Source organism: Brachybacterium sp. SW0106-09 (assembly GCF_001293905.1).
GTDB lineage: Bacteria > Actinomycetota > Actinomycetes > Actinomycetales > Dermabacteraceae > Brachybacterium > Brachybacterium conglomeratum.
Genome location: NZ_BCAK01000055.1, coordinates 56,911 through 112,318 on the forward strand (window position 1 = coordinate 56,911; position 55,408 = coordinate 112,318).

The 55,408-nt window shown below is 71.4% G+C and carries 55 protein-coding genes (2 of these 55 running past the window's edge); 35 read left to right on the forward strand and 20 right to left on the reverse strand.

Translation table 11 applies throughout. The features are described from left to right. The 6 genes from Y09_RS14700 to Y09_RS14720 form a co-directional block, all read left to right on the forward strand. Positions 1-250, forward strand: the end of a protein-coding gene (locus tag Y09_RS14700; RefSeq protein ID WP_234695755.1) for an MDR family MFS transporter. The gene continues 1,196 nt to the left of window position 1, outside the view; 250 of the gene's 1,446 nt are visible here — the last part of the coding sequence; its start codon lies beyond the left edge, outside the window; its stop codon occupies positions 248-250. Between the two features lie 193 nt (positions 251-443). Next, complete coding sequence (locus Y09_RS14705) at positions 444-1,199, forward strand: helix-turn-helix transcriptional regulator (RefSeq protein WP_053918551.1); 756 nt, start codon at positions 444-446, stop codon at positions 1,197-1,199. Between the two features lie 176 nt (positions 1,200-1,375). After that, positions 1,376-1,855, forward strand: coding sequence for a VOC family protein (locus Y09_RS18000; RefSeq protein ID WP_234695756.1), 480 nt, complete (start codon positions 1,376-1,378; stop codon positions 1,853-1,855). 9 nt (positions 1,856-1,864) lie between these two features. After that, a complete protein-coding gene (locus tag Y09_RS18005; RefSeq protein ID WP_234695757.1) occupies positions 1,865-2,209 on the forward strand; it encodes a VOC family protein in 345 nt (114 codons plus the stop codon). A gap of 119 nt (positions 2,210-2,328) precedes the next feature. Continuing rightward, positions 2,329-2,823: a flavin reductase family protein gene (locus tag Y09_RS14715; RefSeq protein WP_053918553.1), complete on the forward strand. Its 495-nt coding sequence runs from the start codon at positions 2,329-2,331 to the stop codon at positions 2,821-2,823. Between the two features lie 195 nt (positions 2,824-3,018). Then, complete coding sequence (locus Y09_RS14720) at positions 3,019-3,330, forward strand: hypothetical protein (RefSeq protein WP_053918554.1); 312 nt, start codon at positions 3,019-3,021, stop codon at positions 3,328-3,330. A 16-nt stretch (positions 3,331-3,346) separates the two neighbouring features. On the opposite strand, the gene Y09_RS14725 is transcribed toward Y09_RS14720, so the two are convergent. Beyond that, positions 3,347-5,008, reverse strand: a complete 1,662-nt coding sequence (locus tag Y09_RS14725; RefSeq protein ID WP_053918556.1) for an ABC-F family ATP-binding cassette domain-containing protein — start codon at positions 5,006-5,008, stop codon at positions 3,347-3,349. 136 nt (positions 5,009-5,144) lie between these two features. On the opposite strand from Y09_RS14725, the gene Y09_RS14730 reads away from it, so the two are divergent. Continuing rightward, a complete protein-coding gene (locus Y09_RS14730; RefSeq protein ID WP_053918558.1) occupies positions 5,145-6,365 on the forward strand; it encodes an acyl-CoA dehydrogenase family protein in 1,221 nt (406 codons plus the stop codon). 1 nt (position 6,366) lies between these two features. On the opposite strand, the gene Y09_RS14735 is transcribed toward Y09_RS14730, so the two are convergent. From Y09_RS14735 to Y09_RS14760, 7 genes are all read right to left on the reverse strand, one after another. Beyond that, a complete protein-coding gene (locus Y09_RS14735; protein WP_053918560.1) occupies positions 6,367-8,661 on the reverse strand; it encodes a sodium-translocating pyrophosphatase in 2,295 nt (764 codons plus the stop codon). A 223-nt stretch (positions 8,662-8,884) separates the two neighbouring features. Next, the gene (locus tag Y09_RS14740) at positions 8,885-9,430 is read right to left on the reverse strand and encodes a DUF4411 family protein (protein WP_053918562.1); all 546 of its coding nucleotides are present in this window, start codon (positions 9,428-9,430) and stop codon (positions 8,885-8,887) included. After that, on the reverse strand, positions 9,430-10,590 hold the full coding sequence (locus Y09_RS14745; protein WP_053918564.1) for an ImmA/IrrE family metallo-endopeptidase: 1,161 nt from the start codon (positions 10,588-10,590) through the stop codon (positions 9,430-9,432). The genes Y09_RS14740 and Y09_RS14745 overlap by 1 nt, the downstream gene beginning before the upstream one ends. A gap of 130 nt (positions 10,591-10,720) precedes the next feature. Further along, entirely contained in the window at positions 10,721-13,927 is a 3,207-nt protein-coding gene (locus Y09_RS14750) for a type I restriction endonuclease subunit R (RefSeq protein ID WP_053918565.1), read from the reverse strand. Between the two features lies 1 nt (position 13,928). After that, entirely contained in the window at positions 13,929-15,092 is a 1,164-nt protein-coding gene (locus Y09_RS17705) for a hypothetical protein (RefSeq protein WP_200716830.1), read from the reverse strand. Next, entirely contained in the window at positions 15,089-16,690 is a 1,602-nt protein-coding gene (locus Y09_RS14755; RefSeq protein WP_053918567.1) for a class I SAM-dependent DNA methyltransferase, read from the reverse strand. The genes Y09_RS17705 and Y09_RS14755 overlap by 4 nt, the downstream gene beginning before the upstream one ends. Further along, entirely contained in the window at positions 16,690-18,651 is a 1,962-nt protein-coding gene (locus tag Y09_RS14760) for a hypothetical protein (RefSeq protein ID WP_053918569.1), read from the reverse strand. Before Y09_RS14760 ends, Y09_RS14755 begins: the two co-directional genes overlap by 1 nt. Before the next feature lie 191 nt (positions 18,652-18,842). Between Y09_RS14760 and Y09_RS14765 the strand changes: the two genes are divergently transcribed. The 3 genes from Y09_RS14765 (at position 18,843) to Y09_RS14775 (ending at position 20,804) form a co-directional block, all read left to right on the forward strand. Beyond that, positions 18,843-19,697 (forward strand): hypothetical protein, encoded by an 855-nt coding sequence (locus Y09_RS14765; protein ID WP_053918571.1) that lies wholly within the window; start codon positions 18,843-18,845, stop codon positions 19,695-19,697. A gap of 73 nt (positions 19,698-19,770) precedes the next feature. Then, the gene (locus Y09_RS14770; protein ID WP_053918573.1) at positions 19,771-20,424 is read left to right on the forward strand and encodes a hypothetical protein; all 654 of its coding nucleotides are present in this window, start codon (positions 19,771-19,773) and stop codon (positions 20,422-20,424) included. Positions 20,425-20,507: 83 nt separating this feature from the next. After that, positions 20,508-20,804: a hypothetical protein gene (locus tag Y09_RS14775; RefSeq protein WP_053918575.1), complete on the forward strand. Its 297-nt coding sequence runs from the start codon at positions 20,508-20,510 to the stop codon at positions 20,802-20,804. 10 nt (positions 20,805-20,814) lie between these two features. Here the strand turns inward: Y09_RS14775 and Y09_RS14780 are convergent, their stop codons facing one another. Both Y09_RS14780 and Y09_RS14785 read right to left on the reverse strand, forming a co-directional pair. Further along, positions 20,815-21,765, reverse strand: coding sequence for an L-lactate dehydrogenase (locus Y09_RS14780; RefSeq protein ID WP_053918577.1), 951 nt, complete (start codon positions 21,763-21,765; stop codon positions 20,815-20,817). Positions 21,766-21,900: 135 nt separating this feature from the next. Then, positions 21,901-22,215, reverse strand: a complete 315-nt coding sequence (locus Y09_RS14785; RefSeq protein ID WP_053918579.1) for a 4a-hydroxytetrahydrobiopterin dehydratase — start codon at positions 22,213-22,215, stop codon at positions 21,901-21,903. 61 nt (positions 22,216-22,276) lie between these two features. Between Y09_RS14785 and arfB the strand changes: the two genes are divergently transcribed. The 8 genes from arfB (at position 22,277) to Y09_RS14825 (ending at position 29,632) form a co-directional block, all read left to right on the forward strand. Continuing rightward, positions 22,277-22,717: an alternative ribosome rescue aminoacyl-tRNA hydrolase ArfB gene (arfB, locus tag Y09_RS14790; RefSeq protein ID WP_053918582.1), complete on the forward strand. Its 441-nt coding sequence runs from the start codon at positions 22,277-22,279 to the stop codon at positions 22,715-22,717. Between the two features lie 122 nt (positions 22,718-22,839). Beyond that, positions 22,840-23,412 carry a 1-acyl-sn-glycerol-3-phosphate acyltransferase gene (locus Y09_RS14795; RefSeq protein WP_053918584.1) on the forward strand — a complete coding sequence of 191 codons (573 nt, stop codon included), beginning with the start codon at positions 22,840-22,842 and terminating at the stop codon, positions 23,410-23,412. Positions 23,413-23,421: 9 nt separating this feature from the next. After that, positions 23,422-24,216: a pyrimidine reductase family protein gene (locus tag Y09_RS14800; protein ID WP_053918586.1), complete on the forward strand. Its 795-nt coding sequence runs from the start codon at positions 23,422-23,424 to the stop codon at positions 24,214-24,216. After that, positions 24,209-24,718 (forward strand): flavin reductase family protein, encoded by a 510-nt coding sequence (locus Y09_RS14805; RefSeq protein ID WP_053918588.1) that lies wholly within the window; start codon positions 24,209-24,211, stop codon positions 24,716-24,718. Before Y09_RS14800 ends, Y09_RS14805 begins: the two co-directional genes overlap by 8 nt. 130 nt (positions 24,719-24,848) lie before the next feature. Next, positions 24,849-25,811, forward strand: a complete 963-nt coding sequence (locus Y09_RS14810) for a TIGR03885 family FMN-dependent LLM class oxidoreductase (RefSeq protein WP_053918590.1) — start codon at positions 24,849-24,851, stop codon at positions 25,809-25,811. 29 nt (positions 25,812-25,840) lie between these two features. Then, positions 25,841-28,183, forward strand: a complete 2,343-nt coding sequence (locus Y09_RS14815) for a glycoside hydrolase family 65 protein (protein ID WP_053918592.1) — start codon at positions 25,841-25,843, stop codon at positions 28,181-28,183. 116 nt (positions 28,184-28,299) lie between these two features. Then, entirely contained in the window at positions 28,300-28,542 is a 243-nt protein-coding gene (locus Y09_RS14820; RefSeq protein WP_029360345.1) for a PspC domain-containing protein, read from the forward strand. Between the two features lie 70 nt (positions 28,543-28,612). Continuing rightward, positions 28,613-29,632: an LLM class flavin-dependent oxidoreductase gene (locus tag Y09_RS14825; RefSeq protein WP_053918594.1), complete on the forward strand. Its 1,020-nt coding sequence runs from the start codon at positions 28,613-28,615 to the stop codon at positions 29,630-29,632. A gap of 64 nt (positions 29,633-29,696) precedes the next feature. Here the strand turns inward: Y09_RS14825 and Y09_RS14830 are convergent, their stop codons facing one another. Further along, positions 29,697-30,140, reverse strand: coding sequence for a VOC family protein (locus Y09_RS14830; RefSeq protein WP_029360347.1), 444 nt, complete (start codon positions 30,138-30,140; stop codon positions 29,697-29,699). 155 nt (positions 30,141-30,295) lie between these two features. Here Y09_RS14830 and Y09_RS14835 point away from each other — a divergent pair, with 155 nt between their 5' ends. The 5 genes from Y09_RS14835 (at position 30,296) to Y09_RS14855 (ending at position 37,561) form a co-directional block, all read left to right on the forward strand. Continuing rightward, a complete protein-coding gene (locus Y09_RS14835) occupies positions 30,296-30,772 on the forward strand; it encodes a VOC family protein (protein WP_053918596.1) in 477 nt (158 codons plus the stop codon). Between the two features lie 141 nt (positions 30,773-30,913). Then, complete coding sequence (locus Y09_RS14840; protein WP_053918597.1) at positions 30,914-31,831, forward strand: DMT family transporter; 918 nt, start codon at positions 30,914-30,916, stop codon at positions 31,829-31,831. 333 nt (positions 31,832-32,164) lie between these two features. After that, positions 32,165-34,396 (forward strand): choline BCCT transporter BetT, encoded by a 2,232-nt coding sequence (gene betT / locus Y09_RS14845; RefSeq protein ID WP_053918599.1) that lies wholly within the window; start codon positions 32,165-32,167, stop codon positions 34,394-34,396. After that, the gene (locus Y09_RS14850; RefSeq protein ID WP_053918601.1) at positions 34,389-35,873 is read left to right on the forward strand and encodes an aldehyde dehydrogenase family protein; all 1,485 of its coding nucleotides are present in this window, start codon (positions 34,389-34,391) and stop codon (positions 35,871-35,873) included. Before betT ends, Y09_RS14850 begins: the two co-directional genes overlap by 8 nt. Before the next feature lie 98 nt (positions 35,874-35,971). Then, entirely contained in the window at positions 35,972-37,561 is a 1,590-nt protein-coding gene (locus tag Y09_RS14855) for a GMC family oxidoreductase (protein ID WP_053918603.1), read from the forward strand. Positions 37,562-37,642: 81 nt separating this feature from the next. Here the strand turns inward: Y09_RS14855 and Y09_RS14860 are convergent, their stop codons facing one another. Together Y09_RS14860 and Y09_RS14865 are read right to left on the reverse strand one after the other, a co-directional pair. Further along, positions 37,643-38,512 carry a DNA-3-methyladenine glycosylase gene (locus tag Y09_RS14860; protein ID WP_053918605.1) on the reverse strand — a complete coding sequence of 290 codons (870 nt, stop codon included), beginning with the start codon at positions 38,510-38,512 and terminating at the stop codon, positions 37,643-37,645. 17 nt (positions 38,513-38,529) lie between these two features. Beyond that, complete coding sequence (locus Y09_RS14865) at positions 38,530-39,045, reverse strand: methylated-DNA--[protein]-cysteine S-methyltransferase (RefSeq protein WP_053918607.1); 516 nt, start codon at positions 39,043-39,045, stop codon at positions 38,530-38,532. 188 nt (positions 39,046-39,233) lie between these two features. Between Y09_RS14865 and Y09_RS14870 the strand changes: the two genes are divergently transcribed. Further along, positions 39,234-39,734, forward strand: coding sequence for an SRPBCC family protein (locus Y09_RS14870; RefSeq protein WP_053918609.1), 501 nt, complete (start codon positions 39,234-39,236; stop codon positions 39,732-39,734). 79 nt (positions 39,735-39,813) lie between these two features. Here Y09_RS14870 and Y09_RS14875 read toward each other — a convergent pair whose 3' ends face one another. After that, positions 39,814-40,182 (reverse strand): nuclear transport factor 2 family protein, encoded by a 369-nt coding sequence (locus Y09_RS14875; RefSeq protein WP_053918611.1) that lies wholly within the window; start codon positions 40,180-40,182, stop codon positions 39,814-39,816. Between the two features lie 78 nt (positions 40,183-40,260). On the opposite strand from Y09_RS14875, the gene Y09_RS14880 reads away from it, so the two are divergent. Then, positions 40,261-40,827, forward strand: a complete 567-nt coding sequence (locus Y09_RS14880) for a hypothetical protein (RefSeq protein ID WP_148639680.1) — start codon at positions 40,261-40,263, stop codon at positions 40,825-40,827. A 33-nt stretch (positions 40,828-40,860) separates the two neighbouring features. Here Y09_RS14880 and Y09_RS14885 read toward each other — a convergent pair whose 3' ends face one another. After that, entirely contained in the window at positions 40,861-41,805 is a 945-nt protein-coding gene (locus tag Y09_RS14885) for an alpha/beta fold hydrolase (RefSeq protein ID WP_053918615.1), read from the reverse strand. Positions 41,806-42,087: 282 nt separating this feature from the next. Beyond that, positions 42,088-44,583 carry an excinuclease ABC subunit A gene (locus Y09_RS14890; RefSeq protein WP_053918617.1) on the reverse strand — a complete coding sequence of 832 codons (2,496 nt, stop codon included), beginning with the start codon at positions 44,581-44,583 and terminating at the stop codon, positions 42,088-42,090. A gap of 119 nt (positions 44,584-44,702) precedes the next feature. Between Y09_RS14890 and Y09_RS14895 the strand changes: the two genes are divergently transcribed. Beyond that, positions 44,703-46,355 carry an alkaline phosphatase gene (locus Y09_RS14895; protein WP_053918618.1) on the forward strand — a complete coding sequence of 551 codons (1,653 nt, stop codon included), beginning with the start codon at positions 44,703-44,705 and terminating at the stop codon, positions 46,353-46,355. Between the two features lie 22 nt (positions 46,356-46,377). On the opposite strand, the gene Y09_RS14900 is transcribed toward Y09_RS14895, so the two are convergent. Then, positions 46,378-47,214 (reverse strand): Crp/Fnr family transcriptional regulator, encoded by an 837-nt coding sequence (locus Y09_RS14900; RefSeq protein ID WP_234695758.1) that lies wholly within the window; start codon positions 47,212-47,214, stop codon positions 46,378-46,380. Positions 47,215-47,694: 480 nt separating this feature from the next. On the opposite strand from Y09_RS14900, the gene Y09_RS14905 reads away from it, so the two are divergent. From Y09_RS14905 to Y09_RS17595, 6 genes are read left to right on the forward strand one after another with little or no spacing between them, the layout of a single operon-like run. Beyond that, complete coding sequence (locus Y09_RS14905) at positions 47,695-50,133, forward strand: nitric-oxide reductase large subunit (RefSeq protein WP_053918622.1); 2,439 nt, start codon at positions 47,695-47,697, stop codon at positions 50,131-50,133. Then, on the forward strand, positions 50,130-50,843 hold the full coding sequence (locus Y09_RS14910) for a hypothetical protein (protein WP_053918624.1): 714 nt from the start codon (positions 50,130-50,132) through the stop codon (positions 50,841-50,843). The genes Y09_RS14905 and Y09_RS14910 overlap by 4 nt, the downstream gene beginning before the upstream one ends. Next, the gene (locus Y09_RS14915) at positions 50,836-51,720 is read left to right on the forward strand and encodes a slipin family protein (protein ID WP_082358889.1); all 885 of its coding nucleotides are present in this window, start codon (positions 50,836-50,838) and stop codon (positions 51,718-51,720) included. The genes Y09_RS14910 and Y09_RS14915 overlap by 8 nt, the downstream gene beginning before the upstream one ends. Then, positions 51,713-52,039: a hypothetical protein gene (locus Y09_RS14920; protein ID WP_126986508.1), complete on the forward strand. Its 327-nt coding sequence runs from the start codon at positions 51,713-51,715 to the stop codon at positions 52,037-52,039. Before Y09_RS14915 ends, Y09_RS14920 begins: the two co-directional genes overlap by 8 nt. Further along, positions 52,039-52,563 carry a hypothetical protein gene (locus Y09_RS14925; RefSeq protein WP_234695759.1) on the forward strand — a complete coding sequence of 175 codons (525 nt, stop codon included), beginning with the start codon at positions 52,039-52,041 and terminating at the stop codon, positions 52,561-52,563. The genes Y09_RS14920 and Y09_RS14925 overlap by 1 nt, the downstream gene beginning before the upstream one ends. After that, the gene (locus tag Y09_RS17595; protein ID WP_159419669.1) at positions 52,560-52,730 is read left to right on the forward strand and encodes a hypothetical protein; all 171 of its coding nucleotides are present in this window, start codon (positions 52,560-52,562) and stop codon (positions 52,728-52,730) included. The genes Y09_RS14925 and Y09_RS17595 overlap by 4 nt, the downstream gene beginning before the upstream one ends. Positions 52,731-52,762: 32 nt before the next feature. On the opposite strand, the gene Y09_RS17710 is transcribed toward Y09_RS17595, so the two are convergent. The 3 genes from Y09_RS17710 to Y09_RS17720 all read right to left on the reverse strand — a co-directional run bounded on the left by Y09_RS17710 (position 52,763) and on the right by Y09_RS17720 (position 53,895). Next, positions 52,763-52,936, reverse strand: coding sequence for a hypothetical protein (locus Y09_RS17710; RefSeq protein ID WP_164736160.1), 174 nt, complete (start codon positions 52,934-52,936; stop codon positions 52,763-52,765). Positions 52,937-53,029: 93 nt separating this feature from the next. Continuing rightward, the gene (locus Y09_RS17715; protein ID WP_200716835.1) at positions 53,030-53,311 is read right to left on the reverse strand and encodes a GNAT family N-acetyltransferase; all 282 of its coding nucleotides are present in this window, start codon (positions 53,309-53,311) and stop codon (positions 53,030-53,032) included. Further along, complete coding sequence (locus Y09_RS17720; RefSeq protein WP_200716831.1) at positions 53,308-53,895, reverse strand: antibiotic biosynthesis monooxygenase; 588 nt, start codon at positions 53,893-53,895, stop codon at positions 53,308-53,310. The genes Y09_RS17715 and Y09_RS17720 overlap by 4 nt, the downstream gene beginning before the upstream one ends. Positions 53,896-54,032: 137 nt before the next feature. On the opposite strand from Y09_RS17720, the gene Y09_RS14940 reads away from it, so the two are divergent. The 3 genes in view from Y09_RS14940 to Y09_RS14950 are tightly spaced (each overlapping or abutting the next) and all read left to right on the forward strand, a layout consistent with a single transcriptional unit that may run on beyond the window. Then, a complete protein-coding gene (locus Y09_RS14940; RefSeq protein WP_200716832.1) occupies positions 54,033-54,752 on the forward strand; it encodes an MSMEG_4193 family putative phosphomutase in 720 nt (239 codons plus the stop codon). Continuing rightward, complete coding sequence (locus Y09_RS14945) at positions 54,749-55,324, forward strand: DUF3090 domain-containing protein (protein WP_053918629.1); 576 nt, start codon at positions 54,749-54,751, stop codon at positions 55,322-55,324. The genes Y09_RS14940 and Y09_RS14945 overlap by 4 nt, the downstream gene beginning before the upstream one ends. Continuing rightward, positions 55,324-55,408, forward strand: partial view of an SCO1664 family protein gene (locus Y09_RS14950; RefSeq protein WP_053918631.1) — the beginning only. It continues 683 nt past the right edge of the window; 85 of the gene's 768 nt are visible here — the first part of the coding sequence; its start codon is at positions 55,324-55,326; its stop codon lies off the right edge, out of view. Before Y09_RS14945 ends, Y09_RS14950 begins: the two co-directional genes overlap by 1 nt.

Sequence of the window (55,408 nt, forward strand, 5' to 3'; positions counted from 1 at the left end):
GCGCCTGATCCCGCACGGCGCCGCCGTGAACAACACCCTGCGCCAGATCGCCGCCTCGGTCGGCACCGCCGTGCTGGTCACCGTGATGACGGTCGCCGCACTGGACCCGGCCGAGCACGGGGTCGAGGGCCAGATCCACGGCGTCAACGTCGCGTTCGACGTCTCCGCCGGGATCGCCGCGCTGGGCCTCGTCGGGGCGCTCTTCCTGCGCAACTCGAAGCCGGCCGAGGTCGTCGACCCCGAGAGCTGATCCCGGCACCTCCGGTCCGCCGCTCGGCGCGCCCCTCCCCCGCGACCCCGTCGACCCGTCCCGGTCGGCGGGGTCGCCGCATGCCCGGCCGCCGAGGTCGCCGCTTCCCCGACCCGCCGCGTCGCGGCAGGCCCGATGGACGAGCTCCCGTCGGCCAGGCCGTCCGACGGGCCGCCGCCCTAGACTGTCGCGTGTGACGCCGCTCACGACGCCCCTGCCGGAGACCGCGCTGGCCTCCGTGGTGGATCTCGCCCGGGATCGTGCGCCCTCGCTGCGGGTCGCCGATCTCGCCGACGCGGCCGGCTACAGCCCCTTCCACTTCTCGCGCCTGTTCAGCGCGCAGCTAGGGATCGGCCCCGGCCAGTACCTGATCGCCCTGCGCGTCGGGCGGGCGAAGGAACTGCTGCTGGCGGGCGACGCCGCGGTCATCGACGTGGCCTGCGAGGTGGGCTTCGACTCCCTGTCGAGCTTCGGCCGCCGCTTCCGCAGCACCGTCGGTGTCACCCCGGGACAGCTGCGCCGCCTCGCGCAGACGGTCGCCGATGCTCCCCCGCACCCCTTCACGATGCTGCGCCCGCACCCGCTGGGCGACCGGGCCGTGCGGGCGGTGCTGGAGCTCCCCGAGGGCGCGGACCGGCGCGGCGACCCCTCGATCTGGGTGGGCTGGTACCCGCAGCCTGCGCCGATCGGCCTGCCGGCCTCGGGCGTGCTCGTCACGGGCGTCGACCACGTCGACCTCCCCCTGTGCGCGGGCGCCCCCTTCCTGCTCGCCTTCGCGGTGCGGCCGCACGCCGATCCGCTGGACCTGCTCGCGCCGCGGGCGCCGATGGTCGCGGCGCACCCTGCGCCGCTGATCGGCCCCGGGGAGGTGACGCTCCGCTTCGGGACCTCGGCGGCGGGCGGGAGCGTGCCGATGCTGTCCGCTCTGCCGGCGCTGCGCCGGGCCTGACCTCGAGCACCCGCTGCACTGCCGCCTGCCGGCTCGTCGTCCCCGCTGCCCCCTGGACCCGCCGCCCTATCAGCTCGTCGACCTGTCGGCTCGTCGGCGCGTCGACGGCGCAGGCTGCGCCGCCGCCCCGGGAGCGCGCACGATCGGACGCATCTGCGCGCCGCGGCCGCCCTAGCGTGGGAGCCCCGGCCGCACCCGCCGCAAGGACCACGACCACAAGAGCAACCACGACCCGCAGCACCGGCACCAGCGCCTGGCTCGACCTCTCCACCACCGACACCGCTCGGGCCGTGCAGTTCTACGGCGGCGTGTTCGGCTGGCAGTTCGAGGACCTCGGCGAGGGCTTCGGCCACGACCACCTGATCCGCAGCGGCGGCGCTCTCGTGGGCGGGCTGATGAACGTCGCGGGGATGACCGGGCCGGCGGGTGACGCCCTGCCGCCCGAGTGGGGCGTCTATCTCTCCGTCGACGACGCCGACGCCCGCACCGCGAGGGCGCAGAGGGCCGGCGCCGCCGTCATCGTCCCACCCGACGCGATCAGCGAGACGGGCAGGATGGCGATCATCCAGGACCCCACCGGCGCCGGCATCGGCCTGTGGCAGGCCGGGACGCTGGATGGCTACGAGTTCACCGGGAGGCCCGGTTCCCCCGTCTGATTCGAGCTGATGACCCACCGCTACGACGCCGCCGCCTTCTACACCGCGGTGTTCGACGCGGAGCTGGTGCCGATGGGCGAGGGGATGGACGAGGGCGGGGACGACGTCCGCTACGCGACGAACGGACCCGGCGAGAGTGCGAGCTGGGGCCTGTGCGATGCGGCGGGGATGATGCCCGAGGACGCCATGGGATGGCGCGTCCACTTCGGCGTCGAGAGCACCGAGCAGGCGCTCGCGAGCGTGCGGGAGCTCGGCGGGAGCGTGCTCGACGGCCCGGTCGACTCGCCCTTCGGACGGATCACGACGATCGCGGATCCCGAGGGGGCGAGCTTCCGGACCAGCGCGATGGGCTAGGTGACGACGGAGGGCTGACCCACCTCGCTGACCTGCCACTATGACGCCGCATGACGGTCGGGTCCCAGGACGTGGGCCCGACCGTGCGCGGGCGCGGCACGCGTCCTAGAGTCAGGAGCATGCTGACCGATTCCGCGCTCCGTGAGGCCTTCTCCCACTTCCCGCAGGGAGTGGTGCTGGTCGCCGCCGAGATCGACGGCGTGCGCCACGGACTCGTCGCCTCGACCTTCACGGTCGGGGTCTCCCTCGAGCCGCCCCTGGTCTCCGTCGCGGTGCAGCACAGCTCGCGCACCTGGCCGCTGCTGCGCGAGCACGGACATCTCGGGGTCACGGTGCTCGGCGATCGCCAGCGCGGCGTGACCCGCCAGCTCGCGGGTCCGGACCGGGAGCGCCGCTTCGAGGGCCTGGACGTGGAGGCCGACGAGCACGGCGCGCTGGTGCTGCAGGGCGCTCCCGCCTGGATGACGGTTCGGGTCCACGACGAGGTGCGCGCGGGCGACCACGACCTCGCGCTGCTCGAGGTCCTCGCGATCGACAGCTCACCGGCCGCCGAGGCGATGGTGTTCCACCGCAGCCGCTTCAAGGGGCTCGTCGAGGGCGACATCGCCTGCTGAGCCCCGAGGCTGACCCCGGGGCACGTGAGACGTGCCTCAGACCGTCGGATTCCTGTGAGGAGTACGCCTCAGTCACTCCCATTTGTCGGACCGCTGTCCAACAATCGCCGTGAGACCGCATTCCGGGCGGTCGCGCTGTTCCCCGTCGGGCCCTGAGCGCCCGAGCGGATCCTGGCTTCCGAGGAAGGACCCTCCATGCAGTTCACCCACGACCTCGCGGTCGCCTTCGGCGACTGGCTCGAGCGCGAGCAGATCCGCCGCGCCCTCCTCGCGGAGCGTCCCGAGCTCGACGGCGTCCTGCACCTGGACCCGGAGCGTCCGCTGCTGCGGATCCCGCGCGTGGAGCGCGGTGCGGTGATCGTGGCCCGGCTCGACGAGGAGGACGGGGCGACCTGGCTGGTGGGTGTCGCGGGCGCCGCCGATCCGGTGCTGCACGAGGCCTCCTCCCCCGAGGAGGCTGCGCGGATCGCGCTGGACGTGCTCGAGCCCTGCCCGCTCGCGGGCTGACGGTCACGCCGAGGCCTCAGAGCTCGGCGACCTCGCCGTCCTCCACCTGCCACCGCCGGTCGATGCGCACGGTCTCGAGCATGCGCCGGTCGTGCGTGACCAGCAGCAGCGTGCCCGTGTAGCTCTCGAGCGCCTGCTCGAGCTGCTCGATGGCGGGCAGATCGAGGTGGTTGGTCGGCTCGTCGAGCACCAGCAGGTTCACGCCGCGCGCCTGGAGCAGGGCGAGCGCCGCACGGGTCCGCTCGCCCGGGGACAGCTCGGCGCAGGGCCGGCCCACGTGGTCCGCGCGCAGGCCGAACTTCGCCAGCAGGGTGCGCACGTCCGCCGGGGTCATCTCCGGCAGCAGCGCCCCGGCCGCGTCGGCCAGCGGCGCCTCGTCGGCCAGCAGGGAGCGCGCCTGGTCGATCTCGCCGAGCAGCACGTTCGCGCCGAGCGAGGCCGAGCCCTCGTCGGCCTCGATCCTGCCCAGCAGCAGCTGCAGCAGGGTCGACTTCCCGGCGCCGTTCGGGCCGGTGATGCCGATGCGGTCGCCGGCGTCGACCTGGAGGGAGAGCGGCCCCAACGTGAAGGCGCCCCGGTGCACCGCGGCGCCCGCGAGGGTGGCGACGACGCTGCCGGAGCGAGGGGCGGCCCCGATCGTGAACTGGAGCTGCCACTCCTTGCGCGGCTCCTCCACCTCCTCGAGCCGCGCGATCCGGCTCTCCATCTGCCGCACCTTCCGCGCCTGCTTCTCGCTGGACTCGGTCTGGGCACGTCGGCGGATCCGGTCGTTGTCAGGCGCCTTGCGCATCGCGTTGCGGACGCCCTGGCTGGACCATTCGCGCTGGGTGCGGGCGCGGTCGACGAGGTCGGCCTTCTTCTGCGCGAACTCCTCGTAGTGCTCGCGGGCATGGCGTCGCACCGTGGAGCGCTCCTCGAGATAGGCCTCGTAGCCGCCGCCGAAGAGACGGTGGGAGTGCTGGGCGAGGTCGAGCTCGAGCACCTCGGTGACGCAGCGGGCGAGGAACTCGCGGTCATGGCTGACCAGCACCACCCCGCCGCGGAGGCCTTGGACGAAGGCCTCGAGCCGGGCGAGGCCGTCGAGGTCGAGGTCGTTGGTGGGCTCGTCCAGCAGCACCAGGTCGAAGCGGGAGAGCAGCAGCGCGGCGAGACCCACCCGGGCGGCCTGGCCGCCGGAGAGGGAGGTCATCGCCGTCTGCTCCGCCTCCCCCGGGCCGATCGGCAGGCCGAGATCGGCGAGCACGACGGGCAGGCGCTCCTCGAGGTCGGCCGCGCCGCTGGCGAGCCACCGCTCCAGCGCCGCGGCGTAGACGTCGGCCGGCTCGGGGCCGCCGGGCGGGGCGTCGTGCTCGAGGGCGGTGGCGGCGGCATCCAGGTCGGCGGTGGCCCGAGCGCAGCCGGTGCGTCGGGCGACGTACCCGGCGACGCTCTCCCCGGGGGTCCGCTCGTGTTCCTGCGGGAGCCAGCCCACGAAGGCGTCCGACGGGGAGAGCGTCAGGCCGCCCTGCTGAGGGGCGGCGGCTCCTGCGAGCAGGCGCAGCAGCGTCGATTTCCCGGCGCCGTTCGCGCCGACCACGCCGATCACGTCCCCGGGGGCGACGGTGAGGTCGAGGCCGTCGAAGAGGATGCGGTGGCCGTACCCTCCGGCGAGGTCATGGGCGACGAGGGTGGCGGTCATCCCGGCATTCTCGCACCTGCCCGAGCGGCTGCTCCGCAACGCCGTGTGACGGCATGGGTCAGCACCCTGGCCCCGGCGGTGCACGGGACCCTATGGTCGACCATCACCATCCGTGAGTACCGAGGAAAGGACACCTATGACCACGCTGACCGAGCTCCGCGCCCGCTTCGCCCCCGTCATCGAGACCATCGCCCAGGGGACCCTGGACCGGGAGCGCGAGCGCACCCTGCCCCACGGCGCCGTGCGCGCCCTGGCCGAGGCCGGCTTCGGGACCGTGCGCCTGCCGGTCGAGGCGGGTGGCTTGGGTGCCACCTTCGGGCAGCTGACCTCGCTGCTGGTGGACCTGGCCGCCGCCGATGCGAACCTCCCCCAGATCTGGCGCGGGCACATCGCCTTCGTCGAGGACCTCCTGATCACACCGCACGCCGAGTTCCGGCAGCGATGGCTGCGACGGATCGCCGACGGGGCGGTGATCGGGAACGCCTGGTCGGAGATCGGCTCCGTGGAGCGAGGCTCCCAGGGCACGAAGGTCGCGGTCGAGGGCGAGCACGCCGAGGTGACGGGCCGGAAGTTCTACACCACCGGCTCCTACTTCGCCGACTACTCGGACACCCTGGTCGAGGCGGCCGACGGGTCCCAGCACATCGCCGTGGTGCCGTTGGTCCAGGCCGCGGTCACGCGCAGCGACGACTGGGACGGGTTCGGGCAGAAGCTCACCGGGACCGGCACGATCGCCTACGACCGCGCGCGGCTCGACGCCAGGGACGTCATCCCCTTCGAGGACCGGTTCGGCTACCAGACCGCCGTGTACCAGCTGGTGCTGATCGCCGTGCACGCCGGGATCGCCGCGGCAGTGCGCGAGGACGCCACGGCGGCGGTCGCGGCCCGCACCCGCACCTACAGCCATGGCAACGCCGACCGGGTGCGGGAGGATCCGCAGATCCTGCAGGTGCTCGGCGAGATCTCCGCGGTCGCCGCGACCGCGGAGGCGCTGGCGGGCCAGGTGGCGGAGGCGATCGAGGAGGCCGCCCGCGCGGCGGGTGCCGGCGGCGAGGAGGAGCGCTCCGCGCTGGTGACGGCGGAGCTCGCCTCTGCCCGGGCCCAGGTGGTCACCTCCCGCTTGGTGCCGGAGGCGGCGACGCGGCTGTTCGACGCGCTCGGGGCCTCGGCCGTGCGCGAGACATCGGCGCTGGATCGCCATTGGCGCAACGCCCGCACGGTCGCCTCCCACAACCCCTGGGTGTACAAGGCCCGCGAGATCGGCGCCTTCGAGGTCAACGGCACCGAGCCGGGATACCAGTGGTCCATCGGCACCGTGGGGTCGCGGGAGGACGCTTCGGCGCCCGTCCACGCCTGAGTCAGCTGCCCTGCGCGTCGACGGCCTCGAGGTCATCCTCGGTCTCGAGCACCACACCGCGGCGGATCGAGATGGTGACGGCCACCGCGATCGCGATGATCGCGACCGCGGCGATCGCGTAGCGCAGCGGATCGGCCTCGCCGCTGAGCGCGCTCATCCCCACCACCGCGGGCGCGATCAGCACGGCGACCAGGTTCATCACCTTGATCAGGGGGTTGATCGACGGGCCGGCGGTGTCCTTGAAGGGATCGCCGACGGTGTCGCCGATGATCGTCGCCTCATGCGCGTCGGAGCCCTTCCCGCCGTGGTGGCCGTCCTCGACGATCTTCTTCGCGTTGTCCCAGGCGCCGCCGGAGTTCGCGAGCAGGATCGCCATCAGCACACCGGAGGCGATGGCGCCGGCGAGATACCCGGCGAGCGCCGGGGCGCCGAGCCCGAAGCCGACCGCGATCGGCGCGGCGACGGCGAGCAGGCCGGGGGTGGCCAGCTCCCGCAGCGAGTCGCGGGTGACGATGTCGACGACGTTGCCGTACTCGGGCTTCGCTGTGCCCTCCATGATCCCGGCGATGTCCCGGAACTGACGGCGCACCTCGTAGACCACGGCCCCGGCGGCCCGGCCCACCGCGCTGATGGCGAGGCCGGAGAACAGGAACACGACGGCCGCGCCGATGATCACGCCGACCAGGGTCTGCGGTGAGAAGACGACGGACTGGGCGAGGAAGTCCTGGTAGCGGTCCCCGAGCACGTCGCGGATCGCGTCGGTGTAGGAGCCGAACAGCGCGGTCGCGGCGAGCACGGCGGTCGCGATCGCGATGCCCTTGGTGATGGCCTTGGTGGTGTTGCCGACGGCGTCGAGCTCGGTGAGCACCTGCGCGCCCTCGCCGTCCACGTCCCCGGACATCTCGGCGATGCCCTGGGCGTTGTCGGTGACCGGGCCGAAGGTGTCCATCGCGACGATCACGCCGACGGTGGTGAGCAGCCCGCAGCCGGCGAGCGCGATCGCGAACAGGCCGGTCACACCGGCGCCGCCGAGCAGGAACGCCCCGAACACCGCCGCGGCGATCACCAGCGCCGTGAACACCGCGGACTCCAGTCCCAGCGAGAAGCCGGAGAGCACGACGGTCGCGGCGCCGGTGCGGGAGGTCGCGGCGACCTGCCGCACGGGCCGGTCCTCGGTCGAGGTGTAGTAGCCGGTGAGATAGAGGATCGCGATGCCTAGGACGATGCCGATCACGACGGCGCCGGCGGCGACGATCCGCGGGTCGTCGATCGCGGCGGAGGCGTCCTCGATGCCGAGGGCGGAGAAGCTCGCGGGCAGGTGCACGAAGGCCGCGATCGTGCACAGCACGGCGGAGACGATCGCGGAGAGCAGGAAGGAGCGGCGGATGGTGGTCAGCGCGCTCTGGCCCTTCTTCGGCGTGGTGAGGTAGATGCCGATCAGCGCGGTGATCACGCCGATCGCGGGGACGATCAGGGGGAAGACCATCCCGGCCTCGCCGAGCGCGGCCCGGCCCAGGATCAGCGCGGCGACGAGCGTGACGGCGTAGGACTCGAAGAGGTCCGCGGCCATGCCGGCGCAGTCGCCGACGTTGTCGCCCACGTTGTCGGCGATGGTCGCGGCGTTGCGGGGGTCGTCCTCGGGGATGTTCTGCTCGACCTTGCCCACGAGGTCGGCGCCGACGTCGGCCGCCTTGGTGAAGATGCCGCCGCCGACGCGCATGAACATCGCGACCATCGCGGCGCCGAAGCCGAAGCCCTCGAGCACGAGCGCGGCGTCCCCACGGAAGATCAGCACCACGGCCCCGGCGCCGAGGAGGCCGAAGCCGATCGTCGCCATGCCGACGCAGGCGCCGGTGCGCACCGCGATCAGCATCGCGGGATCGCGTCCGGCCTCGTGCGCGGCGGCGGCGACGCGCACGTTCGCGCGCACCGCGAGCCACATGCCCAGGTAGCCGATCAGACCCGAGAACGCGGCGCCGACGAGGAAGGCGACCGAGCGGGCGCCGCGCAGCAGCATCCCCTCGGTCCCCTCGACGCCGTGGGTGGGCAGGAGGAGCAGCAGCAGGAAGGCGATCACGGCGAAGACGCCGAGCGTGCGCAGCTGGCGGCGCAGGTAGGCGGCCGCCCCCTCCTGCACGGCGCCGGCGACCTCGTCCATCGCGTCGGTGCCGGTGCGGGCCCGCAGCACCTCGGCGCGGAAGCGCAGCGCCATCGCGATCGCGATCAGGGCGATCACCACGATCACCCCCACCGTGGTGAGACTGCCCAGGGAGAGCGAGATGGGATCGGGGTTCATGAGGTCCTCCGCACGTCGTCGTGTTCCGGGGTCCTTCCAGGTGCCGGAACACTAGCCCGTCGCCGGGCCGACGTACAGACCCGCGGGTAGGGAGCGGGCTCTCCACCACCGGCCCCTTGTTCCGCGGAGACCGATGGGTATGCTGGTCCCGCCGGTGACAAGAGGGTCAGGGATCCTCTTCCGCAGAGCGGATAGCCGGCGCTCTCGCGCCCGGCCTCTGCGATCAGTCGAGGCCCGGGATCGTCGGCGCTCGCGTCTCGGCACGGGGCTCTGTCTCAGCTGAGTCGACGAGATGGAGAGCTGCCCCGGTCTCCCTCAGCACGGTGAAGATGTCAGCGGTCGCCACTCCCATGCCGGCGCAGGCGTCGGGGATCTTCACTCGCTTCTGCGCCTGCGGGCTGGGCTGCTCGTTGGTGATCACCGTGTCGCCGTGCCCGATCGCGTGTGCGATCAGGAGGAAGTCCGCCCGATCGCTGGAGAACTCATTCAGCGCTGATTGCCGATAGTTCTGGTGCCGAGCCCAGTCGCTGAGCGGTCGGAAACGCTGGACCGTGAGCTGATCGATCGGCAGGAAGAAGTCTCGACGACCTCGAGCCCATTCCGCGAGCTCATCATCGCCCTGCACGAGCTCATCACGGACGGCGTCGATGCTGATCAGCTTCCCCGTCCGGTGGCCCTGCTCGAGCCACGCCCAGAACCCGGGCGCAATGTCGAACGCGTAGTACCTGTTCTTCGCCTCGATCAGGACGTTCGCGTCGACGAGATGCATCAGCGCGTCCCGACCCGCTCGGCGAGCGCCTCGAACGTGCTGTGCTTCTTCGTGCCGAGCAGCTTGTAGGCATCGCGATAGCTGGTCCCGCCCTCGCGTGCGCTCGCGACGACCGCGCGCGCGAACTGCCTGCTGAGGCGTTGCGATTGGACGTTGTAGAAGTTCCCGCCTCCGGACCGGTTCTCCTTCGTCTCGGCGAAGAGCGCGAGGACGCGCTCCTCCTCCTTCGCATAGAGCTCCCGAAAACGGTCCCGCGGGACCAGCTCGGCGTCGACGAGACGCTGAAGGACGACGAGCGTGCTGACGGTGAAACGGCGTGCCAGGACATCGAGACCTTCGGCGGAGAGGTCGCCTCGGAACGTGGAACGCACGGATTCGATCGGCATCAGCACCTCGGCTGCGACGGCATTGCACCACCGTTCCTCGGGAGGACCGCCTTCTTCGCCGGGTACGACGTCGGAGAGGGCGCTGCCCCCGAGCCAGACGTGCGCGAACTCGTGGAGGAGCGTGAAGATCTGTGCGGACTTGCTGTCCGCCCCATTGATGAACACCACCGGGGCCAGGTCGTCGGCCAGGGTGAAGCCGCGGAACTCCTCGGGCCGCAATGCGCGGTGCGTATTGGAACCCACCACACCATTGACCATCACTAGCGTCCCGCTCGCCTCGACTTGGTCGGACAGCAGGCGGAAGGCAGCGCTCCAGCTCGGTGCCAGAGGCTCGGTCCTCGGGTCGACGCCGAGAACCTCCTGCATTCTCTGCGCCATGACAGTGGGGTCGTCGTCGGTCGTCGCCGTCCCGACATAGGCGACAGGTTCCATCCCGTTCTCCACAGCGTGGTCGCGGAACCAGCTCTGTCGCGTCTGGCACTGGTAGATCGTGTCGAGGAGGTCCGCGGATGGGCGGGTGATCCCTGTGCCGCGCAGGGTGCGCATGTCGGGCACCGGGAGCGACTCCTCCGGCGGCGCGGAGAGGAAGAGCTGGCCGAACGGCGCATGAGTGGCCTTCGCGAAACGCTCCAGCTGCTTCACCGTCGGCCGACGAGTCCCGGCCCTCCACTCGGTGAGCTGAGGGAACTTCCGCTCGGCGGTCTCCTCATCCCACCCGGCGCGTTCGACTGCCCAGTCGAGGATCGTCGTAGCGACATCCACATGGACTGTCACGGCGCGACCTCCCGTCCTGGTCTCTCTCGGCGCTCTACCCGGGTCTCCATGGTAGGGGTGCGCACCGTCCGTGGACCGGTTCCTGTGGACGACGCCATCACGGGCCGCGACAGGTGCTTGCCACGCATCGTCAGGCCGATGCGCCCTGCAGCTCCTCCGCATACCGGGGTGCGAGCGACTCCATCTGGTGCATGACGTTCACGATCGCCTCGCTCTGCTGGTCCGGCGGGTACTTGTACTTGCGCAGCAGGCGCTTGATGGAGGAGCGGAGCTTGGCCTTGACGTCGTCGCGCACGGTCCAGTCGGTGCGGATGTCACGCTGCATGATCGTCACCAGCTCCCGGGCGATCTGGGCGAGGGTGTCGTCGCCCATCACGTCCACGGCCGAGGGGTTCTGTGCGATGACGTCGTAGACCGACAGCTCGTCGGTGCCGAGCGGAGGACTGAACTGCGTGCCACGGTCGGCTTCGGCGCGGACCTCCTGGGCCATCTCGATGAGGCGGGCGATGATCTCCGCGGCGGTGAGCTGCTTGTTGGTGTACTTCAGCATCAGCTCGTTGATCCGCTCGGAGAACAGCTTCGAGCGGACCTCATTGCCGCGGGTGACTCGTGCCGCCTCCTCGAGGATGGTGGCCTTCAGCGCCTCGATCGCGAGCTGGGATTTCGAGGGCTTCTTCGCGTCCTCGATCCAGGCAGGGGTGATCGCGTCGAGCCGCTGCAGCTCGAGGCCTGCCTCCTGGTAGATGTCGACCACCCCGGTGCTCTCCGCGGAGTCGACCAGCAGTTCGCCGAGCAGGCGCCGCACCTCGTCGGTGATGGGCTCTCCGCGGGAGAGGCGCTCGCGGGCGTCGTACTTCGCCATCCACACCCGCACCTCCTTGTAGAACTGCACCTCGGGCAGCAGCGGCTGGATGTCCTGGTGCCCAGCAGCGAGCGCCCAGGCGCGGTCGAGCTTGGAGGAGAGACTGCGGAAGGCGTCGGCGAGGGGACGGGCGTTCGGGTCCTCGGGGTCGGTGTTCCCGTCGGTCAGCGGTGAGCGCAGGAAGTTCGTGGTCGCGGAGACGGCGTCGATGAAGCCGCGGCGCACGTCGGCTTTCTGGATCGCCTTCCAGTCGAGGGTGACGATCTCGCGGAGGGAGCCGACGAGGCTGTGGACGAGCTGGGCGGCCTCGTCGACGTCGCGCCGGCCGACGCTGGGGTCGGTCGGGTCGGCGTCGTGGGTGAACTCGCGCAGGGCGGCGTTGAGGTTCTCGAGCAGCGGGGCGTAGGCGACGAGGAGCCCGTCCTGCTTGCCCTTGTACGTGCGGTTGACGCGGGCGAGGGTCTGCATGAGCAGGGCGCCCTTGATGCTGCGGTCGAGGTACAGGGTGTGTAGAGCGGGGGCGTCGAAGCCGGTGAGCATCATGTCCTTGACGATGACGATCTCGAGCTCGTCGGCCGGGTCCTTGACGCGCTGCTTCACGGCGGCGATTGCGCTGGGCCGGCGCATATGGGTCTTGATCTGCTCGGGGTCCGACGGGTTCGCGGTGTAGACCGCCTTGATCCTTCCCTTGGCGTCGGAGTCGTCGTGCCAGTCGGGGCGCAGCGCAACGATCTCGTCGTAGAGCCGGGCGGCGATGGAACGGGTGGCGGTGACGATCATGGCCTTGCCGGGCCCCTCGATCGCGGTGCGCATGTTCTCCCGCCGCTGCTCCCAGTGCGCGACGAAGTCCTCCGCGAGGGTGCGCAGGCGCTCGGGTGCGCCGTAGAGCGCTTCGAGCACGACGACGGACTGCTGGAGGCGCTGGCGGTCCACGTCGTCCAGGCCCGCGGTGGCCTCCTCGGCGGCGTCGTCGATCGTGTCGTCGTCGAGGTCGGCGAGGCGGGCGAGCTGGATGAGGCGGGGTTCGAAGTAGACAGGCACGGTGGCCTTGTCGTCCACGGCCCGGCGCAGGTCGTACACGTCGATGTCGGCGCCGAACACCTCGCGGGTGTCGCGGTCCGCTTCGCGGATCGGGGTGCCGGTGAAGGCGATGAGGGCGGCGTTCGGCAGGGCGCTGCGCAGGTGGCGGGCGTAGCCGTCGAGGTCGCCGTAGTGGCTGCGGTGGGCCTCGTCGGCGATGACGATGATGTTCCGACGGTCCGAGAGCAGGGGATGCGCGGCGCCGGCCTCGCGCTCGGCCTGGGAACGGCCGAACTTCTGCAACGTGGTGAAGTAGATCCCGCCGGTGCGGCGTTCGCTGAGCTGCGCGCGGAGCTCCTCGCGGGAGCCGATCTGGCGGGGCTGCTCGGGCAGCAGCGTGGAGCGCTGGAACCCGTCGAACAGCTGGGTGTCGAGCTCGGTGCGGTCGGTGAGGACGACGATGGTGGGGTTCGCGAGCTGCGGGTGACCCATCACCTTCGCGGTGTACAGCTCCATCTCCATGGACTTGCCGGAGCCCTGGGTGTGCCAGACCACGCCGATCCGCCCGTCGGAGCGGACGGCCTCGATGGTGGAGCCGACCGCCTTGGTGACGGCGAAGTACTGGTGCGGCTTGGCGATGCGCTTGGTGAGCCCGGAGGCGTCCTCGTCGAAGGCGATGAAGTCGTGCAGCAGCTGCCCGAAGCGCTCGAGGTTGAACAGGCCGTTCAGCGTCCAGTCGATCTCGGTGTGGTGCTCACCGTCCGGGCCTGGCTCCCCCATGGCGACGGGGTGTCCGTCATCGTCCACGTTCCAGGAGGCGAAGTGGTTCCAGGGCGTGAACGGCGTGCCGTAGCGAGCGTTGATCCCGTCGCTCGCGACCACGAACGCGGCGAAGCGGAACGCCATGGGCAGCTCGGTGACATAGGTCTGCAACTGGTTGAACGCGGCCTCGGCGGTCGCGGCCCGGGCGCCTGCCTGCTTGAGTTCCATGATCGCCAGCGGCAACCCGTTCACATAGGCGACGAGGTCGAAGCGGCGTTCCACCTGGCCGCGCCGCATGGTCACCTGGTTCACAACGCGGTAGCTGTTCAGAGACGCCTCGCCGGAGAGGAAGCGGATCACGGGGGTGCGTTCACGGCCGTCGTGGTCGACGTAGGTGATGCCGCGATACCCGTCACGCAGGATCGTGTGGAGGCGGTGGTTCTCTGTGATCGCGTCCTGCGACTGGGGGGCAAGCACCTCGGTCGCGGCCTGCTGGAGGTACTCCCCCGGCACGTCGGGATTGAGGTTCTTCAGCGCCTGATCGAGCGTGCCGCGCAGCACGATGTCCTGCCACGAATCCCGCTCCCCCGAGCCCGGCGCGATCTCCGCGCCGGGCGTGTACTGCCAGTCGAGCTCACCCATCCGATCGATGACGAGCTGCTCCCAGGCATCCTCTCCGGTGTGCGACGACATTTCAGACGACCTCCTCGACGGTCTTCTCGGCATCCTTGACGGTGATCTTGCCGGACATCAGCAGCGGCAGGAGCTCGTCGCGGGTGGCGGCGAGGCGAACCGACTCCTGTTCGGCTGCCACAGCTCGTTCCCACATCGGATCGACCAGTGCCCTCAACGCAGGAACCTCCAGGCCGACCGGCGCCAAGACTTCTTCGGCGAGAAGGTCACTCTTGTTCAGATGGATCACGGTCGTCCCTGCCTTGCTGCGCTCAATCCGACGGAGTGGCGCCACTAGCATTTCGAGCGCAATGGCCGGCCCGTATGTATCGCTTGACGCAGAGAGAACCCGTTGGTTGAGCACGCCCTCCGGGCCTGACCATCGGGTGGGTCGGAACTCAGCATCCATCCCTACAAGAATGTCACCTGGGCGCACTTCACATTCCCTTTCGCGACGCTCAGTCGTCCACACTTGACATTTCTGCGACTTGAGATCACGGATCCTCACCAGGGGTCGACCGATGCCGGGCGCACTGAAAGAGTCACCTTTGAAGGCTTCGCCGAACACAAAGCTCAAGGCCTCCCAGAGCTGAATTGGCTTTACAAGGCGGGAAGCTACGCAGGACCGAATGAGATCATCCAAAGAATCCACGAGCCGGTGGTTCGCGGCGATCTTGTCGTCGAGGGCGCCAAGCACCTCGACAATCGAGGCCATCCGGAGACCATTGGACGGTGGCACAGGAACTGCTCCCAGAACGGCACCATTCATCGATAGCATCGTGGTCCCCGGCGCGTGCCTCACCAGCCACCCGCGGACTGATCTCTCTCGTAGTACGTAGCTATAGAAGCGGGCGGTGTCCGGATCGTCAAAACGCACGGCGATAGCATCACTGCCCAAGAACAGCGGTCCGTAGGACTTTGAGATCCATGCCGAGCGATCGACGGCCCCCTTCCTTGAGACCACCACATCCCGTTCGTCCAACATGAAATGCCCCAATCGGGTCTGCACCTCTGGCCCTACTCGCGGTGTGTCAGGCTTGATGCGGATGAATCCTTCTCGGATCTCTCCGACCGAGACGACAGGTGCGCCGTTTCCCGTTGAGTTGTACTCGTCTGCCTTGAGCTGAGTACCGAAGGGACCTGTTTGGATCGCGCGCAGGCCGTGAACCTCGCCAAGTGTCGTCATACCAACCTCCCCAGCTGTTCCCGCACCACCGCGTCCAGCCGCGCGGACTCGTCCAGCGCCGCGGTGAGCTCCTCCGTGAGCCGCTCGATCTTCTCGTCGATCGGCTCGTCGTCCTCCTCCGGCTCCGGCGCGCCGACGAAGCGCCCCGGGGTCACCGCCCAGCCTGCCTGCTCGATCTCGTCAAGTGTGGCGGACTTGCAGAAGCCGGGCACGTCCTCGTACTCGCCCTCGGCCGAGTCGCGGCCGCGCCAGGTGCGGAAGGTGTTCGCGATGGTGTGGATGTCCCCGTCGGAGAAGGTGCGCTCCACGCGATCGACCATGTGCCCCATCTCGCGGGCGTCGATGAACAGCACCTCGCGGGAGCGGTCGATCGACCCCTTGGACCCGGCGGTCTTGTCGTTCGCGAAGAACCACACGCACACCGGGATCGCGACCGAGCGGAACAGGTTCGGCGGCATCGCGATCACGGCGGAGACCACGCCGGCCTTCAGCATCTGCTTGCGGATCTCGCCCTCTCCCCCGGTGTTCGAGGCCATGGTGCCGTTGGCCATCACGACGGCCGCCTCTCCCTGCGCGGAGAGCTTGGAGAGGATGTGCTGCATCCAGGCGTAGTTGGCGTTGCGCACCGGCGGTACGCCGTAGGTCCAGCGGTGATCGTCCTCGCTGCGGGCCCAGTCCTTGATGTTGAACGGCGGGTTCGCCAGCACGTAGTCCGCCACCAGGTTCGGGTGGATGTCGCGGGCGAAGGTGTCGCCCCAGCGGGCGCCGAGGCCCTGGGAGTCCATGCCGTGGATGGCGAGGTTCATCTTCGCCATCCGCCAGGTGCGCTCGTTGAGCTCCTGGCCGTACACGGCGATGTTCGTCGGGTCCTCGTTGTGCGAGGCGAGGAACTTCTCGGCCTGCACGAACATGCCGCCGGAGCCGCAGCACGGGTCGTAGACGCGGCCCTTGTGGGGTTCGAGGATCTCCACCAGGGTGCGTACCAGCACCGGCGGGGTGTAGAACTCGCCGCCGCGCTTGCCCTCGGCCTTGGCGAACTTGTCCAGGAAGTACTCGTAGACCTCCCCGAGCAGGTCTCGCGCCTTCGAGGCGCCCTGCCCGGTGAAGCGGGCGGAGTTCAGCAGGTCCACCAGCTCGCCCAGGCGGCGCTGGTCCACGTTGTCGCGGCCGTAGATCCGCGGCAGGGTGCCCTCGAGGGAGGTGTTGTCGCGGCCTAGATGCCCCATGGCGGAGTCGATCAGGTCACCCACGGTCTGGCGGTCGGCGCCGGGTGAGGCCTGCGTCCCCTTGGCGTGCGCGGCGATGTGCTCCCAGCGCGCCTCGGGATGCACCCAGAACACGCCGGAGCCGGTGTATTCGTCGACCTCCTCGAGGGTCTCGGCGAGGAACTGCTCATCCTCGCCGGCGAGCTCGGCGCGGATCGCCTCGCGCCGCTCCTCGAAGGCGTCGGAGACGTACTTGAGGAACACGAGGCCGAGCACGACGTCCTTGTACTGGCTGGCGTCCATGGAGCCGCGGAGCTTGTCCGCCGCCTTCCACAGCGTGTCCTTGAGCTCCTTGGGCGTCGAGGGCGCCAAGGTGGCCTGCTTCGTGGCCATCAGTTCTCCTTCATGGGGGTGGTGAGCGTGGCGGCGAGGGTTCCAGCCGCCACGGCCTGGATGAGTTCGTCCTCGAGCTGGTCGAGGGAGTCGAGTCGGCGACGGAGCTCGGCACGCCGATCTTCCAGCAGGGGTCCGACAGCGTCGAGCGCCGGGACCGCCTCGGCGGGGATGGTGCGCAGGCGCCAGGTGCGCCGGTCGCGGCCCTGCTGGGCGCTGATGTCGGCGGCCACCACGCGGGGGTGCAGCACCCGCGGCGCGTGGCTGTCAGGGACGCAGCGCAGCACTCGTGCCGGGGCCTGCAGCACGTTGCCGCCGGCCGCATCGACCATGGCGGCGGCGCCGCCCTCGGCCGTGAACACCACGTCCCCGGGGAGGGTGAGGATGCTGCGCGGGACGGTCTGCTCCAGCACGAGACGGTCCACGGCCCGCTGTCCGAGGCGGCTCGGATCGCGCACCTCCTCCGGTCCGATCACGGCGACGCTGCCCGCCGCAGGGGCACCGATCACCTGAGAGGGCAGGCGTGTGCCGCGGACCTCGCGGGCCAGGCCGTTCAGGGCCTGCGCCCAGGAGAGCGTGGGATCGGTCCGGTTCTCCTCGGTGGCGCGTAGGGCGAGGGTCTGCGAGAGCGACCCGTCGTCGAGCTCCCAGAGCCGGGCCAGGCTCTCGCCGCCGCTGCGCGGCGGTCCGGACTGCGGGGAGAGCAGCAGATCGGGTCGCCGCAGGAGCGCGCCGGTCGCCAGTCGCGTGCTGCGGAGGAAGGCGTGGGCGGTCAGGGAGGTGCCCCCGGCCAGTGCCGCGGCGACATCGGCGGCGAGCGCCGCGCGGGAGGAGGCGTCCAGGGCGGTGTCCGCATGCTCTCCGTAGACGGTCCAGTCCGTGCCGGCATGCGGCGCCGCGGTGCCGAACACCCACATCGCGAGCCGCCGTCGGCCGACGAAGCGGCTGAGGCCCTTCGGCAGTCGGGCCGCGTAGTGCAGCGGGGCCGGGCTCTCGGGGCGGGGAAGCAGCAGGCGCGAGCGTGCGGCGCGGTGGGCTTCCTGCCGGAGCGGATCCAGCAGGAGCTCGCTCGGGCCGATCACCATGGCGAGGTCCGACGGACCGAGGTCCAGCAGCATCGACTCGATCCGGTCGTACAGCTCGACCGGGTCCTCTGCGGCCGGGTCGTGGCGGAGCGCGAGGTGAGGCTCCTCGGCTCCGGCCTCTCGATCGACGACGTGGTCGGTCCCCGCATGCGCGGCGAGCATGCGGAGCGCCGCCCAGGACTCCGCGGCCATGTCGGCAGAGAGGTCGACCCCGCAGCGCGGCTGGTCCTCGTCCTCGAGGGCGAGTGCGAGCTCTGTGGCGAGCAGCAGCGCCCCCGGATCCTGGGGGTCGAGGCGCCGGGGCGCGAGCTCGAGCAGTCCGCGCAGGATCTCGACCATCAGCGCGACTCCGGGCGCGGTGAGCACCTCCCGGGCCCAGGGCCCGCGGGGGCGGCTGAAGGACCCCACCAGCCGATCGAGCAGCGCACGACCGGAGAAGGCCGCCTCGGCGAGCTCGTCCACGGCGGACAGGAGCTCGGCCCGAGCCCACAGGCCTTCGAGTCGATGCTGGGGGATCAGCAGCTCGGAGGTTCGGTGCGCGAGGGCGTCGCGGACGTCCGCCGGCCGGACCTCCGTGAGCGGCCCGCCCACCAGATCGTGCAGGAGGAACAGGGCCGAGGCGGTCTCGGGGTCGCCCCGCAGCTCCTCGAACTGCGAGGAGTGCAGGAGCACCTCGAGCGGCGCCTCGGGATTGTTCCCCTTCCCCGATGCCTCCAGCCAGGCGGCCACCTGCTGTGCGTCGAAGAGCAGCTCATCCTCCGACAGCGAGGGCGGGAACGGGTGCGGCGTGCCGGCGAAGCGGGTGCGCCACATGCTCACCACTCCCCGCTGCACGCGGGTGAGGTCGGCGATGGACTGCATGGTCACGGTCGGCACGGCTCACCTCCTCGGGGGATGACCTCACCGTAATCGAGAACCACGATTACATCTGACTGTTCCTTGATAAGGGGCCTTATCTCAGCATTGCGTTCCGGTTGTCGCCGCGACTCCGCATGGTCTACCCATGCACCGCGGATCTCGCAGTGCTCTCACGATCGGACGCGGTCCGACCCAGCGAAGGAGCAGACATGCGCATCACCACCTCCCCGTCCTCGGCGACCCGTCGCCGGCGCTCCGCGGGACGCCTCGGCGGCGGCCTCACGGGCGCTCTCGCCGCTCTGATGCTGCTCGGCGCCTGCGGCGTCGTGACGGATCCACCCGCCGGCGACGACGAGGCGACCCCTGCCGTCGCTGCCGAGGCCCAGGCCACCGAGGACGACGAGACCGGGACCGAATCGGGCACCACGACAGGTACGACGCCGGCCGAGAGCGCAGACTCCTCCGCGGCATCGACCGAAAGCGCCGAGGCCTCCCCCGAGGAGGAGCCCGAGGTCGCGCCGGAGCCGGAACCCGCCGAGCCGCAGTCCTTCTCCGGCACCGGCTCCGAGGTGGTCATGCTCGATCCGCTCGGCGAGGACGTGTTCTATGCGGCCGTCACGCACGACGGCTCGAGCAACATCGCCCTGTGGTCCGTGGACGAGAACGGACAGGACATCGACCTGCTGGTCAACGAGATCGGCGGCTACGAGGGGAAGGTCGCGCTGAACTTCGGCGAGGACCCCGCCGCGCTGCGCATCGAGGCCGACGGCGCCTGGACCATCGACCTTGTGCATCTGGCCGAAGCTCCGCGCTGGGACGGCGAGGGCGTCTACGAGGACAGGGGCGATTCCGTGCTCATCGTCGACGGCGTCGCCGACGGCCTGACCCCGGTCACCCTCACCCATGACGGGGAGAGCAACTTCGCGATCTGGGCCTGGGGCGAGAGCTACCCCGACCTGATCGTCAACGACATCGGAGCCTACGACGGCACCACGCTGCTGCCCGACGGCACCCTGGTCCTCCAGGTCGATGCCGACGGCACCTGGACCATCTCCCCCAGCTGAGACCGAACAGCGGACGCCAGGCGGCACCACCCCGCGGGACCCGCCTGCTCACCACCACCGAGAAAGGATGATCATGTCCACCATCGCCGACAACTTCATCAAGGATGGCAGCTTCGGCCGCCGACTCCTCGCGATGCTCGCCTCGTTCTACGCCATTTCGCTGCTCTACGGTCAGGCGGCCGGGGGGCGCACCAGAAGCGGATACGCGGTCATCGCCTCCGCGCTGCGGTCCGTGGGCCTCGACGGCCCGGCGGACTGGCTCGTCGGCACGTTCATGCCTTCGCTCGATGCAAGCCCTGTCGCGCCGGTCGCCGCGGCGGTCGTGGTCGCCGGAGCCGTGATCAGCATGGCTGCGACCTTCCGCCACACGGTCTTCAACGTCAGCCCGCAGGCGAGCTTCGCCTACCTGCTCGCAGCCTGCATGCTGGTCGATCTCGGGGAGATCTCACTCCGCTCGGCGGTGATCGGCACCGCGGTCATCGCTGTCAGCGTAGGGCTCTTCTGCCTGATCCCCAGCGACGACCTCCGGACACACCCCGTCCTCGTCGCGCTGTTGATGTTCCTCGGACCGTTCGCGGCGATTCTCTATGGGCCGGCGAAGATCCTCTCCTGGCTCGCCTCGGAGTCCCGCGCACAGACCGTCCCCGTCGCGCTCGAGCACGGCACCGGCCCGGTGAAGGTCGAGCTCGTCGAGAGCTCGCTGCCCTCTGGTGCACGGCTCCGCTGAACTCGCGCACTGTCACCAGCGCCCCTCACCTGCCCTACTCGCCGTCGGCCCTACGATCTCGGGCCCCGTCGGAAGGACCTTCCATGCGCTTCACCCAGGACATGACATCCGCTTTCGGCGAGTGGCTCGAATGCGACCGCATCCGGCACGCGCTCATCGCGGAGCGCCCCGACATCGCCGCCAGGACGACGCTCCATCCCCAGCGCCCGATGCTGCGCATCCACCGCCCAGGCGGAGACGTCGTGGTCGCGAAGGCAGAAGTCGACGGATCCGCCGCCTGGATCGTGGGGGTCGCCGCCTTCCCCGACCCCGTGCTCCACGACGCGAGCTCCGCCGAGTCGGCGACCGCTCTCGTGCTGACTCTTCTGGGGCATTCCTGAGCGAGAGATCTCAGCCCCGCAGCCCGGCGGCGACCTCCTCGAGCACGGCGGCGCTCGCGCGCAGCTTCTCCAGCTCCTCGGAGGAGAACGGCGTCTCCCGGATCGGTCGGGCGCCGGAGGAGCCGACGATGCTCGGCACCGACAGGGCAACCCCGTCGATGCCGTGGAAGCCGTCCAGCACGGTGGCGACGTTCAGCACGGCGTTCTCGTCGGCCAGGATCGCCTCGACGATGCGGGCGCTGGAGAGCCCGATCGCGTAGTTGGTCGCCCCCTTGCCCTGGATGACCCTGTAGGCGGCCTCGCGCACGTCCACGGCGATGCGGTCGAGCTCCTCGAGGGTGAACAGGGGCTCGCCGTCCTCGCCGCGCCACTCGAGGATCGGCACGGTGCTGATGCGGGCGTCGGACCACAGCGGGAACTCGGTGTCGCCGTGCTCGCCGACGATCTGGGCGTGGACGGAGGTGGGCGCCACCCCGGTGCGGCGCGCGATCTCCCAGCGCAGGCGCGAGGTGTCCAGCACGGTGCCGGAGGCGAACACCCGCTCGGGCGGCAGTCCCGAGGCCTCGTGGGCGAGCATGGTGAGGACGTCGCAGGGATTGGTGACGATGACGATGATCGCGTGCGAGGCGACCTCGAGGACGTCCCGCACGATCGAGCCGACGATCTTCGCGTTGGTCGCGGCGAGCTCGATGCGCGTCTGACCGGGCTTCTGCTTGGCGCCGGCGGTGACCACCACGACGTGGGAGCCCTCGGCGACGCCGATGTCGGAGCCGCCGATGACGTCGCTGGCGCGGGTGAACAGGGTGCCGTGGGCGAGGTCGAGCACCTCGGCCTCGGTCTTCGCGCCGTCGATGTCGTACAGGGCGACGTGGCGGGCGGAGCCGCGGATGAGCGAGGCGTAGGCGACGCTCGAACCGACGGCGCCGGCCCCGATGACGGTGAGCTTCGAATTCTCGATCATGCGTCGACCTTAGTTCCGGCGCCCCGAGCGCTCCAGGGCCCGAAGTCCTGTCTCGCCGGATCTCATGGACGCCTTGACGCGGCGGCCGGGAGTTCGGGCGCGCCCCGATGGCCCTCCTGCGCGCGTCTACGGATCTCAGCCCTCCGCGGGGCGGATCCCGAGCTCCTCGGCATGGGCGCTGACCGTGCGCGCGAGGTCGATGTCGCGCGAGGTCACTGATCCGACGTCGTGGCTCGAGAGGGTCACGGTGACCTCGGGATAGGTGAGAAGGATTTCGGGATGGTGGTTCGCCGCCTCGGCGGAGAGGCCGACGCGGTTCACGAACGCGAGCCCGGTCGCGAAGTCGCCGGTGTCGAAGCGTGCGGTGAGGGTCTCGTCCTCCTGGCGCCAGCCGCGGGGAGCGGCGTCGGCGATCTGCTCAGGGGTCAGGGTCTGCTTCGGATCAGCCATGCCGCCATCGTGCCCCGTCCGCGGCCGGACGGCCAGACCCTCGGCGGGGCACACTGGGGACATGGACGACCTGCGAGTGGATCCCGGCCCGGGGGCGCCCCGCGGCCTGCGCGTTCCCGCCGCGGAGCTGGTCGAGCAGTTCTCCCACGCCTCCGGGCCGGGCGGTCAAGGGGTGAACACGTCGGACTCCCGCGTCCAGCTGAGCCTGGACCTGGCCACCACCTCGGCGCTGGACGAGGTCCAGCGCGCCCGCGTCCTCGAGCGTCTCGCCCCACGCACGGCGGGCACGGTGCTCACCGTCACCGCCTCCGAGCAGCGCTCCCAGCGCCGGAATCGCCGAGCCGCGCGGGAGCGGCTCGCCGCCCTGCTGCGCGAGGCCGTCGCCCCCGAGGTGCCGCGCCGGGCGACGAGGCCGACGGCCGGCTCCCGCCGCCGGCGTCTCGCGGCCAAGCGACGCCGCGCGGATCTCAAGCAGACCCGCAGGCCGCCCCGCGGCGAGTGAGCGCAGGGCCTCGCCCGTCGACCGCACCTCTACCGCCCGGCAGGCCGTGCACGAGCAGTGCGTCCGTCCCGGAGAGGGTCCTCCTGCAGCGACCCCGCACCCTCAGCGCCTACTCTCTGGACATGATCCGTCAGCTCCTCGCACGCGCCTTCTGGGCCCTCTCCCCCTGGAGGCTCGTGGTCGAGCGCGTCCCGGACCGGCCCACGATCTTCATCGGGGCACCGCACACCTCCAACTGGGACTTCGTGTTCATGCTGGCGATCGCCTGGCGGCTGCGCCTGAAGCTGCGCTGGTTGGGCAAGCACGACCTGTTCCCCGGCTGGAAGGGGCCCGTGATGCGCGCACTCGGCGGGATCCCCGTGGACCGTCGCGACCCGGCACGTGTGGTCGAGGAGGTCATCGCCCTGGTCCGCACCGGGACCGTGTTCGGCCTGGTCATCACCCCGGACGGCACACGCGGTCCGCACACGCACTGGAAGTCGGGCTTCCACCGGATCGCCCGGGCGACGGGCCTGCCGCTCACCCTCGGGTTCGTGGACCGCACCACGATGACCACTGGGCTGGGCTCGACCGTTTCCGTCACCGATGACGTGCGCGCCGACATGGACCGGATCCGCGCGTTCTACCGGGACAAGTCCGGCTACCACCCCGCGCAGCGCGTGGAGCCGAGGCTGCGCGAGGAGGACGACGGGTAGGGTGCCGGGATGGAGCTCCTCGAGCACGGTGCACAGGTCCCGGACCCGCTCCGGCCCTATCTCGACGTCGACCGGTCCCGGCCGCGGCACGAGTGCTGGGTGACCGGACACATGGTGGCGGGCCTGGACGGCACCGCCGCGATCAGCGGCCGGGTCGGCGCGCTGTCCACGGCCCCGGACCAGTCGCTGTTCCGCCGCATGCGCCAGATCGCCGACGTGGTGCTGATCGGCGCCGAGACCGTGCGCCGCGAGGGCTATGCGCCGGTGAGGCTGTCGGAGGAGGCGCAGCAGCAGCGCAGGCTCCGCGGGCAGGCCTCGCTCCCGCCGGTCGCAGTGGTCAGCCGCAGCCTCGACCTCGACCTCACCTCGCACGTCTTCGCCGGTGCGTCGGAGGAGGCGCGCACGCTGCTCATCACCTGCTCCGCCGCGGACCCCCAGCGCCTCGCCGCCGCTCGCGAGGTGGCGACGGTGCTCATCGCCGGCGAGGACCGGGTCGACCCGGCGCGCGCCCTGCGGGCCCTGGCCGAGCGCGGCTGTGCGGTGGTGCTGTGCGAGGGCGGTCCCCGATGGCTCGGCGAACTGGTCGCGGCCGACCGTCTGGACGAGCTGTGCCTGTCCGTCTCCCCGCTCATGGGAGGCGACCCGCTGCCGGTCAGCGTGACCCCTGCGGGCGCGCCGCTGCGCCGTTTCGCGCTGCGCAGCACCATGGTCGAGGACGGCACCCTCTTCCTCCGCTACGAAGCGCTCCCGCCGGAGGACGGCGCCGCGGACCGCGCCACCGCAGATGACGGGAACGATGAGTGAGAACGCCTTCGCCGCTCTGATGGCCGCGACCGATCCCGCGATGGTCGTGGTCACGACCGCCGCCGGGGGCGAGCGCGCCGGATGCCTGGTCGGCTTCCACGCCCAGTCGAGCATCTCCCCCGAGCGCTACTGCCTCTGGCTGTCCAAGGCCAACCACACCTACCGCCTCGCCCTGCGCTCCACGCACTTCGCCGTCCACGTCCTCTCCTCCGCGGATCTCGCCCTGGCCGAGCGGTTCGGCACCCTCACCGGCGAGGAGACGGACAAGTTCGCGGGGCTCGACGTGAGCGGCGGCGAGGGCGGGGTCCCCCTGCTCGGGGCGTGCCCGCAGCGCCTGCTCCTCGAGCGGATCGCGATGCTCGACGACGGCGGTGACCACGTCTGTGTCACCGCGCGGGTGCTCTCGGCGCAGAGGGAGGGGGAGCTCGACCCCTTGCGGCTGTCCTCCGTCGAGCATCTGCGTGCCGGGCGGGACAGCGGCGAGCACGCGGTCCATCCCTGAACGGGTCCCGGCGGCGCCGCGGGCGGACACACTCCGCGCACCGTCCCCTCGTCCACCGGGCCTCCTCCACGGCGGACCCAGCGGTCGAGGAACTACCCCGGCCATGCCGCGCTCTGCTAGGAACGACCACATGACGGTGTACGGCTTCCACGCCTCCCACGAGCAGATCTCGCCGCGGCAGCTGCTCGCGGACGTCCGCCTGGCCGAGCAGGCCGGATTCGAGGCGGCCATGTGCTCGGACCACCTCGAGCCCTGGTCGCAGCGCCAGGGACACGCCGGGATGGCCTGGCCCTGGCTCGGCGCGGCGCTGGCCACCACCTCGCTGAGCATCGGCACGGTCACCGCACCCGGACAGCGCTACCACCCCGCGATCGTGGCCCAGGCGATCGCCACCCTGGGGCAGATGTTCCCGGGCCGGTTCTGGACCGCGCTGGGCACCGGGCAGTTCGCCAACGAGCACGTCACCGGGCAGGGCTGGCCGCGCAAGGAGATCCGGCAGCAACGGCTCGAGGAGTGCGTCGGGATCATCGCGCGCCTGCTCGACGGGGAGACGGTCTCCCACGACGGCCTGGTCACCGTCGAGGAGGCCACCATCTGGGAGGCCCCCTCGCCGCGCCCCGCGCTGATCGCGCCCGCGATCTGCGTGGAGACGGCGGTGCGCGGAGCGCGCTGGGCCGACGGGCTCGCGACCATCAACCAGGACCCCGCCCATCTGAGGGAGATGCTCGCGCGCTGGGCGGATGCCGGCGGTGCCCCGCGTCGGATCCTCCAGGTCCATCTCTCCTGGGCTCCGACCCAGGCGGAGGCACTCGCCCTGGCGCACGACCAGTGGCGCTCCAACGTGCTCCCCTCCCCCGCCTCCACCGACCTGCGGGTCGCGACCTACGACGCGGTGACCGAGCGCGGCGTCGGCGACGAGCAGCTGCGCGAGGCCGTCCTGGTCTCCGCCGACCTCGGCGAGCTCACCGAACGGCTCCACGAGCTCGCCGACCTCGGCTTCGACGAGCTGTACCTGCACCATGTCGGCCAGGAGCAGAGACCCTTCCTGGAGGCCTTCGGGGAGAGCGTGCTGCCCCGGCTGCGCAGCGCATGAGGAGCACCCCGGACCAGGAGGAGGGACCGATGCCCGCGACGACCGCGACGTTCGAGATCGACCCCTGGCAGATCCGCGAAGCGGCCGTCGACGTGGACGGTCTCGGCGTCAGCGAGACGGTCTTCAGCCTCTCCAACGGCCACCTCGGGATCCGCGGCACGCTCGACGAGGTCGAGCCCCATGCGGTGCGCGGCACCTTCCTCGCGGGGGTGCACGAGCTCCACCCCCTGTCCTATCCGGAGGGCGGGTACGGCCATCCCGAGCACGGCCAGGCGATGGTGGCGGTCTCCGATGCGAGCGCGCTGCGGCTGACGGTCGACGGCGTGCCGCTGGACGTGCGCGCCCTCGACCCGGAGGTCCACGAGCGCGTCCTGTCGCTGCGCACCGGGGTCCTCGAGCGGCGCCTGGTCTGGCGCACGCCTGCCGGGGCGCGCCTGGAGCTGCGCACGCAGCGCCTGGTCTCCCTGCAGGAGCGCTCGCTGTGCACGGTGCGCTACCGGCTGCGGGCCCTGGACGGCGCCGCCCACGTCGTGGTGCGCTCGGAGCTGGCGCTCGGGGAGCGACCGCCGGCGGTGCAGAACGACGACCCCCGGGTCGGCGAAGCGCTCGACGACCCCTTCGACATCCTCTCGCGGGACTGCGACGAGACCGGCGGCGTGCTGACCGCCCGCACCCATCACTCGGACATCGAGGTGGCGACCGCGACCCAGCACCGGGTCAGCGGCGCCCGCACGGTCTCCTCCGAGGCCGTCACCGACGCCCACGTCGTCACCACGATCACCGCCGCGCTCGACGCCGGAGGGACGCTGGCGATCGAGAAGCACTCGAGCTACGCGTGGGCGCAGGACGGCTCGCCGGGTTCCCTGCGCGAGGAGGCCCGGGCGGTCGTCGATTCAGGCCTCGACCGGGGGTGGGATGCGCTGGCCGATGCGCAGCGCGAGGTGCTGGACGAGCTGTGGGAGACCGTCGACGTCGAGGTCGAGGGGGACGACGAGCTCCAGCAGGCCCTGCGCTTCGCCCTCTTCACCCTGTTCACCTCCACGGCCTGTCTCGAGGGGGCGCCGCTGGGCGGGAAGGGCCTGACGGGTCTGGGGTACAGCGGCCACACCTTCTGGGACATCGAGGGGTTCGTCGTGCCCGCCCTGTCGCTGCTCGTGCCGGACTCCGCGGAGCGGCTGCTGCGGTGGCGCCGATCGACCCTGGAGGCCGCGAAGAAGCGGGCCGAGGTGCTGAACCTGCGCGGGGCGAGCTTCGCGTGGCGCACCATCGACGGTCACGAGACCTCCGCGTACTGGCCGGCCAGCACCGCGGCGATGCACGTCAACGCCTCGGTCTCCCGGGCCTTCTGGCTCCACGGCAGCGTGACCGACGAGGGACCCGACGCGGTGGGGGCACTCGAGGTGCTGGTGGAGACGGCGCGACTGTGGCTCTCGGCGGGGCACGTCGATGCCGAGGGCGGATGGCACCTGTTCGGGATGACCGGCCCGGACGAGTACACCGGGGTGGTCGACGACAACGTCTTCACCAACCTCATGGCCCGCCGCAACCTGCTGCGCGCCGCCGACGCCTGCGCCCTGCTGCCCCTGTGCGCCGCGGAGCTCGGCGTGACGGACGAGGAGACGTCGCGATGGCGCGAGGCGGCCGAGCACACGCACATCCCGTGGGACGCGCAGCAGCAGGTGCACCCGGCGAACACCGGCTTCACCACCTATCAGGAATGGCCCTTCGCCGAGCGGCAGGACTCGTACCCCGTCCAGGCGCATCACCACTACTCGACGATCTATCGCCGCCAGGTGATCAAGCAGGCCGATCTGGTCCAGGCACTGTGGTGGTGCCGGGACGACTTCACCGAGGAGGAGCTCGCCCGCGACCTGGCCTACTACGAGGCCCGCACCGTCCGGGACTCCTCGCTGTCGGCGAGCACCCAGGCGGTGGTCTGCGCCCGCGCGCAGCACCCGGACCTCGCCCACCGCTACCTGCGCGAGAGCGCCCTGACCGACCTGCGGGACCTGCACGGCGATGCGCGGAACGGCCTGCACCTGGCCTCCATCGGCGGGTCGTGGCTGGCGCTGGTCTCAGGGCTCGGCGGGCTGCGAGAGGATCACGAGGTGCTCGAGGTCGCGCCGCTGCTGCCCCGGGCCCTGACCCGCCTGCGCTACCGCCTGACCTGGCGCGGCCGGCTCCTGCAGGTGGAGACCACGCGCGACGGCACGACGCTGACGCTGCTGCGGGGCACGGAGCCCGTGGACGTCCTCGTCGACGGCGCACCGCGGACCGTGCGCCCGGGCCGCCCGGTGACAGCACCGCTGCGGGAGGCCGCACCGCTGCTGCCGGAGCCGACGCAGCCGGTCGGCCGTGCTCCGCGCGTCTGAGGACCCGGGAGCTGCGGACCCGTCCCCGCCGCCCGGCGCATGAGCGGGAATCCCGCGCCGAGGACGGGGGCCAGCCCCAGTGCCGAGGGGCCGCCGCCGGGCCTAGCCTCTTGGGCATGAACTCCTTCTTCGCCACCCTCCGCGGCTTCCGCTTCCGCCGCGGCCCCCAGCGCATCCTCGGCGGCATCGCCGGTGGTCTCGCCGAGCTCACCGGTTTGAACGTGTGGCTCATGCGTCTGCTCGTGCTCGCCTCGTTCCTGCTGCCCGTGCTCGGCGTCGGCGCGTATCTCGCGGTGTGGCTGCTGACCCCCTGGCAGGACGGCACGATCCCGCTCGAGCGTCTGCTCGACCGCGGCTGATCACCGGGGAGCGTCGCTGGCTACGATGAGCGCACCGCGCCCCAGGGCGCCCTGCTCCGGAAGGTCCTCGATGCCCGATCGCTCCCGTCCCCTGCGCCGCCTCGGCTTCCTGACCATCGGCCTGTTCGATCCGGCCGATCCCGCGCTCGGGCACGAGTCGACCCTGTCGCTCATCGAGCTCGGCGAGGAGCTCGGCCTCGACAGTGCCTGGCTGCGCCACCGCCACCTGCAGTTCGGGATCTCCTCCCCGATCGCGGTGATGGCCGCGGCGAGCCAGCGCACCTCCCGCATCGAGCTGGGCACCGCGGTGACGCCGCTGGGCTGGGAGAACCCGCTGCGCCTCGCGGAGGACCTCGCGACCGTCGATGTGCTCTCCGGCGGCCGGATCAATCCCGGCGTCAGCGTCGGCACCCCGATGAAGTACGACACCGTCAAGGACGCCCTCTACCCGGACACCGCCGAGGTCGAGGACTTCTCCAAGACCAGGGTGGAGCGTCTCGCGGGCCTGCTCGCCGGCGAGCGGGTGCGGGAGCTGGAGGGGAAGCAGGGCGTGGTCGAGGAGTACTCCTCCCGCGTCGAGCCCCACTCCCCCGGTCTGCGAGAGCGGCTCTGGTACGGCGCCGGGTCCCTCGACTCCGCTGTCTGGGCCGGGGAGCACGGCCTGCACCTGCTCTCCTCCAGCGTCCTCTTCCCCGGCCCCGACGAGGAGCCGGACTTCGCCGCGGTCCAGGCCGCACAGATCCGCGCCTTCCGTGCCGCGGGCGGCACCCGCGCCTCGCAGGGCCTGGTCGTGATCCCCACCGACTCGGCCTCGGCCGACCAGGCGGAGCGCTACCGCTCCTATGCCGCCGAACGCCTTCCGCGCACCCGCACCCCGCAGGGTCCGCGCCGGATGATGTTCGCCCCGGACCTGGTGGGCACGAGCGAGGAGATCGCGGAGCAGCTGTGGGCGCACGAGGGCTTCCGCGAGGTCGACGAAGTCGCCTTCGCGCTCCCCTTCAGCTTCTCCCACGAGGACTACGTGCAGATCCTCACCGACATCGCCACTCGGCTCGGTCCGGCGCTCGGCTGGACCCCGGCGAGCGCCTGAGGGGCGACGAGCCCGATGGCACGCCGCACCGCGTCCCGTCGGCCGCTCCTCCGGTCGCCCGGGCTCACCCCCCGGGCCCGCCCAGCTGCTCGGCGAGCATGACCAGGATCCCGCTCGGGCCGCGCAGGTAGGTCAGGCGGTACACGTCCTCGTAGGTCGCCACGCCCCGCAGGGGATGGCAGCCGTGACGCGCCGCGATCTCGAGCGCCGCGTCGAGGTCCTCGACCCGGAAGGCGACGCGGTGCATGCCGATCTCGTGCGGCTGCGTCGGGGCGGTCTCGATCGCCTCGGGGTGGAGGTACTCGAACAGCTCCAGCTGCCCGCTCCCGTCGGGCACTCCGAGCAGCGCGATCCGCACGTGGTTGCCGTCCAGCCCCACGGCGGTCGATGCCCACTCGCCGCGGACGGTGTCCCTGCCGAGCACGGTCAGGCCCAGGTCGGTGAAGAAGGCGATCGCCTCCTCGAGATCACGCACCGCGATCCCGACGTTCTCCATGTGGATGCTCATGCCGTGGACAGTAGACCCGCCCCGCCGCGGAGGACAGACCGCGCAGTGCGCAGGATCGGACCTACCTGCGGCGGCGGCGCGGGCCTACTGTGAGCGCACGACGGGCCGCCGGCCCGCACCGACCCGCAGCACCGACACTGCAGGAGGACAGCCCCATGACCACCATCGGCACCTGTCTCTGGTTCGACGGCCGCATCGACGAGGCCGCCGAGTTCTACGTCTCCCTCGTCGAGGACTCCCGGATCCTCCAGCGCACCGTCTACGAGGCCGGCGGCGGCCCGCCGGACGGTCCCGATATGACCGGTCAGGCGCTCACCGTCGACCTGGTGCTCGGCGGCGTGCCGTACACGCTGCTGAACGGCGGGCCCGCCTTCCCGCTGTCGGAGGCGGTCTCGATCATGCTCACCGTCGAGTCGCAGGAGGAGGTCGACCGGCTGTGGGAGGCGCTGATCGCCGACGGCGGCGCGGAGTCGCAGTGCGGCTGGTGCCGTGACCGCTTCGGCCTGTCCTGGCAGGTGATCCCGCAGCGGCTGAACGAGCTGCTGCAGGGCCCGCACGCCGAGGCGGTGACGCGCGAGATGATGACGCAGACGAAGCTCGACGTCGCCCGGCTCGAGGCCGCCGCCGGCTGAGCGGACCGCACCGCCCGACAGCAGGCAGGACTCCCGCGCCGCCCGCCGACGGGGCGTTCCGACCTGCGGGCGGGCCGACCGAGCCGTGAGACCCGCGCCGGCGTTTCGCCCTCGCGTCCGACGGAGGAGCACGATGGAGGCATGCCCTCCCCCGTCGCCCCGGCCGCACCGTCCCGCCCGGCGCTGCCCTGGCTCGCCGCCGCCGCGGTGATGCTGCTGTGGGCGTCCTCCTTCATCGTCATCCGCTTCTCCGGTGCGCACCTCTCCCCCGGGGCGATGACGCTGCTGCGGATGGTGACCGCGGCGGCGGTGATGCTCCCGCTCGTGCTGACCGGGCGGGTGCGGACGCCGCGGAGCGGCAGGATATGGGCCGGCGTGCTCGCCTGGGGCGTGACCTGGTTCTGCGTGTACTCGGTGGTGCTCAACGCCTCGGAGCTGTTCCTGGATCCCGCGACCGCCGCGATGCTCGTGAACCTCGCGCCGCTGATAGTGGCCGTCGCCTCCGGCGTGCTGCTCGGCGAGGGACTGTCCCCGCGGCTGCTCGTCGGCGTCGTGATCGCGCTGTGCGGGATCGGGCTGATCACCCTGGCCACCTCGACCGGGCACGTGGAGGGACCGGGGCTCGTGCTCGGGCTGCTCGCGGCCGTGCTCTACGCCGGCAGCGTGCTGGGGCAGAAGCCGCTGCTGGCCCGCATCGACTCGACCTCGATGACCGTCGTCGGGATGACGGCGGGGATGCTGGCCTGCCTGCCCTTCGCCCCACAGCTCGTCGCGGAGCTGGGCCGCGCCCCGGCCTCGGCGGTCGCGGCGGTCGTGTACATGGGCGTGCTGCCCACCGCGGCCGCCTTCCTGCTGTGGGGCTACGCCCTCACCCACACGCCGGCCGGGGTGCTCACCTCCTCGTCCCTGGTCGTCCCAGCGATCACGGTGGTGCTCGCCTGGACGATCCTCGGCGAGGTGCCGCCGCCGCTCGCCGCGCTCGGCGGCGTGCTGTGCCTGACCGGCGCCGCGATCGCGATCCTGCCCGCGATGCTCGCCTCCCTGCGCTCTCGGACGTGAGCGCGGCCACCCTCCTCACCGGCCCGACGGCGCGCGCGGGCCGGGGAGCGCACGGACATCGCAGGACAAGGGAGTCCACTTGCCGCCTCACTGCGCAGGTCAGGGCGATCCCGGGACGATCCCGGCAATCCCGCGCAGCTGCCTGACTGGTTCCTCACGAATCGTCCATAGAACTGGAGCATCCGACAATCCGTTCCTAGAGTCGTGCTCGGTCGGCGGCCAGGGACAGCGTCCGCGCAGGAGCAGCGGTCCTCGCTCGCCGAGCCGGATCTCCCCGCCCGATCGCTCGTACCGCGAGCGGTCCTGTCCCGAGCGTCGACCGAGAGGATCGTGATGGCCGAGGCCCCGCCCGCCCCCAGCGCACAGAAGGAGGGAGGCGCCCGGCCCGCGCACTCCCGCGTCAACCTGCCCGTCTTCGCCGGCACCTCCGTGATCATCGTGGCGTTCGTGCTCTTCGCCGCGATCTGGCCCGGAGCCGCCGAGACCGCGATCTTCGGGTCGATGGGCTGGATCGCGACGAACTTCGGCTGGTACTACGTCCTGACCGCCACGATCGTGGTCGTCTTCGTGCTGCTCGTGGCGCTCTCGCGCGTGGGCCGCACCCGGATGGGCCCGGACCACTCCGTGCCGAAGTACAACCTCTTCACCTGGGCGGCGATGCTGTTCGCCGCCGGCATCGGCGTGGACCTGATGTTCTTCGGCATCTCGGGCCCGGCCACGAACATCCTCACCCCGCCCGATGCGCCGCCCGGCTCCGACGAGGCCGCCCGGATGGCGACGATCTGGACGATCTTCCACTACGGCATCCCCGGCTGGGCGATGTACGCGCTGATGGGCATGGCCTTCGGCCTGTTCGCCTATCGCTACCACCTGCCGCTGTCGATCCGCTCGGCGCTCGCACCGATCTTCGGCCGGCGCATCCACGGCGCCGTCGGCCATGTCGCCGAGATCGGCTCGACGATCGGCACGATCTTCGGGATCTCCGTCTCCCTCGGCATCGGCGTGGTGTTCCTGAACTACGGGCTCTCCGCCCTGTTCGGGATCCCGAACTCGATCGCGGTGCAGATCGCTCTGATGGCGCTCGCGGTCGGCATCACGATCGTCTCGACCGTCTCCGGCGTCGACAAGGGCATCCGTCGCCTCTCCGAGCTCAACGTGCTGCTGGCGATCGCACTGATGCTGTGGGTGCTCTTCTCCGGGCAGACCCACCAGCTGCTCAACACCCTCGTCCAGAACATCGGCGACTTCTTCTCCCGCTTCCCCGGGATGATGATGAACACCTTCGCCTACACCGACGGCGCCGCCGACTACCCCTCCGACCAGTGGATGGCGGACTGGACCCTGTTCTTCTGGGCGTGGTGGATCGCCTGGGCGCCCTTCGTGAGCCTGTTCCTGGCGCGCATCTCCCGTGGCCGCACCCTTCGCGAGTTCGTCGTCGGCGTGCTGCTGATCCCCTTCTCGTTCATCCTGCTGTGGGTGTCGATCTTCGGGAACGCCGCGCTGAGCTTCGCAGGTGACGGAGACTTCCTCGACCTCGCCGTGAACCAGCCCGAGTCCGGCTTCTTCAACCTGCTCGAGCAGTACCCGGGCGCGCTCTTCACCGTCTCGCTCGCCGTGGTGACGGGATTGTTCTTCTACGTCACCTCCGCGGACTCCGGCTCGCTGGTGATGGCGAACATGACCTCGAAGGCCTCCACCACGGACGCCGACGGCCCGCCCTGGCTGCGGATCGTATGGGCCGTGATCACCGGCGCGCTCACCCTCGTGATGCTCTTCATCGACGGGGTGTACACCCTCCAGGCCGCGACCGTGGTGGTGGGCCTGCCGCTGTCGATCCTGGTGTATTTGGTGATGTTCAGCCTGTGGAAAGTGCTGCGCACCGAGCAGATGGACCTCGACGCCCGCACCGCGGCCCTGCCCGGCGTGCTCACCTCCCGGGTGCGCGGCGGCGAGTCCCACGACCGCGTCCCGTGGCAGCAGCGCCTGCGGGGCCGCATGTCCTACGCCGACGAGGGCAGGGCCCGCGCCTTCGTGGCGGAGGTCGCGACCCCCGCCGTCGAGGAGGTCGCCTCGGAGCTGCGCGCCCTCGGCGCGGACGTCTCCTGCCATCGCGGCGAACATCCCGACCACGGAGTGCCGTACATCGACCTGGTCGTCTCGTTCCCGCATGCCGAGGACTTCAAGTACCAGGCCTACCCGGTCGCGTACTCGGTGCCGAGCTTCGCCGCGAACCTCTCCACCGTGCGGGACGTCTACTACCGCATCGAGATCTTCTCGCGCACCGGCTCCCGCGGACGCGACATCATGGGGTACACGAAGGAGCAGGTCATCAGCGACGTCCTGGACGCCTACGACGCTCACATCATGTACTTGACGATGAGCGACGAGATCGGCACCGCCACCGGCACGATCCCTGTCACCGCCCCGGACACCTGGGACGACGCCGACCACGTCGACGCCGAGCCCGAGGGCGCCCAGGATGAGGACCACCGGTCCGATGCGACCCAGCCCGACCAGCCCACCGACCCCGCCACCGCGCGGACGACGAAGGAGAACCATGACTGAGAGCCCCGCGACCCTGTTCATCGACGGCGCCTGGGTGCCGTCCTCCACCGGTGAGACCCGCACGATCACCTGTCCGGCCGACGGCACCGAGGTGGGCGTGGTCTCCGAGGCCGGCGCCGAGGACGTCGAGCGCGCGATCCTCGCCGCCCGCGCCGCCTTCGAGCGCGGCGAGTGGTCCGGCACCCCGGCCGCCCAGCGCGGCGACTTCCTGCTGCGCGTCGCGGACCGCCTGGCCGAGCGGAAGGACGAGTTCGCCCGCGCCGAGGCGCAGGACACCGGCAAGCGCCTGGTCGAGGCCGAGGGCGACATGGACGACATCGCCTCCTGCTTCCGCTACTTCGGGAAGATCGCCGACCAGGACCCGGGCCGTCTGGTCGACGCGGGCGATGCCGCGGTGATCTCCCGCGTGGTCCGCGAGCCCGTCGGCGTGTGCGGCATGATCACGCCGTGGAACTTCCCGCTGCTGCAGGGCGCGTGGAAGATCGCGCCCGCCCTCGCGGCCGGCAACGCCTTCGTGATCAAGCCCGCCGAGCTCACCCCGCACACCACGATGCTGATGATGGAGGTGCTCGACGAGCTCGGGCTCCCCAAGGGCGTGGCGAACCTGGTGCTCGGCGACGGCGGCACCGTCGGCGCCCCGCTGTCCTCCCACCCGGAGATCGACCTGGTCTCCTTCACGGGCGGCCTGGTCACCGGCCGGAAGATCGCCGAGTCCGCCGCGAAGGGGATCAAGAAGGTCGCCCTCGAGCTCGGCGGGAAGAACCCCAACGTCGTCTTCGCCGACGCGGACTACGAGGCGGCGCTCGACAACGCGCTGAACGCCGGCTTCCTCGACTCGGGCCTGGTGTGCTCGGCCGGGACGCGCCTGATCATCCACGAGTCCATCGCCGAGCGGTTCGTCGACGACCTCGTCGCCCGCGCCGAGGGCATCGTCATGGGCGGCCCCTTCGACGAGAGCGCCGAGACCGGTCCGCTGATCTCGAAGGCCCACCGCGAGAAAGTCACCGACTACGTCAAGCGCGGCGTCGAGGCCGGGGCGCGGCTGCGCACCGGCGGCCACTGGGGCGGCCCCGAGCACGAGAAGGGCTTCTTCTACGCCCCGACGGTGCTGGACCGCTGCACCCGGGACAACCCTGCCGTGATCGAGGAGGGCTTCGGCCCGGTGATCACGGTGGAGACCTTCTCCACCGAGCAGGAGGCGATCGAGATCGCCAACCACACCGAGTACGGCCTTGCCGGCGCGGTGTGGACCTCCGACGCGGGCACCGCGAACCGGGTCTCGCGCGCGCTGCGCCACGGCACGATCTGGATCAACGACTACCACCCCTACCTGCCGCAGGCGGAGTGGGGCGGCTTCAAGATGTCCGGGTTCGGGCGCGAGCTCGGCCCCTCCGGCCTCGAGGAGTACACCGAGGCCAAGCACATCTACCAGAACACCGAGCCGGCCGCCTCCGGCTGGTTCCCCCGCAAGGGCTGACCGCCACCGCGCTCGCTCCCGCGCGCCCCGGTCCGGTACGCGGGAGCATGCGCCCCCTCGCCCGTCCCCACCGTCCCCTTCATCAGGAAGCAGGAGAGATGACCCGCAAGGACCTCACGTCCGAGAACCCCATCGCCGAGTACGACTACATCGTGGTCGGCGGCGGCTCCGCCGGAGCCGTCGTCGCCGCCCGCCTGAGCGAGGACCCGAGCCTCGAGGTGGCCCTGCTCGAGGCCGGCCCGCACGACCTCGACCACGAGGAGGTGCTGCAGCTGAAGCGCTGGCCCGAGCTGCTGGAGTCCGGGCTGGACTGGGACTACCCGATCGAGCCGCAGGAGAACGGCAACTCCTTCATGCGCCACGCCCGGGCCAGGGTGCTGGGCGGCTGCTCCTCCCACAACTCCTGCATCGCCTTCCATCCGCCGGCGGAGGACATGGACCTGTGGGAGCGGATGGGGGCCGAGGGCTGGGGCTCGAAGGACATGCTCCCCCTCATCGAGCGGCTGGAGAACAACCGCGACCGCGAGGGCGCCGGCCACGGCAGCGCGGGCCCCGTCGAGCTGATGGACGCCCCGGCCGACGACAAGCTCGGCATCGCCCTGCTCGACGCGTGCGAGCAGGCCGGGATCCCCCGCGCCCGCTTCAACGACTTCTCCACCGTCGTCAACGGCGCGAACTGGTTCCAGGTCAACCGCCAGGCCGACGGCACCCGCGCCTCCTCCTCCGTCTCCTACCTCCACCCGATCCGGGACCGGGAGAACCTGCACGTCCTCACCGGTCACCAGGTCATGCAGGTCCTCTTCGACGAGGACCGGCGGGCCACGGGCGTGGAGTACATCGACAACTCCTTCGACCGCTCCTCGATCATGAACGCCCGCAGGGAGGTCATCCTCTCCGCCGGCGCGATCGACTCGCCGAAGCTGCTGATGCTCTCCGGGATCGGCCCCGCCGATCACCTGCGCGAGGTGGGCATCGAGGTGCGCGTGGACTCCCCCGGCGTCGGCTCGAACCTGCAGGACCACCCCGAGGCGGTCATCTCCTGGGAGTCGACGCAGAAGATGACGCGCGAGTCCACCCAGTGGTGGGAGATCGGGATCTTCACCCCCACCGAGGAGGGCCTGGACCTGCCGGACCTGATGATGCACTACGGCTCGGTGCCCTTCGACATGCACACCCGCCGCCAGGGCTACCCCACCTCCCCGGAATCCTTCGCCCTGACCCCGAACGTCACCCACGCCCGCTCCCGCGGCACGGTGCGCCTGCGCACGATCGACTACCGCGACAAGCCGAAGGTCGATCCGCGCTACTTCACCGACGAGGACGGCCACGACATGCGTGTGGCCGTCGCGGGCATCCGCAAAGCCCGCGAGATCGTCGCCCAGTCCGGGATGGACGCCTACCGCGGCCGGGAGCTGTTCCCGGGCGAGGACGTGCAGAGCGACGAGGAGATCGCCGACTACGTCTCGAAGACCCACAACACCGTCTACCACCCGGCCGGGACGGTGCGGATGGGCGCCGCCGACGACGAGATGTCGCCGCTGGACCCGCAGCTGCGGGTCAAGGGCGTCACGGGCCTGCGGGTCGTGGACGGCTCGGTCATGCCGCAGCTGGTCGCTGTGAACCCCAACATCACCACGATGCTGATCGGCGAGCGCGCCTCCGATCTGATCCGGGGTGCGCAGGGCTGATCCGAGCCCACGCGGGTCGTTCGTCAGAGCGAGGCGCGAGCACGGCACGGGGCCGACGGCGATCATGCCGTCGGCCCCGTCTCATCTGCCGAAGGCCCACAGCCTCGTCGCCGCGTAGCCGCGGTACGGGCTCCAGGAGGCGATCCTGGCGGCGTCGGCCGACGGGTCGAGCGCGGCGAGGGTGCGGCGCAGCACCGCATCGCCGGCGGGATAGGCGTCCGCGTCGGTGCCGGCGCGCAGCGCGAGGTGGTCCAGGGTCCAGGCGCCGATGCCATGCACCTCAGCCAGCGCCTCCCGGGGCGGCAGCACCGCTCCTCCGCCGTGTTCCGCGCACAGCACCGCGGCCTCGTGCACGGTCCTCGCGCGGGAGCCGGTCAGGCCGATCGTGGCCCGCAGCTCCTCGAGGGGGATCTCGGCGAGCGCGGCCGGGGCGGGGAACGCGCGCAGCGGCGCCGCCTCGCCGCGCGGAGCGGTGCCGTGGGCGGCGACGAGCCGCGCGGCGAACAGCCGGCCGGCGGCAAGGGAGACCTGCTGGCCGAGGACGGTGCAGACCACGGCCTCGAAGGGCTGGCGGAAGCGGGTGATCCGCAGTCCCGGCCGCTCCCGCACCTGTGCGGCGAACAGCGGATCCGCGCCGAGACGGGCGTCGACGGGGCCGAGGTCCGCGGCGAGGTCGAACCAGCGCGCGGTCAGGTCCGCGAGCGCGTCGAGGACCGCGGGGTCCCCCGACGGGGTCGCGAGGCTCGCCCCTCCCGTCTCGAGCCGCGTGGTGACCAGGTGCTGGGCGTCCTCGACCTGCACCCACCGGCTGAACGTGCCGGTCTCGAGGTCCAGGTGGTGCAGTCCGTCGACGGCGTGCGCGGCGAGGGTCGCGAGCGCGGCCCGGTGGTCGAAGGGACCGGCGACGTCGACGCGGCGCCGGGACCACGCGGCGGTATCGGGACCTGTCATGTGCCTCTCCTCGCCGCTCAGAACAGCCGCTCGGCGCTGCGCTCGTCAGGCTCCTCGAGCTCGAGCAGGGCGCGCTTGCGCTCGAGGCCGCCCGCGTACCCGGTGAGGGAGCCGTCGGCCCCGACCACGCGGTGGCAGGGCACGACAATGCTCAGCGGGTTCCGGCCCACGCACTGGCCGACGCGCTGGGCGAGGCCGCGGGTCCCCAGCTGCGCGGCGAGCGCGCCGTAGGTGGTCGTCTCCCCGTAGGGGATCTCCTGCAGCAGCGCCCACACGCGTTCGGAGAAGTCGTCGCCGCCGGTGCGCCGCGGCAGGTCGAACTCCTGCCTCTGGCCGGCGAGGTACTCCTCGAGCTGCTCGCGGGCGCGGACCAGCAGCGGATCGGCGTCCGCCTCGACCACGGCACCGAGCCGTTCGGCGCTCGGCGGATGCCAGTGCCCGGGGAAGTACAGCCCGGTCAGCGCCTCCCCGTCGGCCGAGACGGTGAGGTCTCCGAGACGTGTGCGGAGGGTGGTGTGGCGGGGTCCGTCCATGAGGGCCTCCTCTGCTCTCTCACCACGTAGACGTCCCGGGAGGCGCGGAGGTGAGGTCCCGGCCCCGAGATGCCGAGGTTCCACCGAACGGCGGCGCAGCGCTGGTGCGGCACAGCGACGGCACGGCGCCCGGAGCGCTTCTGCCTCGCGGTCGTGCATCCGCTCCCCTCGGGCGCGAGAATCGTCCCATGGAGTTCACGCTCGTCCTCACCATCGCCCAGCCCCGGCATCGCGTGATCGAGCTGCTCTCGGATCCCGCCCACCATCCCTCCTGGCTGCGGGGACTCGTCGCCCACGAGCTGGTCGAGGGGCGGGAGGGGCACGTCGGCGCCGTCTCCCGCGTCGAGATGCGCTCCGGATCGAGCACGATGGAGGCGCGGGAGACGATCACCCGGCGCGATCCCGAGCAGCTCGAGGATCTCCCGGCCGACGTGGTGGTCCACTACGAGCGGGAGCTCCTGACCGAAGGCATGTGGTCCGCGGCGAAGGAGCATCTGCACGACCTCGGCGACGGGACCACGCTGTGGGAGAGCGAGAACGAGTACCGCTTCTCCGCGCTGCCGATGCGGCTGCTCGCCCCGCTGATGCGCGGCGCCTTCCGGAAGCAGACCCTCGCCCATATGGAGGACTTCCGGGCCTTCGCCGAGCACGGCACGGACGTGCGCGGGGGCGAGGGGCTGACGAGCTGAGCGCCGGAACGCCCGACGTCGGCGCCTCCGAGGCCGGCGCCTCGGGATCACCGGGCCGGTGCCTCCGCTGCGAACGGGCTCAGCGGGTGCCGGGGGTGTCCTGACTGAAGGTGTTCCACCACCGATCCCCGCGCCGCTGCCAGAGCGAGGTGATGAAGAAGGTCTCCGCGGCCTGCTCGCCCGGGGCGCGGGCGTCGGCGCGGTAGCTCAGCAGCACGGCGTCCTCCCCCACGCGCAGCAGCTGCGCCCCGGACAGCGCGAAGTCCGCGGTGATCGGCCCCTCGGCCAGCTGGGCGAGATGGCGCTCCAGGTCGTTGAACCCACCGGTGTCCACGCCGAGGAAGTCCGGAGGCAGCAGCTCCCGCTCGGCCGCGGCGTCCGCCGTGACCTGCGCCTGCCACACCTGCTCCTCGAGGGCGAGGAAGAACTGCACGTCGTCGGGGCTCATGCGCTCATCGTGCCATCGCCCCGGGGCGTACGCTCGCACCGGCGGCTCGCGGGGACGGCGCACCGCTGCAGGACCGAGATGACGCAGGGGGCAGGGACGGCACGGTCAGAGGTGCAGCGGCGCTGGGACGAGTTCCACCGCACCGGGATGGTCACAGTGGCGGCGAGCCCCGTCAGATGCGTGCTCATGATGCTGGGCTCCCTGGTCCTGGCGCTCTTCCCCGCAGTGATGGCCGCCGGCTCCTTCCAGGAGCACGGCGCGGACTCGCCCACGGGCTGGGGCTGCGTACTCGCGACCCTGCTCTTCCTCGTGACCGCCGTCCTCGCCGCGCGGCCGTTGGTGCGAGGCAGCCGGCTGACCCTGAGCCGCCACGGGCTCGCGATCTCCGCGCGCCGGCCGGGCGAGCGGGTCCGCGAGACGGGGCTGCGCTGGGAGGAGATGACGCACGTCGAGCGCTTCTCCAACCCCGCCGGTGGATCCTCCAGCACCGACGTCGGGATCCACCTCGCCTCCGGCGCCGGGGCGAACGTGGACGGAGACGTCAGCCGCGGCTATGTGGACCTGCCCGACGGCTTCGCGATGTCGAAGCGGGATCTCGCCGAGCTGCTGGAGGCGATCCGGGGCTTCCTCGCTGCACGGCGGTAGCACGGCGCACTCGACGTCCGTCGGCCCAGCCCCTCAACCGGCAGTCGCGCGCGCGGCGAAGGCGAGGATCTCCTGCACCACGTCGTCGCGGGTGGTGGGCTCGTTGTGGACCTCGTGGCGGACGCCCGGGTAGACGCGGGTGCGCACGTCGGTGCGGCCGGCCTCGTGCAGGCGGTTGGCGACGTGGAGCGCACCCTCGCCGTAGTTCGCCACCGGGTCCTGGTCGCCGGCGAGGATCAGCACGGGCAGTTCCGCGGGCAGGTCGGAGTAGAACGCCTCGGAGTTCGCCCGGTCGTAGACGTCCACGAAGCCCTGGAGGAAGCGGGCGCTCATCGGGGCGCCGAAGTTGTTGAGGGGGTCGCGGCCGTGGTCGGCGACGACGTCCTCGTCGAGCGCGACCCAGGCGGTGGGCCCGGCGTCCTCCCCGAAGCGGTCCAGGAAGCCGTCGAAGAGCTGGCCGACGAACTCCTCGGGGGCGGGGTCGGCCCGCTGCGCACCGGTGGCGAGGGCGGCGAGCGCCTCGCGGTCGATGCTCGCCTCGATCCCTCGCATCTGCGCCGCGATCCCGCCGAGCACCAGGCCGGCGAGCTGCGCCTGCGGTGCGGTCGCGACGACGCGCGCGATCATGGAGCCCCAGCTGTGGCCGTAGAGGACGTGCGGCAGACCCGGCAGGATCTCGCGGGCACGAGCCTGGAGCGCGAGCTCGTCATCGACGACGACGCGCGCCGCCTCGTCCCCGGCGTCCGCCCAGATCCCCGAGCGCATCGCGGTCGCGCCGTGGCCGGCGTGGTCGCCCGCGAGGACGGCGAAGCCCTCGTCGACGAGAGCGCTGATCACATGCAGGTAGCGGCGGGAGTGCTCGCCGAGCCCGTGCACGATCTGCACGATGCCGCGGGGCTCGGCGGCGGGCACGTGCAGCCATGCCTGGATCTCGTCGCGACCGTTCGCGGAGGGGAGGGTGATCTCGTGCAGGGCCATGGGGTCTCCTCGTGCTGGGGCGCCGCGCCTCTGCGCACGGCCGTAGCCAGCCTAGCCGTGGGGGGGTGTCGGCGTCCTCGTCAGTTGATGATCTCGGCGGCCGGTCCCCGCCATCGCGGCGAGCGGTCAAGCAGGCGTGGTTCTTGACCACGTCGTCCCGGCAGCGCGAGCGGTGGCCTGCGGTGATCAGGTCCCCCGGCCGCAGCGTCGCGCACGTGCCGTGGAAGTACCGGGGGTGCTGGGGCTCGTCGTCGCTCTCCACAGGCGGAGTGCCCGTCGCCGTCATCCGCCCAGGTGGCGGCGCAGGTGGCCGCCCGTGAGGCTGTCGTCGTCGGCGGCGATCTGCTCGGGGGTGCCGCGGGCGACGAGGCGGCCGCCCGCGGCGCCGCCGCCCGGTCCCATGTCGATCACCCAGTCGGCGTTGGCGATCAGGTCGAGGTCGTGCTCGATGACCAGGACGGTCGCGCCGTTGTCGACGAGCCGGTCCAGGACGTGCACGAGGGTGCGCACGTCCAGCGGGTGCAGGCCGACGCTCGGCTCGTCGAAGACGAACACGGCGTCGCGCTGGGTGCGGCCCATCTGCCCGGCGAGCTTGAGGCGCTGCGCCTCGCCGCCCGAGAGGGCCGGGGTGTCCTCGCCCAGGGTGAGATAGCCGAGCCCGAGGTCGACCAGGGTCTCGAGGGTGCGGCGGACGGCGCGGACGTCGCCGACGAGCTCGATCGCCTCGGCGACGGTGGCGGAGAGCAGGCCGGGCAGGGTCACGTCCCCTCGCCGGATCTCCGAGGCCTCAGGGGCGTAGCGACTCCCCTCGCAGTCGGGGCAGTCGATGTCGACGTCGGGCAGGAACTGCACGTCGAGCTCGACGCGGCCCGTGCCCTCGCAGCGCGGACAGCGCAGGGAGCCGGTGTTGTAGGAGAAGTCGCCCATGGTCAGTCCGCGCTCCTGCGCGGCCGGGGTGCGGGCGAACTCGCGGCGCAGGGGGTCCAGCACGCCCGAGTAGGTGGCGACGGTCGAGCGGACGTTCACGCCGATCGGGGTCGCGTCGATGCGGTGGACGTGCTCGACCCCGTCGGCCTCGAGCGAGTGCACGTGGCCGGGCAGTTCGCGGCCGTCTCCCCTCGCGCGCAGCGCGGGCACGAGCGTCTCGAGCACCAGGGTGGTCTTGCCCGAGCCGGAGACGCCGGTGACCGCGGTGAGGCGGCCTCGGGGGACGCGGACGTCGAGCTCCCGGACGGTGTGCAGCGGCGCGCTCTCCTGGCGGATCGCGCCGTGCGCGAAGACGTCCTGCTCGGCGGCGCGCTCGCGGACGACGATCTCCTCGCGGCCGTCGAGGAACGGGCCGAGCCGGGAGGCGGCGTCGGCGATGATCTCTTCGACGCTCCCCTGGGCGATGACGGTGCCGCCGTCGCCGCCCGCGCCGGGGCCGATCTCGAGGATCTCCTCGGCCTCGCGCAGCAGCTGCACGTCGTGGTCGACGACGAGCACGGAGTTCCCGTCGGCGAGCAGGTCGCCGATCAGCTCGACGAGCCCCTCGATGTTCGAGGGGTGCATGCCGATGCTGGGCTCGTCGAGCACGTAGAGCACGCCGGTGGTGCGGTTGCGGACGGCGCGGGCGAGCTGGGCGCGCTGGCGCTCCCCTGTCGAGAGGGTGGAGCCGGCCCGGTCCAGGGAGAGATAGCCGAGGCCGAGGTGGACGAGACGCTCCGCCATCTGCAGGAACTGGTCCACGAGCCCGCGCGCCATCGGATGCATCTCGGACGGTAGGGGCTCGATGATCCTCGGCGCCCAGTCCAGGAGCTCGTCGAGCGTCATCGCGGAGGCGGCGGCGAGGTCCTTCCCGTCGATCTCGGGCTCCCGCGCCGCGGGCGAGAGCCGCGTGCCCTCGCAGGCGGGGCAGGTGCGCTCGACCAGGAAGCGGGAGACGCGGGCGAGCCGCCTCTCGTCGTGGGCGCGCCGCAGCTCCTCGGTGACCGTGAGGCGGGCGTTGCGGAAGGTGAAGTCGAGGTCGTGGGCGCCCTTCTTCGAGCGGACCATGATCGCCTTCTTCTCCTCGGGGCCGTCCAGGACGACGTCCTTCTCCCAGTCCTCGAGGTCCCGCCAGGGCACGTCGGTGCGCACCCCGAACTCGCGGGCGATGTCCGGCTGCACCTTCCAGCCGAACATGTTCCAGGGCTTCACGGCGCCCTCGTCGAGAGTCTTCGAGGTGTCCGGGACCAGGGCGTCGTCGTCGACCTCGCGCACGATCCCGGTGCCCTCGCAGGCGGGGCAGGCGCCCTCGGAGTTGAAGGCGAGCGCCTCGGCGCCGGGCGGGTCCACGTCCGCTCCGCACTCCGGACAGGGATAGGGCTCCTCGGCGGCGACGAGCAGCGAGGGCGGGACGCGGTGCCCGTTCGGGCAGAGGTGGGAGGCCAGGCGCGAGTACATCAGGCGCAGCACGTTCAGCAGCTCGGTGGAGGTGCCGAAGGTGGAGCGGACGCTCGGCACCCCGGGCCGTTGGCGCAGCGCGAGCGCGGCGGGGACGTGCACGACCTCGTCGACGTCCGCGCGCGGGGCCTGCGCCATGCGACGGCGGGTGTAGGTCGACAGCGCCTCGACGTAACGGCGGGAGCCCTCGGCGTAGACCACGCCCATGGCGAGGGAGGACTTGCCGGAGCCGGAGACGCCGGCGATCGCGACCAGACGGTCCAGCGGGATGTCGACGTCGAGGCCGCGGAGGTTGTGCACGCGCGCTCCGCGCACCTCGATGTGGTCGGGTCGCTGCGGCTTCGCTGTGCTCATGGCCCCACGGTAGTCACGGGCTGCGGGGACGACGACAGGTCCGGGCGGTGAACGCCGGGCTCGCCCGGAGTTCATCGTCGGGCCACGCCCTCGTCACCCCGGAGGAGTTCACTCCCGACATGGACACCTTCCGCTCCCCCGCCCGTCGCACCCTCCTCAAGGGCGCCGCCGCGGCCTCCCTCGCCGCCGCGGTCCCCGCCATCACCCCGCCCGCCGCCTCCGCCGCGCCCGCTCGTCCCGCTCCTTCCCGCCCCGGCGCCGCTCGCCTGACCCTGCCCTCCGGCCTGCAGACCGGGGACGTCACCATGGACTCCGCCGTGCTCTGGTCCCGCGCCTCGGGCGAGGGCCGGCTCCAGGCCGTCCTGCACGCCCTGGACCATGAGGGCCGTCGCCTCACCTCCTCCTCGAGGGGCCGCGGGAAGGGCCGCGGCCGGGACAGCGAGCCGATCGTGCTGCGCGGCCCCTGGGCCACCGAGCGGACCGACTTCACCGCCCGGATCAGCGCGACGGACCTCCCCTCCGACACGCAGTACGAGGTCGAGCTGTTCTTCGAGGACGAGAACGGGAAACGGGGCGAGGTCGGCGTCGGCCGCTTCGGGACCGCGCCCGGGCACCGCTCCGACGGGGCGCAGTCCTTCGTCTGGACGGCCGACACCGCCGGCCAGGGGTACGGCATCAACCCCGACGTCGGCGGCATGTTCGGCTACGAGGCGATGCGCGCCGTGGAGCCCGACTTCTTCCTCCACGCCGGGGACACGATCTACGCCGACGGCCCGATCGAGGAGAGCATCGAGGAGCCCGACGGCACGATCTGGCGCAACCTGGTCACCGACGAGGTCGCGAAGGTCGCCGAGACACTGCGGGAGTTCCGCGGCCGCCACAGCTACAACCTGAGGGACGAGAACATCCGCGCGCTGTACGCCGAGGTCCCGGTCATCGCCACCTGGGACGACCACGAGACCACCAACAACTGGTGGCCCGGCGAGGTGCTGGAGGACGACCGCTACTCCGTCGTCGATGTGGACACCCTGGCCGCGCGCGGCCGACGCGCCTGGCAGGAGTACCAGCCGATCGCCGACGTCCGCTCGCTGAAGCCCGGCACCGGCTTCGAGCCGGAGCGGATCTACCGGAAGATCTCCCGCGGGCCGGCGCTGGACGTGTTCGTGCTCGACATGCGCACGCACAAGGGCGAGAACACCGACGGGCGGGAGCAGCGCGCCACGTCGATGCTCGGCGAGGAGCAGCTGCAGTGGCTGCTGAAGGGTCTGCGCAGGTCGCAGGCGACCTGGAAGGTGATCCTCGCGGACCTGCCGCTGGGGATCGTGGTGCCCGACGGCGAGGGCCAGGAGTCGATCGCCAACGCCGAGGACGGCGCACCCCTGGGCCGTGAGCTGGAGCTCGCGCGCCTGCTGTCGGGGATCAAGTCCCAGCGCACCCGCAACATCGTCTTCCTCACCGGCGACGTCCACTACTGCGCCGCCCACCACTACTCCCCCGACCGGGCCGCGTTCACCGACTTCGACCCGTTCTGGGAGTTCGTGGCCGGACCGATCAACGCCGGCTCCTTCGGCCCCAACGAGATGGACGGCACCTTCGGCCCCGAGGTCGACTTCCAGAAGGCCGGCCCCGCGATGGGCTCCCCGCGCGACGGGAAGGGCCAGTTCTTCGGCCGGGTGGAGATCGCGCCCGACGGAGAGGAGTTCACCGTGGAGCTGATCGATGCGACCGGCGAGGTGCAGTACACCCGCACGCTGACGCCGCAGGAGGGGTGAGGGGCGGGCTCGCCCAGTCCTGTCAGCTCGAGCGCAGTCGAGGCTCGTCGCCCACGGCGACGGCCCCGTCCCACCCCTCGGCTGCGGTCCGACGCAGGTGCTCGACGTCCAGCAGCGCGACCCAGCGCCGGCCGGAGTCGATGATCGCCTCCTCCTTCCACCGGCTGAGCACCCGGGAGACGGACTCGGGCGTCGAGCCGGTGAGGCCGGCGAGATCGGCACGGCACAAGGGGACGTCCAGCAGGATCCCGCGATGTCCGCGATCACGGCCGAGCCTCACGGACAGTCGTAGCAGCACAGCGGCGAGCCGCGCGGCGACGGGCCAGGTCATCCACCCGCCGGTCTCGTTCTGCAGCTGGGAGAGACGGTCCGTGACGGCCTCGACCACCCGCACGGCGACCGTGGGGTGCTCGAGCAGGATCTGATGGAAGATCGCCTGCTCGATGCGCAGCGCGCACGTGTCCACCAGCGCCTCGGCGGTCTCGCGCTGCACGGTGCGCCGGCCGACCCCGACAGCGCCGAGCGGCATGCTCGGCCCCAGGATGTCGGTGGCCCGTTCGGTGCCGTCCGCGGCCCGCTGGGAGAGCCGGACCCGTCCCTCGGCGATGATGTACAGGGCATCGGCGCCCTCGCCGGCGCGGAAGAGAGTCTCCCCGGCTCCCCAGCTGCAGCGCGTCATGCGCGCATCGAGCGCCCGGAGCTGCCGCTCGTCGAGTGAGTGGAACCAGCGGGACCGGCTCAGTGCCCGCAGACGCACAGGCAGCGGGCACTCGTGCGGGATGGGCAGGACGCGCAGAGGGATGGTGCGGCGCCGGCCGGGGCTGCGCACCGGCATATGGGGAGAGACCTGCAGGGCCACCGTCAATCCTCCTCGGCGAGCGCGGGCCGCGGGAGGTCGTCGCGGATGCCACGACCTGCGAGCACGAGTGCTGCAACGCTCCATCGCCACAGCTCTCAGCCGCGCTACCACCGTAGCCGCCGCGCACCGCCCCGGGACCGGCCTTAGGGCCCGGCCGCCAGGCCCCGTCGGCCCTGTGCCTGTGGACGCTGCGTCCCGTCGGCCCCATCGACCCACCGGCCCCGTCCACCGCAGAGGACGCCTCTGTCGCCGTGCACTTGACTGACGCAGATCAGGCTCAGCGCCCCGAAATGGACTCGATTGACGCACGTCATTCTCGATCCGGGACTCCCAGGTGATGCTGTGCCCAGCTTCGAGGGAGGTCACGGCACCCTTCCCCCGCCGCACGACCAGGCCGTGCCGCGAGGGTGCCGTGCCTCCCGTCGCCCTGGTGGAGCGGCCCCGTGTCGCGACGCCTCCGCACAGGATGGATTCAGCCTCGTGAGTGTCACCGACAAGGACTCCCCCGCCCGGTCGAGATCCGAGATCTCCCTCTCGAAGGGATGGGTCCAGGGCGTCGCCCTCGTCCTGATCTTCGGCTTCATGGTGATGGGGGTGCTCGCCTACCGGACCTACACCGACTCGATGCCCCTGCCGGAGCGGGTGGTCAGCGAGAGCGGCGAGGAGATCTTCACGCAGGAGGACATCACCCGCGGCCAGAACATCTTCCTCGCGCGGGGCCTGCAGCAGTACGGCTCGGTGATGGGCCACGGCGCCTACCTGGGCCCGGACTACACCGCGGAGTACCTCCGTCTGAGCAGCGAGCACATCGCCGAGCAGCTCACCAGCCAGGGCGTCCAGGACCCTTCGGTCGCGACCTCGCAGATGCAGCGCACCAACCGGTACGAGGAGGCGACCGGCACGCTCGTGTTCACCGACGAGCAGATCAGCGCCTTCGAGGCGATCCAGGAGCATTACGCGGAGTTCTTCGGCGATCCGACCACCGCGAACGGACTCGTCCCCGAGGCGATCACCGCCCCCGAGGACATCCACGACCTCACCGCCTTCTACGCGTGGACCGCGTGGGCGAGCGCTGCCGAGCGCCCCGGCCTCGGCTACTCCTACACGAACAACTGGCCGGCCGAACCGAGGGTGGACAACCACCCGACGGCGGACATCCTGGTGTGGTCCGCGATCTCCCTGGTCGCGCTGCTGGTGGGTCTCGGCCTGCTGTTCGCGGTGTACGGGCGCTGGAGCAGCACGCTCGGCTGGAAGGGCAACGACACCACGGCGCTGCGCTTCCTGCAGCCCGGCACGGTCGGGATCACCAAGGCGCAGAAGTCCACCGCCTGGTTCTTCCTCGTCGTCGCCCTGCTGTTCCTCATCCAGGCCACCGTCGGCGCGTCCGTGGAGCACTACCGGGTCGAGATCCAGGGCTTCTTCGGCGTCGACCTTGCCCAGATCTTCCCCTTCAACCTCGCCCGCACCTGGCACGTGCAGCTGTCCCTGCTGTGGACCGCGGCCTCGTTCCTGGCGGCCGCGATCTTCCTCGCCCCGATCATCTCGGGCCGGGAGCCGAAGGGGCAGCACTACCTCTCCTACGGCCTGCTGGGCGCCCTCGCGCTCGTGGTCGTCGGCATGTTCGGCGGCACCGCCATCAGCATCTACGGGCCCGAGTGGGCGGAGGGCTCGCCCTTCTTCACCCAGCAGTGGGAGTACCTGGACCTGCCGCGCATGTTCCAGATCCTGCTGACCATCGGCCTCGGACTGTGGTTCCTGATCATCGTGCGGGCGATCCGGTCGCGCCTGCGCACCGAGTCGAAGTTCAACATGCCGTGGCTGTTCATGTACGCGGCGCTCGCGATCCCCGCCTTCTACGCGGTGGGCCTGCTCGCGACGAACGAGTCCCACCTGACGGTCGCCGAGTTCTGGCGGTTCTGGGTGGTCCACCTGTGGGTCGAGGACTTCCTCGAGCTGTTCACCACCGTGATGGTCGCGTACATCTTCGTGATGCTGGGCGTGGTGCGCAGGCGCATCGCCATCCAGATCATCCTGCTGGACGTCATCCTCTACTCCGCCGGCGGCGTCATCGGCACGATGCACCACCTGTACTTCTCCGGCACGCCCGTCGAGCACATGGCGCTGGGCGCCGTGTTCTCGGCGCTGGAGGTCATCCCGCTGACCTTCCTCACCGTCGAGGCATGGACCTTCCTGCAGCTCGGCGCGCGGCAGGAATCGCGCACCACCGCGCCCTTCCCGCACCGCTGGGCGGTCATGTTCCTCGTGGCCGTCGGCTTCTGGAACTTCCTCGGCGCAGGCGTGTTCGGATTCCTGGTGAACCTGCCGATCGTGTCCTACTACCAGATCGGCACAGCGCTGACCGCGAACCATGCGCACGGCTCGATGATGGGCGTGTACGGCATGCTCGCCGTGGGACTGGCGCTGTTCGCGCTGCGCTACATCATCCGGCCCGAGAAGTGGCCCGACCGCCTGGCGAAGCTGTCCTTCTGGTCGCTGAACATCGGCCTGGCCTGGATGGTCTTCGCGACGCTGCTCCCGCTCGGCGTGCTCCAGCTGTGGGCGTCGGTCAGCGAGGGCTATGTCGAGGCACGGTCGCTGGCCTACCTGACCCAGACGGAGAACCTGGTCCTGGAGTGGATGCGCCTGCCCGGTGACGTCCTGTTCATCGTCGGCGGGATCCTGCCCTTCGTGTACATCACGTGGCTCGGCGTACGGCACGCGATCCGCGCGACCGTCACCCAGATGGAGCCGGAGACCCTCTTCGTCCAGGAGACCCCTGAGGCGCGCGAGGACCGCACCGGAGTGCGAGCGCCCGTCAGCGGGAGCACCGCTGCGGGACGCTCCGAGAACGCGGCCTCTACCCGCTTTGCCTCCGATCGTCGGCGTGACGAGGCGGCCGGTGAGGACCCGCTGCCATGACGGGCTGGCTGCAGAGCATCGAGATCGCCGCGTGGCTCTCCGCCGCCTACGGCATCGCGCTGGTCCTCGCCGCCCACGGCATCGACCGGCTCGCGAAGCGGGTGCACACCCTGCACGACGCGAACCAGACCACCGGCTTCGTCTACCACGAGGACCACGACGCGTGGCTGTGCCCGGAGGACCAGTGGCTGTGGCCGCAGTCCTTCGACCCGGACAACCGCGTCATGCGCTACCGGGGCAAGCCCTCGGTGTGCAATGCGTGCCCCATCAAGGACACCTGCACCACCTCGGACGACGGCCGGGAGATGCGCCACGAGGTCGACCCGTGGCCGTCCTCGGAATCCGCACGGTTCCACCGCGGCATCGCCTGCGCGGTGAGCGTCCTGGCCATCCTCTGGCCGCTCGGTGCGGCGTTCACGGTCGAGAGCGGGCTGAGCCAGCTGCTGCTGCTCGTCACCGCCGCTCCCGTTGCCCTCCTGTCCCTGCCGCTGTGGTCCCACCTACGGCGCTCCCCCGTGGATCCCGAGGGCGTGCTGTTCCGCTCGCTGGACGAGAACCTCGAGGACCGGGCCGAAGCGCTGGAGGCGCTCCAGCGCCGCCGCACCTCCTACTCCTCCGACCGTCGGGCGCCGACGGACGGCATCACCCCGCTGGTCCTCGGCCGGACCCGCTACGCCTCCGACGGAAGGGACTCCGACACCCATGCCTAGCAGCATGCTCCTCGGCATCATCGTGGCCGCCCTCGTGCTCATCGTGCTCATCGCCTCGCTGCGCGTGGTGCGCGAGTACGAGCGCCTGGTCATCTTCCGGCTGGGCCGGCTGCGCGGCGCGATCGGCCCCGGGCTGGTGCTCCTGCTGCCGTATCTGGACCGCTCCGTGCGGGTCGACATGCGCGTGGTCACCCTGACGATCCCGCCCCAGGAGGTCATCACCCGTGACAACGTCACCGCCCGCGTCAACGCCGTGGTGATGTTCAAGGTCGCAGACCCCGTGCGCTCCGTCATGGAGGTGGAGAACCACGCGGTCGCCACCTCCCAGTACGCCCAGACCACGCTGCGCTCCGTGGTGGGCCGCGCGGACCTCGACACGCTCCTGGCCCACCGCGCGGACCTCAACGAGGACCTCTACCGCTCGATCGCCCAGCAGGCGGTGCCGTGGGGTGTGGAGGTGTCCGTCGTCGAGATCAAGGACGTGGAGATCCCCGAGCTGATGCAGCGGGCAATGGCCCGTCAGGCCGAGGCCGAGCGCGAACGGCGCGCGAAGGTGATCAGCGCGCACGGTGAGCTCGAGGCCTCCACCGAGCTGCGGGATGCGGCGCTCGTGCTGAGCGAGGCCCCCGGTTCGCTCCAGCTGCGCTATCTCCAGACCCTGCTGGAGCTGGGCGCGGACCAGAACTCGACCGTCGTGTTCCCGCTGCCGATGGACATCATCGGCCCGGTGATGGGGGCGCTGAAGAACTTCGCCCCCGAGGACGAGGCGGTCGCCCCCATCAGTGTCCCGAGCCCGAGCACCACCCCGTCGAGCACCGCCCACCCCCGCCCGCCGCAGACGGCGGCGACCCCTCAGGAGGACGATGATCATGAGTGAGCGAGCCCCCTCCCCGCAGAGCATCCCCACGCCGGGCCGCCGGGTAGTCCTCGCCCCCACCCCGCCGGGCTTCCGACGGATCATGGTCGGGCTCGTGGTCGCCCTGCTCGCGCCGTTCTTCGGCATCCTGATCGGCAGCGGCATCGGCGAGGGCGACGGCTTTACCAGCGTCCAGCCCATGTACTGGGGCTTCTTCACCGGTGGTCTCATCGGCGCAGCGGCCCTGCTGGTCGCGGCCTCGGGCGTGCGGGCACTCTGGCGGAGCAACCGCACGCGGACCCAGCAGGATCCGCGGGAGCAGCAGGGGCAGGAGGAGTGATGCACTCCTCCCTCGCCCCCGAGAACGTCGCTCCCGAGGACGTCGCTCCCGAGGACGTCGCTCCCGAGGACGTCGCCGCTGAGACCCCCGTCCCAGCGGGGTCCCGTGCCGCGTGCCCCGTCGGCCCCGGCGCAGCGAGCGGGCGCACCGCGTTCCGCTCCGACCGGGCCGCCGACGGGGCGATGCGCTGGCTGCTGGGGATCCGCGAGCCCGCGCCGAGTTCAGGCGCCGGGGCGCACCGGGCCTTCCGCGTCGCCGTCGTGATCTCCGCGCTGCGGTGCACGATCACCTATGTGGCGATACCCGTCCTCATCCCGCTCCTGAGCCTCGCTGGGTGGATCGCCGGCCCCGTGGGCCTGGCGCTCTGCGCGATCGCCGCCGTCAACGGCGTGGTCAGCGTGCGGCGGTTCTGGCGGGCTGATCACGCCCAGCGATGGACGTACACGGCGTTCATCGTGGTCGTCTTCGTCATCCTGACAATCTCGACCTGGACCGAAGCGAGCAGATTGGTGGCAGCACTATGAACACGACACATCACCCCGTCGAGAACGAGATCACGACGACGCCGCCGACGATCGAGGGCTGGACGCCGGAGGATCGGGAGCCGAGCTCCGCCGAGAACAACTTCGTGAGCATCGCGCTGTTCGCGTTCCTCATCCTGTTCGGGCTCGGCTGCCTCATCGTCTTCTGAGCCCGGGCGCGGGCCGCTCCAGGGCCGACGGGTCAGTCGGCCGCAGGCTCCGGCACCTCCGTGGCCGGATCGGCGCGCAGCAGATCCGCGATCTCCTCCTCGGGGCGCGGCGCGACGGTCTCATCCGCCTCGAGCTCCGGGAGCGGGGTCTCCTCCCCCGGTCCCGGCGCGTGGTCATGAACGGGCTTGTGCTGCGACGCACTCATCACGATCCCTCCAATGCCGTGTGAGCCAGGATACGTCCCGGGGTGCGCCGACTGCAGCTGCGTGACGCGGCGGTGGCATAGCGGCTCGCGCGGTCATTCGCCGGCGCGCAGGGGCAGGGAGTCGAAGGCCGGGGCCGGGTCCGTGCGCAGCCGGCCGTAGGTGTCGACATCGAAACGCTGGCCGTCGATGAGGAACTTGCCGCGCTCGGTGCCTTCCTTGACGAAGCCCGCCGCTCGCGCGACGGCGCCTGAGGCCGGGTTGTTCACGCGGTGCCCGAGCTCGAGTCGCTCGAGGCCGCGCTCGGTGAGCGCCCACTGCGCGACAGTCGCGGCGGCGCGGGCGGTGAGGCCGCGTCCGCGGGCACGGTGCGTCACCCAGTACCAGAACCAGCCGCTGAGGTTCTCCTGGCGATGAGCCCGATCAGCTCCTCGCCCTCGGTGATCGCCCAGGGCTCGTGCGGTGAGTCCTCCTCGAGCAGGCGCGCGACATACCGCTCGGCCTCCGCCAGCGTGGTCACGTCGCCCTGACGAGCCATGTCGTCGGCCGATCCGAACGCGGCATGCACCGCTGGGGCGTCGGAGGCGCGAAGCCGGCGCAGCATTGGCGAGGGGGTCACGGCGCTCACCTCGTCGAGCGAATCCCGGGTCGAGATGACGTAGTCCCGTGCGATCCCTGCGGTGGCCTCGAGCCAGCGGCTCGTGCGAACCCTCGCCTGGTGCGCATCGAACGCCGCACGGTCCACGAACTGCTCGACGACGGTCCAGACCAGCGGGTCCTCGGTCGGCTCGACCTCGAAGCGGAAGCATCCGGGCTCGGCGCGGGTGAGGGCGATGTGCTCGGGCAGGTGCTGCCGGACCGTGGAGGCCTCGGTGAGGTCAGCGCAGAGGAGCCGCCCGGTGAGCTCGACGACGTCCGCGCTGTTCTGGTCCCTCGTACCGTCCGTCGTCCTGTCATCCATCGGTTGCCCCTCCCCGGCGCGCTCCGCGCCCAGTCATCGAGACCCTACTCGCCCGGGGCTCAGCACGATGCCGTGGATCGCGGGCGCTGACGGGCAGGTGGTGGAGCAGGTCTCCCCAGCCTCGCTACGCTGGAGGAATGGCGACAGTTCTCCTCGTGCGGCACGGTCGCACCACGGCCAATGCGACGGGCTTCCTGGCGGGCCGAACTCCTGGCGTGAGCCTGGACGATGTGGGACGCGAGCAGGCCGCGCGGACCGGCGACAGGATCGCGGCGGTGCCCGTCGCCGCGGTGGTCTCGAGTCCGCTGGACCGCTGCCGGGAGACCGCCCGGGCCATCGTCGAGCGACAGGCGGTCGCGCCGCCCTGGTCGATCGAGGACGAGATCACGGAGTGCGACTACGGCCGGTGGCAGGGCCGACGGCTCGACGATCTCGCGAAGGAGGATCTGTGGCGGACCGTGCAGTCGCATCCCTCCGCGGTCGTCTTCCCCGGCGGTGAGTCCATGACGGGGATGCAGGCCAGGGCGGTGGCGGCGATCCGACGCCATGATGCGGAGATCGAGGCCGAGCACGGTCCGGGAGCGGTGTGGGTGGCGGTGAGCCACGGCGACATCATCAAGTCGGTCCTGGCCGATGCGCTCGGCATGCACCTGGACATGTTCCAGAGGCTGGAGGCGGGCCCCGCCTCGGTGTCGATCGTGAGCTACGGCGCGATCAGGCCGAGGGTCCTGGCGATCAACACCGACTCCGGCGATCTGTCCTGGCTCGCGGCGGGCGTCCGCGCCGGTGATGCCGCGGTGGGCGGCGGCGCGGGCGCTCCCGCTGCCGAGGCCGCGGCGCCTAGGATCGTCACATGACCGACGTGCCCGCCCATGTTCATGAGTTCGACTGGCCGGACCGGGTCGTCATCGGGACCCTCGGGCGTCCCGGGGCCCGGACGTTCTACCTGCAGGCGCGCACAGGGGCGCAGATCGTGAGCATCGCCCTCGAGAAGGAGCAGTCGGCCCTGCTCGCGCAGAAGATCGACGAGATCCTCGACCGGCTCCGCGAGGTCGAGGGCAACCGCTGGAGCGTGCCCACCAGCACTCCCGTCGAGCTGGTCGACAATGCTCCGCTGGAGACCGTCCAGGAGCAGTTCCGCGCCGGCACCATCGGCATCGGCTGGGACCCCACCACGGCGCAGGTGATCATCGAGGCGCATCCTCTCCCCGCCGACGACGAGCTCGACGAGGGGTTCGCGGAGGACTCGTCCGCGGAGGACTCCTTCGCTGAGGACTCCGAGATGCTGAGGGTGAAGATGCCCGTCGGCACCGCCCGGGCGTTCACCCAGCGCACCCGCGAGGTCGTGGACGCCGGGCGTCCCCTGTGCACGCTCTGCGGCTACCCCATCGATCCTGATGGCCACACCTGCATCATCCCCGAGTCCTGATGTCCCAGGCTGACCTGGTGACCGCCGAGCTGACGCTCACCGGTCGCCTCGCGACGGCGTCGAACGCGACGTTCCTGGGCAGGA

Coding starts and splice junctions, on each gene's coding strand:
- Y09_RS18005 (WP_234695757.1), top strand. CDS start 1,865: ATGACCCACCGCTACGACGCCGCCGCCTTCTACACCGCGGTGTTCGAC.
- Y09_RS14715 (WP_053918553.1), top strand. CDS start 2,329: ATGCTGACCGATTCCGCGCTCCGTGAGGCCTTCTCCCACTTCCCGCAG.
- Y09_RS14720 (WP_053918554.1), top strand. CDS start 3,019: ATGCAGTTCACCCACGACCTCGCGGTCGCCTTCGGCGACTGGCTCGAG.
- Y09_RS14725 (WP_053918556.1), bottom strand. CDS start 5,008: ATGACCGCCACCCTCGTCGCCCATGACCTCGCCGGAGGGTACGGCCAC.
- Y09_RS14730 (WP_053918558.1), top strand. CDS start 5,145: ATGACCACGCTGACCGAGCTCCGCGCCCGCTTCGCCCCCGTCATCGAG.
- Y09_RS14735 (WP_053918560.1), bottom strand. CDS start 8,661: ATGAACCCCGATCCCATCTCGCTCTCCCTGGGCAGTCTCACCACGGTG.
- Y09_RS14740 (WP_053918562.1), bottom strand. CDS start 9,430: ATGCATCTCGTCGACGCGAACGTCCTGATCGAGGCGAAGAACAGGTAC.
- Y09_RS14750 (WP_053918565.1), bottom strand. CDS start 13,927: ATGTCGTCGCACACCGGAGAGGATGCCTGGGAGCAGCTCGTCATCGAT.
- Y09_RS17705 (WP_200716830.1), bottom strand. CDS start 15,092: ATGACGACACTTGGCGAGGTTCACGGCCTGCGCGCGATCCAAACAGGT.
- Y09_RS14755 (WP_053918567.1), bottom strand. CDS start 16,690: ATGGCCACGAAGCAGGCCACCTTGGCGCCCTCGACGCCCAAGGAGCTC.
- Y09_RS14765 (WP_053918571.1), top strand. CDS start 18,843: ATGCGCATCACCACCTCCCCGTCCTCGGCGACCCGTCGCCGGCGCTCC.
- Y09_RS14770 (WP_053918573.1), top strand. CDS start 19,771: ATGTCCACCATCGCCGACAACTTCATCAAGGATGGCAGCTTCGGCCGC.
- Y09_RS14775 (WP_053918575.1), top strand. CDS start 20,508: ATGCGCTTCACCCAGGACATGACATCCGCTTTCGGCGAGTGGCTCGAA.
- Y09_RS14780 (WP_053918577.1), bottom strand. CDS start 21,765: ATGATCGAGAATTCGAAGCTCACCGTCATCGGGGCCGGCGCCGTCGGT.
- Y09_RS14785 (WP_053918579.1), bottom strand. CDS start 22,215: ATGGCTGATCCGAAGCAGACCCTGACCCCTGAGCAGATCGCCGACGCC.
- arfB (WP_053918582.1), top strand. CDS start 22,277: ATGGACGACCTGCGAGTGGATCCCGGCCCGGGGGCGCCCCGCGGCCTG.
- Y09_RS14795 (WP_053918584.1), top strand. CDS start 22,840: ATGATCCGTCAGCTCCTCGCACGCGCCTTCTGGGCCCTCTCCCCCTGG.
- Y09_RS14800 (WP_053918586.1), top strand. CDS start 23,422: ATGGAGCTCCTCGAGCACGGTGCACAGGTCCCGGACCCGCTCCGGCCC.
- Y09_RS14805 (WP_053918588.1), top strand. CDS start 24,209: ATGAGTGAGAACGCCTTCGCCGCTCTGATGGCCGCGACCGATCCCGCG.
- Y09_RS14810 (WP_053918590.1), top strand. CDS start 24,849: ATGACGGTGTACGGCTTCCACGCCTCCCACGAGCAGATCTCGCCGCGG.
- Y09_RS14815 (WP_053918592.1), top strand. CDS start 25,841: ATGCCCGCGACGACCGCGACGTTCGAGATCGACCCCTGGCAGATCCGC.
- Y09_RS14820 (WP_029360345.1), top strand. CDS start 28,300: ATGAACTCCTTCTTCGCCACCCTCCGCGGCTTCCGCTTCCGCCGCGGC.
- Y09_RS14825 (WP_053918594.1), top strand. CDS start 28,613: ATGCCCGATCGCTCCCGTCCCCTGCGCCGCCTCGGCTTCCTGACCATC.
- Y09_RS14830 (WP_029360347.1), bottom strand. CDS start 30,140: ATGAGCATCCACATGGAGAACGTCGGGATCGCGGTGCGTGATCTCGAG.
- Y09_RS14835 (WP_053918596.1), top strand. CDS start 30,296: ATGACCACCATCGGCACCTGTCTCTGGTTCGACGGCCGCATCGACGAG.
- Y09_RS14840 (WP_053918597.1), top strand. CDS start 30,914: ATGCCCTCCCCCGTCGCCCCGGCCGCACCGTCCCGCCCGGCGCTGCCC.
- betT (WP_053918599.1), top strand. CDS start 32,165: ATGGCCGAGGCCCCGCCCGCCCCCAGCGCACAGAAGGAGGGAGGCGCC.
- Y09_RS14850 (WP_053918601.1), top strand. CDS start 34,389: ATGACTGAGAGCCCCGCGACCCTGTTCATCGACGGCGCCTGGGTGCCG.
- Y09_RS14855 (WP_053918603.1), top strand. CDS start 35,972: ATGACCCGCAAGGACCTCACGTCCGAGAACCCCATCGCCGAGTACGAC.
- Y09_RS14860 (WP_053918605.1), bottom strand. CDS start 38,512: ATGACAGGTCCCGATACCGCCGCGTGGTCCCGGCGCCGCGTCGACGTC.
- Y09_RS14865 (WP_053918607.1), bottom strand. CDS start 39,045: ATGGACGGACCCCGCCACACCACCCTCCGCACACGTCTCGGAGACCTC.
- Y09_RS14870 (WP_053918609.1), top strand. CDS start 39,234: ATGGAGTTCACGCTCGTCCTCACCATCGCCCAGCCCCGGCATCGCGTG.
- Y09_RS14875 (WP_053918611.1), bottom strand. CDS start 40,182: ATGAGCCCCGACGACGTGCAGTTCTTCCTCGCCCTCGAGGAGCAGGTG.
- Y09_RS14880 (WP_148639680.1), top strand. CDS start 40,261: ATGACGCAGGGGGCAGGGACGGCACGGTCAGAGGTGCAGCGGCGCTGG.
- Y09_RS14885 (WP_053918615.1), bottom strand. CDS start 41,805: ATGGCCCTGCACGAGATCACCCTCCCCTCCGCGAACGGTCGCGACGAG.
- Y09_RS14890 (WP_053918617.1), bottom strand. CDS start 44,583: ATGAGCACAGCGAAGCCGCAGCGACCCGACCACATCGAGGTGCGCGGA.
- Y09_RS14895 (WP_053918618.1), top strand. CDS start 44,703: ATGGACACCTTCCGCTCCCCCGCCCGTCGCACCCTCCTCAAGGGCGCC.
- Y09_RS14910 (WP_053918624.1), top strand. CDS start 50,130: ATGACGGGCTGGCTGCAGAGCATCGAGATCGCCGCGTGGCTCTCCGCC.
- Y09_RS14915 (WP_082358889.1), top strand. CDS start 50,836: ATGCCTAGCAGCATGCTCCTCGGCATCATCGTGGCCGCCCTCGTGCTC.
- Y09_RS14920 (WP_126986508.1), top strand. CDS start 51,713: ATGAGTGAGCGAGCCCCCTCCCCGCAGAGCATCCCCACGCCGGGCCGC.
- Y09_RS14925 (WP_234695759.1), top strand. CDS start 52,039: ATGCACTCCTCCCTCGCCCCCGAGAACGTCGCTCCCGAGGACGTCGCT.
- Y09_RS17595 (WP_159419669.1), top strand. CDS start 52,560: ATGAACACGACACATCACCCCGTCGAGAACGAGATCACGACGACGCCG.
- Y09_RS17710 (WP_164736160.1), bottom strand. CDS start 52,936: ATGAGTGCGTCGCAGCACAAGCCCGTTCATGACCACGCGCCGGGACCG.
- Y09_RS17720 (WP_200716831.1), bottom strand. CDS start 53,895: ATGGATGACAGGACGACGGACGGTACGAGGGACCAGAACAGCGCGGAC.
- Y09_RS14940 (WP_200716832.1), top strand. CDS start 54,033: ATGGCGACAGTTCTCCTCGTGCGGCACGGTCGCACCACGGCCAATGCG.
- Y09_RS14945 (WP_053918629.1), top strand. CDS start 54,749: ATGACCGACGTGCCCGCCCATGTTCATGAGTTCGACTGGCCGGACCGG.